The sequence below is a fragment of the Pseudomonas sp. HMSC08G10 genome (assembly GCF_001808425.1).
Taxonomy (GTDB): domain Bacteria; phylum Pseudomonadota; class Gammaproteobacteria; order Pseudomonadales; family Pseudomonadaceae; genus Aquipseudomonas; species Aquipseudomonas guariconensis.
This window is the reverse complement of the sequence record NZ_KV793298.1, coordinates 134740-185325: the sequence shown is the minus strand read 5'-3', so window position 1 is coordinate 185325 and position 50586 is coordinate 134740. Positions and strand designations below refer to the sequence as shown.

Genomic DNA, 50586 nt, shown 5'->3' with positions numbered 1-50586 from the left:
TGATGCTGCCTTCGCCGGTGTCGTGGGCGAAGCGGCCCAGGCGCGCGCCCTTGTTCAAGGCGCCGATGGCATTGGCGCTGAGCGCGCCGAAGCTCATGGCCGAGATGTTGAAGATCGACGCCGAATACGGCTGTCGGCAGTGCGGGCCACCGATGTTGATGCGAAACGACGCCGGGTCGGGCGTCTGCACCGGTACCATCGAATGGCTGATGAATTCGAAGCCAGGCTTGTAGGCATCGTTGAGTGTGCCGAAGGCCTTCTCGGCGCTCTCGTTCTTGGCGCGGGCATAGACCAGTGAGCGCTGCGAGCGGGAGAACGGCAGCTTGTCGTCGTCGCCCTCGATCAGATACTGGCGTATCTCCGGGCGAATGGTCTCGATCAGATAACGGATGTTGCCCAGGATCGGGTAGTTGCGGCGCACGGCATGATGGCTCTGGCGCAGGTCATTGAGACCGATCAGGCTGAGCAGGGCAGTGAGCAGGGTGAGCGGCCAGAGCCAGCTGTGCTGGGCAAGAAATGGAATGCTGGCGAAGGTGAACAACAGGCAGGCGGCCAGGCAGGCGTAGCGGGTAGGGAGCGCGTCTTTCATGGGTCCATCGCTGACAGGATGACCCGCACTAGGATAGGCAAAGGCCGCGCGCGGAAAACCAGGGGATTCGGTAAAAGACTATTACCTACGCGCGGCTTGTGTTCAGTCGTGGGCGCGCGTCAGCGCTTGTCCTGCCTCAGGACCTGCACATCACCGGGCTCTGCCGTCTCGCGCAGGTATTCCTCCAGCGAGTCGTCCAGCGCCTGCAGCCAGCGAGTATGGTGCGGCACCGCAGCGGTACCGGTCATTACCGAACGGTAGGAGCGGTCCCGATAGCCCATGATGTCGTGCTTCTTGTCGTGCTTCCATTTGAGGAAGATGCGGTTGACTGCATCGATGTCGAAGCTTGGGTAATCGGTTTTTCCGATCAGGTGCTGAATGTAGCGCCCCTGGAATTCGTACATCGAGGCGGTGCTCTCCAAGGCTTCTTCCTCGGCACGCCAGCGCGCACTGTCGGCCTGCATGGCGGCTTGGTTCGGCAGTTGGATGCGGCCAAGCATCAGGTCACGGGCGAACCAGGCCTGGGCATCGAACAGGTTGAAGCTGTACCAGAGATCTTGCATGCCCAAATACAGCAACTGCGGGTTGGCCTCCCAGACCACGCCTTGATAGAGGCCCAGCGGCCACAGACGATTGTCGGTGCGCAAGGTCAGCTCGTCAGGCAGGAACGGGAAGTGATGCTGGTAGCCGGTACACAGGATGATCGCATCGACCCGCTTGCTGGAGCCGTCGGCGAAGTGCGCCACGTCGCCTTCGACCCGCTGTAGCTGCGGTCGCTCTTCCCACCCTTTGGGCCACTGGTAGCCCATCGGTTGGGTGCGATAGGCGCTGGTGATCGAGCGGGCACCGTACTTAAAGCACTGCGAGCCGATGTCCTCGGCCGAGTAGCTGCTGCCGACGATCAGCACGTCCTTGCCGGTGAACTCTAATGCATCGCGAAAATCGTGGGCATGCAGGATGCGTCCTGAAAAGCGCTCGAAGCCCGGGAACGACGGCACGTTCGGCGTGGAGAAGTGCCCGCTGGCCACCACCACGTAGTCGAACACCTGCTCGATGCCCTGACCCTGAGCGTAGTCATGGGCAGTGACAGTGAATGTGCGGCTCTGGTCATCGAAGCGCACGGCCTTGACCACGGTGTTGAAGCGAATGTACTGGCGCACACCGGCCTTCTTCACTCGGCCCTGGATGTAGTCCCACAGCACCTCGCGGGGAGGATACGAAGAAATCGGCCGACCGAAATGCTCGTCGAAGCTGTAGTCGGCGAACTCCAGGCACTCCTTCGGGCCGTTCGACCAAAGGTAGCGATACATGCTGCCGTGGACCGGTTCGCCATGCTGGTCCAGGCCAGTGCGCCAGGTGTAGTTCCACATGCCGCCCCAGTCGGCCTGTTTTTCGAAACAGACCACTTCGGGCATAGGCGCGCCCTTGGCATGGGCGGATTGGAAAGCACGCAGTTGCGCCAGGCCTGACGGGCCGGCGCCGATGATGGCAACGCGAATAGTCATGAGGATGTCCTGTAAACACGAAAAAAGGCAAAACCTCCCCAACCCCGAACGGCAACAGGCCTAGGGCTGTGGATGGGTGAAGACTTCAGGTGTCAGCAGGCAGGTGGAGGCACGGGGCGCTTGCGCTTGTGCGCCAGCAGCATGTCTCGAGGTGGAATCGACAGCGTGTGGAACAGCGTCGAGAGAGGAGAGCAGCCGAGGGTAGAGCGGACAACGGCAGGGAAGGGCCCGGTGGCCTTGCCAAGCAGAGCGGCAAGCGGGCCATGGGACCGATAGATACGTGTGATCTCGTGCATGGGGGCTTGTAGTGCCTCTTTTCTTTATGGATGCCTTTTTAGCTATAACGCATCGAGGGAAAGCATTTCAAGGTTTGTCATCGGCATGCGGCAGTAGCGCCTGGTTCTGCTGGGGCTGGCGCTCCCAGTTTTCACCGAACAGCTCCGCCGGATGCTGGGTCCGTTCAGAACCATTGCCACAGGCCAGCGCTTTTACCGGGCAATACAGGTCGCAGCCCCAGCAAATGCGCTCGGGGTGGCTGGGGTTGTGTGGGAATTTCTTGGCCATGGCGCATGCTCCGTTCTGGCCTGGGGATTTCAGGCTAAGGGAGATGCGGTGGGAGAGGTTGATGGGCGTCAATGGCGGAAATAAAAAAGGCCCACCGTGAAGGTGAGCCTTTTTTGATACTGCGTATGGTGCCGGCACCAGGAATCGAACCCGGGACCTACTGATTACAAGTCAGTTGCTCTACCAGCTGAGCTATACCGGCAATGGGGCGTCATTATAGCGATCGGTTGGCGCGTGTAAACCTATTCCTTCCAATAGGTTACGCCATTGCCGGGAAAGCAGAGTTTTCCTACCAGCCGCGGTGGATGCTGTTGACGCTGGGCTCGGCCTGGGCGGGGTTGAAGAACAGCTTGTCGTTGTCGCAGCCGCGCTTGCGGCAGGGTGTTTCGGCGCGCAGGGGCAGGCCTCTGTCACCGCCCAATTGCATGCCGGGCATGTCCCAGTCGAGGGACGAGGTCTTGGGAGAGTAGGGGTTGCTGGCGCAGCCGGCCAGGGCCAGGGCGCAGCACAGCAGGGCAAAGGGCTTGGTCTGGATCACGTTGTCGATGTCCGTTCTGGGTCAGTCGTTGTTCAGAATTCGCTGGATGGTGCCGCCGCAGGCCATGTAGCAGCTGTCGTAATCAGGCTGGCATTCGGAGCCTGCGGTGTTGAAAAACGGATAGTTGGGATAGGGGCAACTGTGTCGCGTGTTCTTGTTCGGCTTGCTGTCCTTGCAGTACTGGTAGGCCCTCAGTTCGGCCTGGTACAGGGCGCGCTGGCTGTTTTCTTCCAGGCGGGCCAGTTGTTTGCAGTGATTGCGTTGCATCGCGCAGTTATTGATGCAAGCGAGCCCATGTGGGCTGGGCGGTGGCGAATACCTATACGTGTAGGAGGGGCCGCAGCCGCCGAGCAGCAGGCTCGCCAGCACCAGGATGGCGAAGCGTTGGTATTGGGTGTCCACGGGTACAACGGTCCTTGATCATTCCTCGCTGAACTCCAGCAGGTCGCCCGGTTGGCAGTTCAGCGCGCGGCACAGCTTCTCGAGGGTCTCGATCTTGAAACCCTTGATCTTGCCGTTCTTCAGCAGTGACAGGTTCGCTTCCGTTATGCCGATGATTTCCGCCAGGTCCTTGGAACGGATCTTGTTCCTGGCCATGACGACGTCGAGGCGGATGATTATCGGCATAGGGGGCGGCTAGACATAACAGTTGTGTTCATCGCTGAGGGTCTTGGCGTCACGCATGAGCAGCGAGAAGGCGCAGAGCAGGATGCCTTTCATGATCTCGTAGACAGCCTCGGATGATACACCGATCGACACGACGAAGCTTCTCTCCCCGGCGGGCAGGTCGATCGCCAGGGCCAGGCCTTGGAGGGTATCGATCACTGGCCACAGCAGCGGAGCGCCGATGCACAGCAGCCCGACTCGCCAGAGCATGCGGATGTTGGCCAGGCTCCAGGTGTGCCCCTTGGACAAGCGCAAGAAGAACAAGCCTGTGAGTAGCAGGCTCAGCACCGAGAGCCCTGTCGGAATCATCTCCAGCGCCAGTACCAGACCCATGGCGAGCCTCGAGGGTTGGTAGCCGTCTTCCAGGAGCAGAGGCATGTTGATGCCATGGCCCTGCAGGTAGGCCGCGACTGTGTCGGGATAGTCGAAGACCCAGAGCAGCGGTGTGCCGAAAAGCTCGACTGCACCGGTGGCCCAGGCCAGAAAAGCGGCAAAGACGCCGATGATGCGCAAGCGCGAACGCGCGTAGGCCACTGATCTGCTGTCGTTCATGGGGTGCCTCCGTACTGTGATGAACGGGGCGGATTATTGGTGAAAAATTATCGTTAAACAATAATTAATTTCATTTTGTTTAAGCTGGCGACGCTTTGCCGCAGGGGAATCAGTCACTTGGTAGCGGCAGCGTTTTGTAGAGAATGAATAATATAATTTACGAACCTTTCAGCAGGCTTTACGGGGCTTTCTCCTGGGAATGCTTGCTTCAGCGCGAAATTTCGTTAGTCTCAGTCTATCATTTTGACTTATTCGATCAGCTAAGCTAATGTGCTGTTCATTATGTTGAACAGTAAAGCTTTCAAGCTACTCTCCACCTCCCGCCTGGTTTCCCGTGAGCGTCACTGGACCGGCGACCTCTAGCCCCTCCCTCGACCTGCAGCCTTAAACGTTGTGTCTCGTGCCGATGCCTGTGCGCTCGGCCGCTGTCGCCCATGGGAGGGCACCATGCGTTCCTGGATCTATTTGTTCGTCGCGATCACCGCAGAGGTGATCGGTACGGCGTCGATGAAACTCGCCGCCACACATTTCCCCGTCATGGGGCATGTCGTCATGTACGTCATGATCTGTCTGTCGTATTTCTTCCTGGCCCTTGCGGTAAAGCGTGTGCCGGTTGGCGTGGCTTATGCCTTGTGGGAAGGAATCGGTATCGTCCTGATCACCTTGGTCAGTGTGGTCTGGCTTGGTGAAAGCCTGGGTTGGACCAAGGCCCTGGGCCTGGCGGTGATGATCGCCGGCATCCTGCTGGTCAAGGCCGGTACCCGCAGCACGCCTGCTGTGCGCGAAGCGGAGGGCCTGCCATGCTGATCCCCTTTGCCTGGCTGGGTTTGGCCATCGTGTTGGAAGTACTGGCCAACCTTCTGCTCAAGTATTCAGACGGTTTCCGTCGCAAAGGCCTGGGTTTTGCCTCGATCCTGAGTGTACTGGCGGCGTTCACCGCGTTGGCCCAGGCCGTTCAGGACATCGAGCTGTCGCTCGCCTACGCCATCTGGGGCGGCTTTGGCATCCTGGCGACTGTGGCGATGGGTTGGGCGTTGTTTGGTCAGCGCCTGGCTGGCCGCGGATGGCTGGGCCTGGCTTTGCTCTTGGTAGGCATGAGCCTGCTGAAAATGGCCTGAAAATCATGCGATCGGCACGAGTCCGGCGCGTTTATGCACAAGCGGCATGCCAGCATTGCGCGAAAGGCATGCCACTTGACTTATCCGCTGGTCTTTGCGCAAAGGCCTGTTTTTACTGGTTTTGGCTCGCTGCCTGGAATAAGCGAATGCGCTGAAATAGCGGTTGGATCCCCATTTTCGTGATATTCATCACAAGCTTGTTCACAGAGTTATCCACAGGCTTTCAGCTGGACGGCACGTCTTCTTTGCGCTCTGCAATCAGCAACAGATTGCGAGGCGTGAGGGGGTAGTCGCAAAACACACCCATGCGCACGTCATAGCCGCGCTCGTGGAGAAACAGGGCCCTGTCCAGCACCAGCCACATTTCCAACGGGCGGCGAAACAGGTTGCGCAGCAGCTCCAGATTGCGCACCTGTGCCAGGCGTTGCCAGCCGGCGGCCTCCAGCGCCGCCCAGTCGGGCGCTTCATGGATCTGGACGTGCCGAAGCTCGGCCAGATCGCGGCAGTACTGTTCGAAGGGCTTGTCCAGCCAATTGGTCGGCAGCGAGGGTGTTGGCAAGTACTCGTCGATGGCCCGCTGCTGGCGTTGCAGCAGGTCAAAGCCCAAGCGGCGGGCCATCGAGATGTCACGCTGACGTCGGACACGGGCGCTGGAAGTCACCGCCTCGTTGAGCGGCAGGCCCAGGTCTTCTTGGTTCAACTGCAAGGCCGAGGCCTGGGCCGCCGAAGACATCGGCTGATACACCTTCCCCGGAATGCGGTTGTAGCAGCAGGGCGCGACGGCAATCTGCCGACAACCTTGCTGGCTGGCCAATTGCAGTAGCCGCACATGCAACTCCCCACACGCATGCAGGGCGACGGCGCTCTTGCTGCTGTCCAAGTGACGGTGGCTGTCTGGTGCCAGCACATCTTGGTGTACGTGAGTGGCCGGCAGGTGATGATGTTCGCTCAGGGCGCTTCCCGCAGTGACCAGTTCGACGTCGTACTCCAGGCAGGTCAGCCGTTGGCCGGGCTGCAGTAGGCGTCGGCCCAGGTGGCCTTTGCCTGAACACCAGTCCAGCCAGTGACCGGTGGGCTGGTGGAAGGCCAGGCGACGGGTGAAGGCTTCGATCTGTTGCCACTTGCGTCCCGGGACATTCACGTCCAAACGATGGCCGGCCGGGTGCAGGCCAGCATCGGGCAGCTCGCCCAGAGCGGACAACTGCGAGGCGCGAGTGGCCAGTTGTGCGAAGGGCGCTGGCGCCGGCAGCTGTTCGGGATTCTGCTGGACGGCTTCGGCTTGTTCCAGGGTGCGCTGGCGCAGCCAGATGGCGAGTTCAGGGTGCTGGGCCTCCCAGTCCAGATGCAGCTGAGTGAAGGGGCGCGGGCGCCATAGCTGCTGATGCTGGAGAAGGAAATGGTCGAGTGCCTGGAAGCGCTCGAGCAGGTGAGGGCCGTGAAGGTAGGGGATGGTTTGCATTCAAGCACCGCAGCGCTGTTGAAAGGGGAGCGCGTTGCGCTCCATCGCAGGCATCGCCAGCGCCTACAGGTTCAGACGATGCGGAGCCTGCGGTGGGCCGCAAGGCGGCCCCCAGGTTTTACAGTTTCAACGCCCCTGGCAGGCGTCCACGCGTAACCAGCGCTCGAGCACCTTGAAGCCCTGGACCAGTACGAAGGAGATGACCAGATAGAACACGCCTGCAGCAAAGAAGATCTCCACCGGCAGGTAGGTGCGGGCGATGATGGTCCGCGCCATACCGGTCAGCTCCAGCAAGGTGACGGTACTGGCCAAGGCACTGGCCTTGAGCATCAGGATCACTTCGTTGCTGTAGGCTGGCAGGCCGATGCGCGCGGCGCGCGGCAGCATGATGTAGAACATGGCCTTGCCCCTCGACATGCCCAGCGCCCGTGCCGCCTCGATTTCACCTTTCGGGATGGCCTGCAGTGCGCCACGCAGGATCTCGGCGATGTAGGCGGCGGTGTGTAGGGTCATGGTCAGCACGGTGCACCAGAACGGGTCGCGCAGGTACGGCCACAGCGCGCTGCTGCGCACCGCATCGAACTGGGCCAGGCCGTAGTACACCAGGAACAGCTGCACCAGCAGCGGTGTGCCGCGGAAGAAGAAGATGTAGCCGTAGGGCACTGCGCGTACATACCAATGGCGCGAGGAGCGGGCGATACCCAGTGGAATGGCCAGGATCAGCCCGGCGATAACAGCGATGGCGACCAGCTCCAGAGTCAGGGTCGCGCCCTGGGCCAGGCGTGGCAGCCACTTGATGATGACTTCCCAGTTCATTACTCGGCCCTCACGAAGCCGCGAGCGGCGCGTTTTTCCATGAAGTGCATACCGGTCATGGCAATGATGGTCAGGCTCAGGTAGATGCACGCGGCGACCGCATAGAAGGTGAACGGCTCTTTGGTCACGGTCACGCCGATCTGCGCATGACGCATGATTTCCTCGAGGCCGATCACCGACACCAGCGCCGTGTCTTTCATCAGGATCATGAACAGGTTGCCAAGTCCAGGCAGGGCGATGCGCCACATCTGCGGCAGGATGATCTTCGAGAGGATGCGGCCTTTGGACAGGCCCAGCGCCAGGCCCGCTTCGCGGTGCCCTTTAGGGATGGCCAGGATCGCGCCGCGGAAGACTTCCGTGGCGTAGGCGCCGAAGCACAGGCCCAGGGCGATCACGCCGGCGGCGAATGCGCTGAGCTCGAGGCCCGGCATGTTCAAGGCTTCGCCAAGGCTGTTCATCAGCCCGACGGTGCCGAAGTAGATGAGCAGTACCCAGAGCAGTTCGGGCACACCGCGCACCAACGTCGAATAGGTGCTGCCAAGCCATTGCAGCGGCTTGACTGGGGATGTCTTGGCCAGGGCGCCGAGCAGGCCCAGGACCAGCCCCAGCAGCAGGGCGCAGAGCGCCAGTTTTACGGTCATCAGGGTGCCGGCCATCATGGCCGGACCGAATCCGTGCAGGTCGATATTCATGGGCAGGTGCATTCAAGGGACCGGCGCCGCGCAAGGCGGCGCTGGTCTGGGTGAATCATTCGATGCTGAACGGGAAGTACTTGTCGTTGATTTTCTTGTACGTGCCGTCGGCCTTGATTTCGGCCAGGGCCTTGTTCAGCTTCTCGCGCAGCGGGTCGCCTTTGCGCACGGCAATGCCGATCTTGTCGCTGTCGACCACAGGCTCGCCCTTGAACTCGAAGTTCTGGCCGTCCTTGCTCTTGAGCCACTCGTACTGCACGTACTTGTCGGCCAGGATGCCGTCGATGCGGCCGGCGATCAGGTCCAGGTAGGCGTTTTCCTGGGTGTCGTAGAGTTTGACCTCGACGTCATCGCCGTAGTTGTCTTCCAGCCAGGTGCCGGACAGGGTCGCGCGCTGGGTGCCGATCACCTTGCCCTTAAGCGAAGCCTTGTCGGCCTTGAAGTCGACGTTCTTCGGGGCGATGAACTGCAGCTTGTTGGAGTAGTAGGGGTCGGTGAAGTCGACGGCCTGCTTGCGCTCGTCGGTGATCGACAGCGACGACACCAGGAAGTCGAACTTCTTGGCGTTCAGTGCAGGGATGATGCCGTCCCAGTCGGAGGTGACGACCGAGCACTCGACTTTCATCTTGGCGCACAGGGCGTCGCCGATGTCCTTGTCGAAGCCGACCACGTTGCCGCTGGCATCCTTGTTGTTGAACGGCGGGTAGGCCGCCTCGATACCCATGCGCAGTTTTTCCGCGGCCATGGCATTGGCCGAGAAGACCAGCGTGGCGGCAGCGGCCAGGAGGAATTTCTTATAGGTCTGCATGTGTTGCTCCGTTAGCGGTGGCTGGACATGAATTGCTTGCAACGCGCCGAGGTCGGGTTTTCGAACACCTGCTGCGGCGATCCCTGCTCTTCGACCAAGCCCTGGTGCAGGAAGACGATTTCACTGGACACCTGGCGGGCAAAGTTCATCTCGTGCGTCACCAGCAGCATGGTACGGCCTTCTTCGGCCAATGCGCGGATAACGTTAAGCACTTCTTGGACCATTTCCGGATCGAGCGCCGAGGTCGGCTCGTCGAACAGGATGACCTTGGGCTTCATGGCCAGGGTCCGGGCAATGGCCGCGCGTTGCTGCTGGCCACCGGAAAGCTGGGCGGGGTAGCTGTGGCGCTTGTCATGGATGCCGACTTTGGCCAGCAGTGCCTCGGCGGCCTCGATGGCCTCGGCCTTGCTCAGGCCCAGTACGCGACGTGGCGCCTCGATGATGTTGTCGAGGATCGACATGTGCGGCCACAGGTTGAAATTCTGGAAGACGAAGCCGATTTCGCTGCGCAGACGGTTGATCTGGCGATTGTCGGCGGCGATCAGGTCGCCGGTCTTGGTCGCCTTGAGCTTGAGCTCTTCACCGGCGACGAGGATCTGCCCCTGGTGGGGATTCTCCAGCAGGTTGATGCAGCGCAGCAGGGTGGACTTGCCGGAACCGGACGACCCCAGGATCGAGATCACGTCACCGTCGCGTGCGGTCAGAGAAATGCCCTTGAGAATCTCCTGCTCGCCGTAGCGTTTGTGCAGGTTGCGGATTTCCAGCGCGGGCGTGGCCTGGGCCATGTGCGGTCCTCATGTGTTCGGGTGCGTTCCCAGCTGTTGGCGGCCTTCCTGGCGAGCGCCAAGCTAGCATAGCGGCGTAATGGCGGCCAACCAGGTCGCAAGTGGCTCGGGTCGCTGGCGGGATACTTTGTCGCATCGTTGCAGCGGACTGTCGCGAGGATGTCCGCGCGCACGTCCCCAGCACCGGAGCCTTGATGAAAAAAGGCGCGATGGTGCCAGCTTTGGACGTGCCTGGGAAGCCGTTTTTGGCCGGGTAGCACTTTGCGCGTGAGTGTGCGGGGCTTGGGTTGCTCCTTAGGTTGCACTTTCTGTTGATCATTTTTTGTGCACGGGTGTTACCGTGGGGCACCTTTGGTGCATTTGTAAGTGGGTATTTCAGTAATCAGGGTTTGGCAAGAAAATTTGACGACCTTTCGGTCAAGGCATGGCCGAAAGGCCTGCGAGGCCCGGAGCGCTTGGCCATCAGCGAATTCTGACGAGCGTGATTCGCGGCTGGCCCGCTTATTGCCATACGTAAACCACCGAATGCAGCGACGCCTACACCAACCCCGGGCGCGCTTCGTTTCAGCATTTCGGGTGGTCCACTCCTTACAAAGGTAGTTTTATGAGCGGTAAGCACAATTCCAATGACCTCGCTCAGGGGCTCAAGCAACGGCATGTCACCATGCTGTCCATCGCAGGCGTAATCGGCGCCGGTCTGTTCGTTGGCTCCGGCCACGCCATCGCTGCGGCAGGTCCTGCCGTCCTGCTCGCCTACGCTGCGGCGGGCACCCTAGTGGTGCTGGTGATGCGCATGCTCGGCGAGATGGCCATCGCCTCACCGGATACCGGTTCCTTCTCCACGTATGCCGACCGCTCCATCGGGCGCTGGGCAGGCTTTACCATCGGTTGGCTGTATTGGTGGTTCTGGGTCCTGGTGATCCCGCTGGAGGCCAATGCCGCGGCGGCCATCCTGCATGCCTGGTTCCCCGCTGTGGACCTCTGGGCCTTCTCGCTCATCATTACGCTGGCGCTGACCCTGACCAACCTGTGCAGCGTGAAGAACTACGGTGAGTTCGAGTTCTGGTTCGCCCTGCTCAAGGTACTGGCCATCATCGGCTTCATCGTCGTTGGCTGCGTGGCCATGTTCGGCCTGGTGCCCAATAGCCAGGTCAGTGGTGTCAGCCATCTATTCGATACCCAGGGCTTCATGCCCAACGGTCTGGGCGCGGTGCTGGCCGCCATGCTGACCACCATGTTCTCGTTCATGGGGACCGAGATCGTCACCATCGCCGCCGCCGAATCGAAAGACCCGGGCAAGCAGATCAGCCGCGCCACCAACTCGGTGATCTGGCGTATCTGCCTGTTCTACCTGGTGTCGATCTTCCTGGTCGTGGCCCTGGTGCCATGGAACGATCCGGCCCTGGCCGAGACCGGTTCCTACCAGACCGTCCTGAGCCGCATCGGCGTGCCGAACGCCAAGCTGATCGTCGACATCGTCGTGCTGATCGCCGTGACCAGCTGCCTGAACTCGGCGCTGTACACCTCTTCGCGCATGCTGTTCTCCCTGAGCAAGCGCGGCGATGCGCCGGCCATGGCGCAGCGCACCACCAAGGCGGGCACTCCGCACTGGGCGGTCTTGCTGTCCACTGCGGCGGCGTTTCTGTGCGTGTTCGCCAACTTCGTGGCTCCGGCTGCGGTGTTCGAATTCCTGCTGGCCAGCTCCGGCGCCATCGCGCTGCTGGTGTACCTGGTGATTGCCGTGTCGCAATTGCGCATGCGCAGCCAGCGTGAAGCTCGTGGCGAGAAGATTGCCTTCAAGATGTGGCTGTTCCCGGGGCTGACCTGGGCCACCATCGCGTTCATCATTGCGATCCTGGTGGTGATGGCGTTGCGCGAAGACCATCGCGCCGAGATCATCGCCACCGCTTTGCTCAGCATTGGCGTGGTCGCTGCCGGCCTGCTGGTGCAGCGCAAACGCAAGGCCGAAGGCCAGGCAGCGGGCCAGGTGGCGCTGGATAACTGATCCGGGCTGTTGAACAAAAAAGGCCGTGTCCTGTGAAGGGCACGGCCTTTTTGTGTGTCTGTATCGGCGTTTTCGCAGGTAGACCCACTCCCACAGAAGCTTGTGGGGCGGGTTTGGGCTGCCGACGATCTTCAGCCGAACTGCTTCTGCTGTTGCTGCTGCTTGGCGACCGCTTCGGAGGCTGCCACATAGGCCTCCTGGAACTCGTCGCTCTCCAGCCAGGCCATGGTGGCGTCCTCGTCGGTGCCGTCGAGCCATTTGCGATAGGCAGTGAAGACCATGACGATGTAGTCGGTGGCGTGTTCTTCCTTGTGGCCCTTGAGCACCAGGGCCAGCAGTGGATCGACCAGGAACACCGAGATCATCGGCACCAGGCCGTTCTGCTGGGCTTCCTTCATCTTGTCGAACAGGCTGTTGTAGCTGCCCGAGTCCATGGCTTTGTTGAAGACCTGCTCGACGCTGGCGCTGTCGCCGGCGCTGGCCTTGACCGCCTGGCCGCTGCGCACCATGCGGTTCTGCTTGGCCTTGGTGGCGGCGCGCTTGGCGCGTTTTTGCTGCTTGGTGTTGGAGGCCATTGGGGCGAATCCTTGGGGGTGTCTGGAAAAATGCGCGTATTGAAGCGTAATTGCCGAAGAAACCCAAGGGGCCGGCTTGCGGCCCAAGGCTCAACTGACGAGCGAGGGAGGCTCATCCTCCTCGAACCCCCGCGAGGCCCGTCCGACCAGCAATGGATCCGGTGCATGGGCGATGCTATGGTCCTTGTCCGGGTAGTCCAACGAATGCAGAAAATGCCGGATGCAGTTGATCCGCGCACGCTTCTTGTCGTCGGACTTGATCACTGTCCACGGCGCGTCGGCGGTGTCGGTGTGGAAGAACATGGCTTCCTTGGCGGCGGTATAGTCGTCCCACTTGTCCAGCGACTTGATGTCGATGGGCGAGAGCTTCCAGTGCTTGAGTGGATCGTCCCGGCGCGAGATGAAGCGGCGCAGCTGCTCTTCGCGATTGACCGAGAACCAATACTTGAACAGCAGGATGCCGCTGTTGCACAGCATACGTTCAAGCTCCGGTGTCTGGCGCATGAACTCCAGGTACTGCAACGGGGTACAGAACTCCATCACCCGCTCGACGCCGGCGCGGTTGTACCAGGAGCGGTCGAAGAAGACCATTTCGCCCGCGGTCGGCAGGTGCTGGATATAGCGCTGGAAATACCATTGGCCCTTCTCCTGCTCGGAGGGCTTTTCCAGGGCGACGATCCTCGCCCCGCGTGGGTTCAGGTGTTCCATGAAGCGCTTGATGGTACCGCCTTTGCCCGCCGCGTCGCGGCCTTCGAACAGAATGACCACACGTTGGCCGGTTTCCTTGACCCAGCTCTGGACCTTGAGTAGCTCGATCTGCAGAGCGTGCTTGGCCTTCTCATAGTCCTGGCGGCGCAGGCGCGTGCGGTAGGGGTAACTGGCCGGCAGGCGCGCCGAGGTGCTGTCTTCATTGCTGCCGCGCCGCGCCGAGGCCACCTCCAGCGCAACCGGCTGTTGGCTGATGGCGCTGATGCTCGGCTCTGGGGTGGTCTTGGCGGCAGTCTGGCGTCTGCGAGGTGGTCGGTTGCGGGCGATTGGCGTGATGCTGGGCGTCGCATCGGCAGTGTCAGGGGGGAGGGGCGTGGCGTCGTCGCTCATGGCAGTCCTTTGGGGTGGGTTCGAATGTCCACCCGATAGGCTAGGGCGCGGCGAGCGATGGCTGTTTGATGTCGATCAACGTCGCGCACTTTGCGCTGTGCTGCCGTAACCCCATGGCTAGCTAGCCATGGGGTGCAGGGGTCTCAGGCTGCGGTCAGCGCGGGGATTTGCAGGCCGAGCTTGGCGGCGGCGTAGTCCATGTCGCCCTTGGAGATCGACTGCGCCTGGAAGCCGGCACCGATCAGGTCCTTGATGTACAGCTTGTTGTAGATGAAGCAGAACACCAGCGAGCTCAGGCCCATGGTGAGCATCTGCAGTACGAACTGGATCGCACCGAACTTCCAGTCGCCACGGAACAGCGCCGGGAAGAAACCGAAGAAAAAGGTGGTCCAGGAGAAACCGACCGGGGCTTCTTTCAGCGCGCCGGTTTTCGGGTTTTTGAACATGATCGATGTGTAGGCCATTTATCTCTCCTTGTATACCCGCTTTTCAATGCATGGGCGGGCTGACATGCAAATCCTTGTGCCGGTTGGCGTTCGTGGATCAGGGTTGTGCCGGTTGCGCATGGATCGGTTGCTGGCGCTGCGCGTTCTCGCCCAGTTCGTTGATGCAGTAATTGATGTAGTACGCGTTGAACAGGAACGTGTAGAAGGCGTTCATCGAGAAGTAAGGCTGCTGCTGGGCGTTGGCGTAGGTCATCAGCAGGCTGCGGGCATTGAACGCCCAGACGATGAACAATACGCCGCTGGCGATGCTCAGCAGGGCGCCGATGCCGACCAGGAAGGGTTCGGGGTTGTCGATGAACACTCCGCTCAGGCCCATGCAGACGCAGATCCAGATAATGTAGGTCTCGCTGCAGACCGTCTGCCCAGTGGCTTCGCGCAGGTGTTGGTTGGTCTTGTACAGCCAGATCAGCAAGTACAGGCCGCCGGTAGCCGCGCACAGCAGTACCAGATGCAGCGTCTTGCGATTGACCTTGTTCATGAGTTCGGCAGGGGATGTCATGGCGCTTCCGATTTTCGAGAGGAAAAAACGGGCTGAGGCATCGGCTGTCTGATGAGGCATTCCTTGCTCAACCATCGTCCTTGGGGTATGCGCTGCAAGGCGGGGGCAGCGCGGCGCGAATGATAGCACATGGCTATTTTGACGCCAGGCTTTCGTTGCAAAAGTCGCGGGCATTAAAAAACCCCAGGTAACTTGCGTTACCTGGGGTTTGGCACTTGGTGCCCAGAGACGGAGTCGAACCGCCGACACGAGGATTTTCAATCCTCTGCTCTACCGACTGAGCTATCTGGGCGACGGGGCGAATTAAAAAGGTTTTCAGACCTTCCGTCAACGACTTTTTTGAAAATTTTTTAAATTAATTCCGTCGCTTACGTTTTTTGGGGTCATTCGCTGGGCGGAACGTAGCCTTCGGCCTGAGCGTACTCCTCGCCAGCGAAGAACTTGTCCATCTCCGCCTGGAGGAATTTGCGATCCTCGGCGTTCATCATGTTCAAGCGCTTTTCGTTGATCAGCATGGTCTGGTGCTTCTGCCACTCATCCCAAGCCTTTTGCGAGATGTGATCGAAGATGTCCTGGCCTTTGGCGCCCGGGTAGGGAGGGCGTGGCAGGCCGGGGAGTTCTTCGTTGTACTTGCGGCACTTCACGGTGCGGGTCATCGGGACTCTCCTGCAATCAATTCATCGGCCGCGCGTTTGAGTAGCTTCTTGACCGGGGCGGCGAGGCCCAGGCGCGGCGGGGTGGCGAGGTTATACCAGAGCCAGTCGGGCTCAGTCACGGTCGTGCCCAGCGAGTCGACACGCACCAGCCACGGCTCGATGGCCAGCTGGAAATGGCTGAAGGTATGGGTCAGGCCATCCAGGGCTTGGCTGTCGGTCGCGCGCAGGCCGTGCTGGTAGGCCAGGTCGTCGAGCTGCTGCAGGTTGTCCAGCTCCGGCAAGCTCCACAGCCCGCCCCACAGGCCGCTCGAAGGGCGGCGATAGAGCAGAATGGCGCCCTCATGATTGGCCAGCAGCGGCATCAATGTGCGGCGCTGGGGCAGGGTCTTGCGTGGCTTGGGCTCGGGGTATCGGGTTTCTTCACCGAGCAAGTGGGCCTGGCAGCCGGCCTTGAGCGGGCAGATCAGGCAGCTGGGTTTGCTGCGGGTGCAGAGGGTCGCGCCCAGGTCCATCATCGCCTGGGTGTAGTGGTTGGCCCTGGCGTACGGCGTAAAGCGCTCGGCGTTGGCCCACAGCGCGTTGGCCACCTTGGGCTCGCCAGGATAGCCGGCCTGGGCGGTGTAGCGGGCCAGCACGCGCTTGACGTTGCCGTCGAGGATCGGCGCGCGAATGCCCATGCTGATGCTGGCGATGGCACCGGCAGTGGAGCGGCCGATGCCCGGCAACGCCGTTAGTTGCTCGACGCTGCGTGGAAACTCGCCGCCATGCTGCTCGACCACGATTTTCGCGGCCTTTTGCAGATTGCGCGCCCGGGTGTAGTAACCCAGGCCCGTCCACAGGTGCAGTACCTCGTCCTCCGGCGCCTCGGCCAGGGCCTGCACGGTCGGCAGGGCCTGCATGAAGCGATCGAAGTAGTTGAGCACCGTGCTCACCTGGGTCTGCTGCAACATGATTTCCGAGACCCACACCCGATAGGGCGTGATGCCTTGTTGCCAGGGCAGGTCATGACGGCCGTGCTGGTCGTACCACTGCAAAACGGCATTGGAGAACTGCTCGGGACTCATCGTTTGAACAGCCCCTTGAGTGCATCCTTGAGCTCTGGGCTGACCTTGTCGCCAAGCTTCTCGTCGAGTTTTTCTTGCAGGCGGTTGCCGGCCAGCTTGGCTGCGACCTTACCCAGGCCTTCCTGGTCCAGGCGGCAAGCCTTGGCGCCAAGTTCCAGCGGGCCACGGCAGCGCACCGGCACCTCGATACCGACATAGCGTTCGTTGACCTGGCAGGCCGGGTCCGGCATGGCGCGCTGGTCACCTTCGACGATCACGCCCAAGTTGTAGTCCATACCCAGTACGCGCAGGTCCACATCGCCGTGGCCGTTGACGGTCAGGCCTGGAATGCTTGCCTTCAGGTTCGGGTTGCTGGCGACGCCATTGCGCACCACCAGGCTGCCGCGCAGTTCCTGGAAGGGGGTGTCCTTGCCGCGCGGCTCGCCGCTCAAGGTCTTGCGGTTGAGGGTCGCGATGGCATGACACAGCTGCTGTTCGAGGTTGGCGTTGACCAGCACGCCATCGTTGAGGGTGAAGCTGGCATTGCCATTAAGGGTGTCGACCAGTGCTTTCTGACTGTTGCCGGTGGCGGTCAGGTCGCTGGACAGCGTCAGCAGGCCCTTGACCGGAGGCGCCTTGTCCGGGGTATCGGACTTGATGAAGTGTTCCACCGGCACGCGGTTGATCCGGGTCTTCATGCCGATCTGTGGCACGGCCGGGCGCACGTCGAGTGTTCCGTTGGTCTCGAAGCTGCCGTCGTACAGGCCCCCTCGGAGGGTCTCGAGGGTCAACAGGCCACCCTGGCCATTGGCCTTGAGCTGGGCATCGGTGATCGGCAGCTTGTCCAGAGTCAGGGTGCCGAACGACACGTCTGCCTGCAGATCGAGCTGGCGCAGGCGATCCACCGGCAGCAGCTTGTCACTGCTCCAGGCCACCTGAGTCGGCGCGTTGGGTAGCGGAGTCGTGCTTGGGCCGCTGACGGCGCTGGCTTCCTGCTGCTGGACCTCGGCCTGGCGCGCGGCGCTGGCGCCCTTGGCTTGTTCGCTCTTGGCCTGTAGGTAACGGTCGGCGTTGAACGTGTCGCCTTTAAGGCGCAGACGAAGGGCCTGCTTGGCGAAGTCGTCGATGGCGATGCGGCCGCTGAAGGTGCTCTCGTCGAGCTTCACGGCCAGGTCTTCCAGGGCCAGGCTGGTTGGATTGGCCTGCAGGCGGGTGACCAGTTCCAGCTTGCCGAACGCGGCCGGGTCGGCAGAGGCAGGCAGCGGATGGCCGATGCTGTCGAGGAAGGTGCGCAGGTCGAACTGAGCGATGGACAGGCCGCCGCTCAGTTGCGGGGTCTTGTCCAGGTCGCGCAGGTTCAGCTCGCCCAGGGCGCGCAGTTGGTTGGCGGAGAGCTTCAAGCCATTCCAGGAGGCCACGTTGGCGGCGAGGTCGACCAGTAGCTGGCCTTGGGCGGCGAAGGTCATGGTCTTGCCGGCCAGCGGTTCGCCAGAGGTCTCGCCTGACAGGCGCATGTCCTCGATGTTGTAGCGCTTGAGCTTGCGGTCGAAACGCAGTTCGCCCGTCAATTCGGTGCGTGCCTTGAGGCTCGGCTGGCCGACGGTGAGGAAGGCACTGGCCTTGAGCGGGATGTTCACGCCCTCATGGACTGGGCCGGTGCTCAGCTGGATACTTTGGGCGCTGAAGGTCTGGCCGGTCTTGGCATCGGTGTACTGCACCTGGGCGTTGTTGACCGTCAGGCTGTCGATGTCCAGCTTGACCATGCGCTCGCGGGAGTCTTCCTTGTTGGCCGGCGTATCGGCCGTGGCGGGGGCCTCGGTCGTGCTGGTCGACGGCGTGCCGGCAGGCTGCGGCAGTGATTTGCCGATGTCTTCCCAGTTGCCGTGGCCGTGTTCGTCACGGTTCAAGATCAGGTTCAGGCCCTCGACGCGCACATCGCTCATCTGCACCTCGCGGCGCAGCAGCGGCAGTACACGGACCGACAAACCCAGCATCTGCAGGTCGGCGAACGGCTCCTTGGGCTTGTTCAGCGTGGCGATGCTGGCCTCGTGCAGCTCCAGGCCCAGCCAGGGGAACAGGCTCCAGCCGATATCGCCATTGAGCGTCAGCTCGATGTGGGCCTTGTCGCGGGCCAACTGGCGAATCTCGTCTTTATAGTCGTTGGGATCGAAGAGGTGGGTCAGGGCGAAGCCCAGCGCCACGATGATCAGCAGCAACCCGAGAAGCCCCAGCCCCAGGATTTTGCCGAACGCTTTCATGGGCGAGTCCTTGTAGTCCGTTTTTGAAATTCAAGCCTGGGAGTATAGCGCCGTGGGTAGGACCTAGGCGTAATCAATAGTGGCGGACGGCACGGCCAGGGCAGTCCCTGTCGGCAGGGCTTGTCCCGCGAGCGAGCGCCCTGTCGCTTCAAACAGCAGAAATTACACATATGCGACATTGCCATATGTCATCCGCGTTCCAAGCGGGCGCGATCTGGGCCTATAATGGCAGCCTTTTCGCCCAATGATTTTGCGGAGCTGGTGATGGTCGAACGTAAGGCTTCCGTCGAGCGCAATACCCTGGAAACCCAGGTAAAAGCCTCGATCAACCTCGATGGCAGTGGCAAGGCCCGATTCGATATCGGTGTGCCTTTCCTCGAACACATGCTCGACCAGATCGCCCGGCATGGGCTGATCGATCTGGACATCGAGTGCAAGGGTGACCTGCATATCGACGACCACCATACCGTCGAAGACGTCGGCATCACCCTCGGCCAGGCGTTCGCCCAGGCCATCGGTGACAAGAAGGGCATCCGTCGCTACGGTCATTCGTACGTACCGCTGGACGAAGCGCTTTCGCGTGTGGTCATCGACTTCTCCGGCCGTCCAGGCCTGCAGATGCACGTGCCATACACCCGCGCCAGCGTGGGCGGCTTCGATGTCGACCTGTTCCAGGAGTTCTTCCAGGGCTTCGTCAACCACGCCCTGGTGACCCTGCACATCGACAACCTGCGTGGTCACAACACCCACCACCAGATCGAAACCGTGTTCAAAGCCTTTGGCCGCGCGCTGCGCATGGCCGTCGAGCAGGACGAGCGCATGGCCGGGCAGATGCCTTCCACCAAGGGATGCCTGTGATGCAGACCGTCGCCGTAATCGACTATGGCATGGGCAACTTGCACTCGGTGGCCAAGGCCCTGGAGCACGTGGGGGCTGGCAAGGTGCTGGTCACCAGCGACGCGGCCGTGATCCGCGAGGCCGATCGTGTGGTGTTCCCAGGCGTTGGCGCGATCCGCGACTGCATGGCCGAGATCCGTCGCCTGGGCTTCGACAGCCTGGTGCGTGAAGTCAGCCAGGACCGTCCGTTCCTCGGTATCTGCGTGGGCATGCAGGCCCTGCTGGACCACAGCGAGGAAAACGACGGCGTCGACTGCATCGGCCTGTTCCCCGGTCAGGTGCGTTTCTTCGGCAAAGACCTGCAGGAAGACGGCGAGCACCTGAAGGTGCCCCACATGGGCTGGAACGAAGTCAGCCAGACCATCGACCATCCCCTGTGGCATGACATTCCCGACCGCGCGCGCTTCTATTTCGTGCACAGCTACTACATCAATGCCGGCAAGCCTGGGCAGGTTGCAGGCCGAGGCCACTACGGCGTCGATTTCGCCGCGGCCCTGGCCGAGGGCTCGCGCTTCGCCGTGCAGTTCCACCCCGAGAAGAGCCATACCCATGGCCTGCAACTGCTGCAGAACTTCGTCAGCTGGGATGGACGCTGGTAAATGAGCAAATCGCGGACCAAGGCCCCGATCATCACCCTGGCGCCCGAGCAGGAGCGCCAGGCGCTCGACACCTTGAAGCGCTTTCTCGAAGATCGCTTCGAGCTGACGCTTGGGTCGTTCGAGGTGGCCGAGGTCCTCGATTTGTTCAGCAAGGAAATTGCACCCCACTACTACAACAGGGCGATTGCCGATGTTCAGCTGCACCTCAAGGAGCGGTTCGAGAGCATCGAGAGCGACCTGTGGGCACTCGAGAAGCCCTGAATTTCATTGATTAGACAGGTTCCCAAGATGCTGATTATTCCCGCTATCGATCTGAAGGACGGTGCCTGCGTGCGTCTGCGCCAGGGCCGCATGGAAGACTCCACCGTATTTTCCGACGACCCGGTGAGCATGGCCGCCAAATGGGTCGAGGGTGGCTGCCGTCGCCTGCATCTGGTCGACCTCAATGGCGCCTTCGAAGGCCAGCCGGTCAACGGCGAAGTGGTCACTGCCATCGCCAAGCGCTACCCGAACCTGCCGATCCAGATCGGCGGCGGCATCCGCTCGTTGGAAACCATCGAGCACTACGTCAAGGCCGGCGTGAGCTACGTCATCATCGGCACCAAGGCGGTCAAGCAGCCTGAATTCGTCGCCGAGGCGTGCAAGGCGTTCCCAGGCAAGGTCATCGTTGGCCTGGATGCCAAGGACGGCTTCGTCGCCACCGACGGCTGGGCCGAGGTCAGCTCGGTGCAGGTCATCGACCTGGCCAAGCGCTTCGAGGCCGATGGTGTCTCGGCGATCGTCTACACCGACATCGCCAAGGACGGCATGATGCAGGGCTGCAACGTGCCCTTCACCAAAGCCCTGGCCGAAGCCACCTCGATTCCGGTGATCGCGTCCGGCGGCATCCACAACCTGGGCGACATCAAGGCCCTGCTGGACGCCAAGACCCCGGGCATCATCGGTGCCATCACCGGCCGCGCCATCTATGAAGGCACCCTCGATGTCGCTGAGGCCCAGGCCTTCTGCGACAACTACCAAGGCTGAGGACAGAACATGGCACTGGCCAAGCGCATCATCCCTTGCCTGGACGTGGACAACGGCCGGGTGGTCAAGGGCGTCAAGTTCGAGAACATCCGCGATGCCGGCGACCCGGTGGAAATCGCGCGTCGCTACGACGAGCAGGGTGCTGACGAGATCACCTTCCTGGACATCACCGCCAGTGTCGATGGCCGTGACACCACCTTGCACACCGTCGAGCGCATGGCCAGCCAGGTGTTCATCCCGCTGACCGTGGGCGGTGGCGTGCGTACCGTGCAGGACATCCGCAACCTGCTCAACGCCGGCGCCGACAAGGTGTCGATCAACACCGCAGCAGTGTTCAACCCCGAGTTCGTGGGTGAGGCTGCCGAGCGTTTCGGTTCCCAGTGCATTGTCGTCGCCATCGACGCCAAGAAGGTCTCCGGCCCCGGCGAAGCGCCGCGTTGGGAGATCTTCACCCATGGCGGGCGCAAACCGACCGGTCTGGATGCAGTGGCCTGGGCCAAGAAGATGGAAGGGCTGGGTGCCGGTGAGATCCTGCTCACCAGCATGGACCAGGACGGCATGAAGAGCGGTTTCGACCTGGGCGTGACCCGTGCCATCAGCGATGCGGTGGGTATTCCGGTGATCGCCTCGGGCGGTGTCGGCAACCTGCAACACCTGGCTGACGGCATTCTGGAAGGCCATGCCAGTGCGGTGCTGGCGGCGAGCATCTTCCACTTCGGCGAGTACACCGTGCCGGAAGCCAAGGCCTACATGGCTGCGCGCGGGATCGTCGTTCGCTGAGTCACTGCCGGGAGGGCTTTGCCCTCCTGAAAAGACACAAGGCCGCTGTCACAGAGAGGGTGCAATACCTCCCCTGTGGCAGCGGCCTTGTGCCGTGACAGGGCCGCACAGCGGCCCCTGTCATTACCCGTGGTTCTTGCCCAGCAGCGCGTGATACAGCTCGCTGTCGCCGAGAATCCCCACCACCTTGTCGTTCTCCTGCAGCACCAGCTTGTTGCCGGTGTGATAGCGGATCTGCAAGGCCTCGCGCATGCCGATATTGGCATTGACCAAGGTCGGTTTGCGGCCCAGGGTTTCCACATCCTGTCCCGGTACCCAGTTCTGCAGGTCCAGGCCGTTCTGGCCTTGGCGGGCGCGTTTGATCGAGTTGCCTTCGCCCAGGTCCAGCCAGGAATCACCGCCTGGGTCCAGGCATACCGAGCCGTTGACCCGCTTGCAGTTGTCCAGGCTGCGCATCAGGCTGCGACCGCACAGCACGTTGAGCGGATTGGTGTGGGCCACGAAGGTGCGTACATAGTCGTCGGCTGGGTTCAGGACGATTTCTTCAGGCTTGCTGTACTGGATGATCCGGCCATCTTTCATGATGGCGATACGGCTGCCCAGTTTGAGCGCCTCGTCCAGGTCGTGGCTGACGAACACGATGGTCTTGCTCAGCTTGTTCTGCAGCTCCAGCAACTCGTCCTGCAGGCCCTGGCGGATCAGCGGGTCGAGGGCCGAGAAGGGTTCGTCCATCAGCAGGATGTCTGCGTCCATGGCCAGCGCCCGGGCCAGGCCCACGCGCTGCTGCATGCCGCCGGAGAGCTCGTCGGGCTTTTTGTTGCGCCATTGGGTCAGGCCCACCAGTTCAAGCTTCTCATCGACCAGCTTGCGCCGCTCTTTCTCGGGGCGGCCCTGCATTTCCAGGCCGAAGCTGATGTTCTCGCGCACGGTCAGCCAGGGCATCAGGGCGAACTTCTGGAACACCATGGCGATGCGCTTGGTGCGCATCATCTTCAGTTCCGCCGGGGTGCAGTGGGCGATGTCGATGTGCTTGCCTTCATGCTCGACGAACAGCTTGCCGCGGCTGACGGTGTTCAGGCCGTTGATGCAGCGCAGCAGGCTCGACTTGCCCGAGCCGGACAGGCCCATGAGCACGCAGATCTCGCCTTTGTTGATGTCCAGGTTGGCTTTCTCGACGCCGACCACAAGGCCGGTCTTCTTGAGGATCTGCTCGCGGGTCTGGCCTTGGTCCAGCAGCGCCAGCGCTTCGCGTGGCTTGTTGGAGAAGATGACGTCGACGTCTTCGAAACGAATGATGCTCATGACTCACCTCGTGCCGGCAGCTCCGGTTGCTTGCAGATACGGTCCAGCATGATCGCCAGCAGCACGATCGCCAGGCCCGCCTCGAAGCCCAGGGCGATATCGGCGGTGTTCAGTGCGTTGACCACAGGTTTGCCCAGGCCGTCAGCGCCCACCAGGGCGGCGATCACGACCATCGACAACGACAGCATGATGCATTGGGTAACACCCGCGGCAATGCTGGGCATTGCATGGGGCAGTTCGATGCGGGTCAGCAGCTGGCGGCGCGAGCAGCCAAAGGCCTTGCCGGCGTCGAGCAGTTCCTGGGGCACGTCGCAGATCCCCAGGTAGGTGAGGCGGATCGGCGCAGCGATGGCGAACACCACCGTGGAGATCAACCCTGGCACCACACCCAGGCCGAACAGGGTCAGTGTCGGGATCAGGTAAACGAAGGTAGGCACCGTCTGCATCAGGTCCAGGACGGGACGCATGGCGGTGTAGAACATCGGCTTGTGCGCAGCGACGATGCCCAGCGGTACGCCGATGGCCACGCACACCACGGTGGCGAAGGTGACCTGCGCCAGGGTCTCCATGGTTTCCTGCCAGTAGCCGAGGTTGAAGATCAGCAGGAAGGACAGCGCGACAAATGCCGTCAGCGCCCATTTGCGCTGGATCAGGTGTGCCAGGGCGGCGAACAAGGCGATGAGGATGTAGGGGTTGAACCAGGTCAGGGCGCTGGTGACCCCATGGATCATGAATTCCAGGCCCTGGGCGATGGCGTCGAAATAGTTGGCGCCGTTCTGGGTCAACCATTCGACGAATGAGGCGATGTACTGCCCCAGAGGTATTTTCTGATCGATAAGCATGATAGCGAGCTTCCACCTGCAAAGATTGAAATCAGTCCGGGGCGGGCGTTGGCCTGCCCCGAGGTAGTGCCAATTGCTACTGCATCCTTGTTGTTATTGCGTCAGTTTGGCCTTGGCCGCCTCCAGCCCGGGTTTGCCATCCACGGTCGTCACTCCGGCCAACCAGGTGTCGAGCACTTGCGGGTTGTTCTTCAGCCACGCCTTGGCGGCTGCATCGGGTTTCATCTTGTCGTCCAGGACGTTGCCCATCAGGGTGCTTTCCATGTCCAGGGTGAACGACAGGTTCTTCAGCAGTTGGCCGACGTTGCTGCATTCCTGCGTATAGCCCTTGCGGGTATTGGTCAGCACGGTTGCCTTGCCGAACTCGGGGCCGAAGAATTCGTCACCGCCGGACAGGTACTGCATCTTGAAGCGCTTGTTCATCGGGTGCGGTTCCCAGCCCAGGAACACCACCGCCTCGCCACGTTTCTGCGAGCGGTCCACCTGCGACAGCATGCCCGCTTCGCTGGACTGCACCAGCTTGAAGCCGGCGTCCTTCAGGCCAAAGGCGTTCTTGTCGATCATGCTCTGGATGGTGCGGTTGCCGTCGTTGCCCGGCTCGATGCCGTAGATCTTGCCGCCCAGTTCGTTCTTGAACTTGGGAATGTCGGCGAAGTCCTTAAGGCCCTTGTCATACAGTGCCTGGGGTACGGCCAGGGTGTACTTGGCGTTCTCCAGGTTGGCGCGCACGGTTTCGACCGTGCCGGCGTCACGGTACTGCTTGATGTCGTTCTCCATGGTCGGCATCCAGTTGCCGAGGAACACATCCAGGTCCTTGCCGGCAGCCAGCGACTTGTAAGTCACTGGTACCGAGATCATGGTGGTGTGAGTCTTGTAGCCCAGGGCTTCGAGTACAACGCTGGTGACGGCGGTGGTCACGGTGATGTCGGTCCAGCCGACGTCGGAGAACCGTACCGTCTGACACTGCTCGGGCTCCACGGCCTGAGCCAGCAGAGGTGTTGCGAGCATCGCGACCAGCAAGAGCGAGGGTGAACCTTTCATGGATGGACTCCTGTGATTTTTCTTCGGGTTTCCCGCGGGGGCGCCGAGCTTTCTCTAGGCTCCGGTCGACCAGGCCTGCAGAGGGCAGGATGCGAGGCCGTGCAATACGAGTCGCTTTCGATAATCCCCCAGCGTTCGGCAATCGCCTACTGGTGGGGTCGTAACCAGTACAGGACGGGTCGCATCCAGTAAGGGCAATGTCGCATATGGATTTTTCCACCCTCTACCCTGCGTTTTTACGTCACCGGACCCCTCGAAAGCGGCGCGTAAGGCGCCTGGAGCGGGCGGCGTTGCTGGACAAAAGTACGTCGGTTGCAGACGGCGGGTAGTGGGGCAAAAGCCCGATGATGCGTGCATTCGTGGCAACTCGCGGTATCAGCCTAGCAGTTGCGCAACCCGCCATACGCCGCGGGGAGACAAGCCCATCAAGAGGTGATTCGACAATGGCCATCAGCGTGTTCGACCTGTTCAAGATCGGTGTCGGGCCTTCCAGCTCCCACACCGTCGGCCCCATGCGTGCCGCCGCCCTGTTCGTCCAAGGGCTGCGCCAGCGCGGCGAGCTGGAGCAGGTCAGGCGAGTGGAAGTCCGGTTGTATGGCTCGCTGTCGGCGACCGGCGTCGGCCACGGCACCGACAATGCCACCATCATGGGCCTGATGGGTGAGTGGCCCGACTCCATCGACCCTACGGTGATTGCCCCGCGCATCGCCGAATTGCGCGAAACCAGCACCTTGCAGCTCGATGGCCGCCTGCCGGTCGAGTTCGTCTGGAGCCGCGACATGCTGCTGCTGGACGAGAACCTGCCATACCACCCCAACGCCATGACCCTGATCGCCGAAGGCGCGCAGGGTGAGCTGCACCGTGACACCTACTACTCGGTCGGCGGGGGCTTCGTGGTCGACGCCGCCCAGGCTGCCAGCGGTGTGCTGGACGCTGACGAGACGGTGCTGCCTTACGATTTCAACAGCGCGGCCGAACTGCTGAGTCTGTGCAAGCAAAACGACCTGCGCGTGTCGCAATTGATGATGGAGAACGAAAAGGCCTGGCGCAGCGAAGAAGAAATCCGCGCTGGCCTGCTCAAGCTCTGGCACGCCATGCAGGAATGCGTGAACAACGGCCTCAAATACGAGGGCACCCTGCCTGGGGGGCTCAACGTGCGACGCCGTGCCGCCAAGCTGCACCGCAGCCTGCAGGAGCTCGGCAAGCCCAATGTGATTGGCTCGACCATGAGTGCCATGGAGTGGGTCAACCTGTTCGCCCTGGCCGTCAATGAAGAGAACGCCGCGGGTGGGCGCATGGTGACTGCGCCTACCAATGGCGCGGCGGGCATCATTCCGGCGGTGTTGCACTACTACATGCGTTTCTCGGATGCAGTCGATGAATCCAACGTGGTGGATTTCTTCCTCGGCGCTGCCGCGGTGGGCATCCTGTGCAAGAAGAACGCTTCGATCTCCGGTGCCGAGGTCGGTTGCCAGGGCGAAGTCGGTTCGGCCTGCGCCATGGCCGCAGCCGGCTTGGCGGAGGTGTTGGGCGCCACCCCGCCGCAGTTGGAAAATGCTGCCGAAATCGCTCTGGAACACAACCTGGGCCTGACCTGCGACCCCGTCGGTGGTCTGGTCCAAGTGCCGTGCATCGAACGCAATGCTATCGCTGCGGTCAAGGCGATCAACGCCGTGCAGATGGCCCTGCGCGGTGACGGCGAGCACTTCATCTCTCTCGACCAGGTGATCCGCACCATGCGTGATACCGGGGCCGACATGCACGACAAATACAAGGAAACCTCGCGCGGCGGTCTGGCTGTCAGCGCCATCGAGTGCTGATGCCGTTCTTGCCCCTTCTGCGGTCGGTGCGCCCCAAATTGGCGCACCGATCGTTCCCTACCGGCTGTCAGTTGTCGCTACCAGAGGTGTCGTTGTCGGTGACACTTATGGATGTCGCTTCTGGGCATCCTTCCCAAAAGTGCTACTTAACTGCTCAGGGGTTACACGCAAAGGCGCTAGCGCGCCTGTTCGCGTTTTCCTACAAATCTGATGGAAAAGCTCTGACAGCCCTGACACGACGTCGTTTTTGGTTTTTTTTGAATGGTCGTTCAATTTCAGGCACGACCTTTGCGTTGTAGTTGGCAAAGCCCCTGCATACGAACTGGGGCCATGACAAGAAAACAGTGCCAGCCTGAGGCACACCCTGCATTGTGTGAGGAGAAATCGCGATGACGTCGTACACCTCCGGGACCCCAACCCAGAACCGCACAGCTCCCCAGTCCATCGGGTTTCTCCTGCTGGATAACTTCACCCTGATTTCCCTCGCATCCGCCGTCGAGCCGCTGCGCATGGCCAACCAGCTCTCTGGCCGTGAGCTGTACCGTTGGCACACCCTGACCGTCGATGGCGGCCAGGTGTGGGCCAGCGACGGTCTGCAGATCACGCCGGACGCGGCCATGCACAGCGCGCCGCCGATGGACACCGTGATCGTCTGCGGTGGTGTCGGCATCCAGCGCACCGTCACCCGCGAGCACGTCACCTGGCTGCAAGCCCAGGCGCGTCAGTCGCGTCGCCTTGGCGCGGTATGTACCGGCAGCTGGGCGCTGGCCTGTGCCGGGCTGCTCGATGGCTTCGACTGCAGCGTGCATTGGGAGTGTCTTGCTGCGATGCAGGAAGCCTTCCCGCGGGTGAACATGAGCACCCGCCTGTTCACCCTGGACCGTAACCGTTTCACCAGCTCCGGCGGCACCGCGCCGCTGGACATGATGTTGCACCTGATCAGCCGTGACCATGGCCGTGAGCTGTCGGCGGCGATCTCCGAGATGTTCGTCTACGAGCGCATCCGCAACGAACAGGACCACCAGCGCGTGCCGCTCAAGCACATGCTCGGCACCAACCAGCCGAAGCTGCAGGAGATCGTCGCGCTGATGGAGGCGAACCTGGAAGAGCCAATCGACCTGGACGAGCTGGCGGTCTATGTCTCGGTGTCGCGGCGCCAGCTCGAGCGCCTGTTCCAGAAGTACCTGCACTGCTCGCCGTCGCGCTACTACCTCAAGCTGCGCCTGATCCGCGCGCGGCAGCTGCTCAAGCAGACGCCGATGTCGATCATCGAAGTGGCTTCGGTGTGCGGGTTCGTTTCCACGCCGCACTTCTCCAAGTGCTACCGCGAGTACTTCGGTATTCCGCCGCGTGACGAGCGTGTGGGCTCCAATACCGCCCAGCAGGTGGCGATGATGCCGATTCCGCAGGCCATGGCACTGACCCCGCACAGCGGTCCGATGGCTTCGCTGAGCCAGGCGCGCAACGAGTCGACGTTTGCCAGCGTAAGGCTCTGACGCCGGGTCGGCTGTCATGCGCGTCGATCGGCGCGTAAACCATGGCCCCACAGGGTTTTCATCGAACCCTGTGGGGCCATTGCATTCGTGTTGTTGGCACTGGCCCATTCGCGGGTAAACCCGCGAATGGATCTGGGCGTCAGGCGCGGTTCTTGAACTCTGCCAAGGCCGGCAGGAGCTGCTTCTCGATGGCCTGGCGCACGGCCGGGAGGATGGTAGCGCTGCCGGTGTACATCTGCTCGACCATGCCTTTGAGCGCGCGCGCGTTAGGCTCGGTCAGCCCCCGCACCACGGCCTCGCAGGCCTGCTCGGCACTGGCGCCCGCCGGAATTTCGAAGCCCCTGGAGCGCAGTTGGCCCAGCAGGTCTTCCTGATCAATCAAATCCGCATGCATCATGGCTGTTGTCCCTTTTATCGCTAAGAGAGTGCTGCTGTGATCTGCAACCGATTCTCTGACCAAGCCGACAGGGCGGCAAGGACAGAATGTCGCAATGGCTTCTTTGGCTAAGAACAGGTCGTTCCCGGCTAAATCCAGCAACCCGGGCTGCCCCACACTGGACGCATTCACGGCAAACGAGGGTTTGGTCACCCTCACTCGTGCAAAGTGGATGTTGCTCGCTCTCTTGGCCCCGGATGCTCACGGCTTTCCGGGGTTATTTTTTTGCCTGCGGAAAGCCATCGCGGGACAAGCCGCTCCTCCAGGATCGGAAGGAGCGGCTTGTCCCGCGATAGGGTGTGCAGTAGCCCCAAGGGCCGTGTTTCAGCCAGGCAGTCGCATCACCCGCCCGACAAACGCTGCCGCCGGCAGGTCCCGTTGCTCATCCACCAACCCCTGAAGCAGGCCTGCGCTGCGTTCACTGAACGGTGCCGATTTCGGCCCCGCCAGGTCCACATGCAGGAGCATCTGTTCGCTGGCCGCCAGGGCCTCGTCGAACCCTGCCCGGTGCAGGCTGTGATACACGTGCAGGCGCTTGCGATCGAAGCCGATGATCTGCGTCTGCACCCACACCTCGGTGGCCAGCTTCACTTCGTGCAGGTAGTTGATGTGCGCCTCCAGGGTGAACAGCGAATTGCCGCTTTGCCCGCGGCTGTCGGCATCCAGGCCGATGCGCTCCATCAGCGCATCGGTGGCGTAGCTGAAGATCAGCAGGTAATAGGCATCGCGCAGGTGTCCGTTGTAGTCGACCCAATCCTCCTGGACGGGGGTGCGGTAGGTGATCAGTGTAGGCATCGCCGTATCCTCAATCGCCGAAGGCCATGCCGTGGCGGGCCTTGCTGTTCTTCACTGCGTCGAGCACAGCGAGCAGGGTGTCATCCCGGTAGCGTTCCAGCGCGGCGATGCTGCGATCACCCAGTTGCTCCGAGGTGCCCTCGACCACATCGTCGATCAGCTTGTCGGTCAGCTCCGGCGCCGGCAGGTAGGTCCAGGGCAGCTTGAGCGCCGGGCCGAACTGCGCCATGAAGTGACGCATGCCTGCATCGCCCCCGGCCAGGGTGTAGGTGAGGAAGGTGCCCATGAACGACCAGCGAAGGCCTGCGCCAAAGCGGATCGCATCGTCGATCTCGCCGGTGCTGGCCACCCCGTCGTTGACCAGGTGCAGGGCCTCTCGCCACAGCGCTTCAAGCAGTCGGTCGGCAATGAAGCCCGGTACTTCCTTGCGCACATGCAGCGGGCGCATGCCCAAGGCGGTGTAGATGGTCTTGGCCGCCTCGATGGCTTCGGGGGCGGTGTGCTGGCCACCGACGATTTCCACCAAGGGCAGCAGGTACACCGGATTGAACGGGTGGCCCACCACGCAGCGCTCGGGGTGTGTGGCGGACTCATAGAACTCGCTGGGCAGCAGGCCCGAGGTGCTGGAGCCGATGATCGCATTGGGCTTGGCCGCGGCGCTGATCTTGGCGTGCAGGTCGAGCTTCAGGTCCAGGCGCTCCGGGGCGCTTTCCTGGATGAAATCGGCGTCACGTACGCATTCCTCGATGGTGGCCACGAACCGCAGGCGATCTTGTGAGGCGCCTGGCGCCAGGCCTTGTTTTTCCAAGGCTGGCCAGGCATTGGCGATACGTTTGCGCAAGGCTTGCTCGGCGCCTGGGGCTGGGTCCCAGGCGATCACGTCCAGGCCGTGGGCCAGGGCGCGGGCAACCCAGCCGCTGCCGATCACGCCGCTACCGAGGGCGGCGAAAGTCTTGATCTCGGTGATGAAGGTCATGGCGATTCTCCGGGGGCTCAGCGGCGCTTGAGGTTCATTTTTTCGCGGCCTTCGGCCGGGGTCAGGACGCGAGCGCCCATGCGGGTGATGATCTCCACCGCGCGTTCGACCAACTGGCCGTTGCTGGCCAGCACGCCACGGTCCAGATAGAGGTTGTCTTCCAGGCCGACCCGCACGTTGCCGCCGAGCAGCACAGCCTGGGCCGCCATCGGCATCTGCATGCGGCCGATACCGAAACCGGCCCAGGTCACGCCGGCGGGCAGGTTGTCGACCATGGCCTTCATGGTGGTGGTGTCGGCTGGCGCGCCCCATGGGATGCCCAGGCACAGCTGGAACAGCGGATCGTCCAGCAGGCCTTCTTTCATCATCTGCTTGGCGAACCACAGGTGGCCGGTGTCGAAGATTTCAAGCTCGGCTTTCACGCCCAGTTCGGTGATGCGCTTGGCGCCGGCACGCAGTTGGCTCGGGGTCGAGACGTAGATGGCGTTGCCATCGCCGAAGTTGAGCGTCCCGCAGTCCAGAGTGCAGATCTCCGGCAGCAGCGCCTCGACGTGCGCCAGGCGCTCCAGCGGGCCGATCAGGTCGGTGCCTGGGCCGAACTCCATGGGCTTTTCGCCAGGGCCGATCTCGAGGTCGCCACCCATGCCGGCGGTGAGGTTGACGATCACGTCCACGTCGGCTTCACGAATGCGCTCCATCACTTCACGGTACAACGCCACGTCGCGGCTGAAGCGGCCAGTCTGCGGATCGCGGACGTGGCAGTGGACCACGGTGGCGCCGGCCTTGGCGGCTTCGATGGCGGACTCGGCGATCTGTTTGGGTGTGACCGGGACGAGGTGGCTCTTGGCGACGGTGTCGCCGGCGCCGGTCAGTGCACAGGTGATGATGACGTCATGGTTCATGGCGCGGATCCTTCAGGGTATGTCTGTGAGGTCGGTGGTGTGGTTTTCGCGGGTGGACCCGCTCCCATTGGGCCTACGTGAGCCCTGGGGGCGCGGGGCAACCTCGCTTCCACAGGCGCAGCATCGTGTGTTGTGGGGGAGCGGGTTACCCGCGAACCGGTAGAGTCAGTTGGCGCTGAGGTTGAGGTTCTCAGCCGCCGGCTTGCCGTCGAAGGTGGTCACGCCTTCGAGCCAGCGTGCCTTGTCCTCGGGGTGGTCCTTGAGCCACTGGCGGGCGGATTCCAGCGGATCCTTGTGATCGAGCAGCGGCTGCATCATGCGGCTCTCGTCCTCGGCACTGAAACTCAGGTTGGCAAGCAGCCGATGGGCGTTGGGGCAGCGCTCGGCGTAGTCGGGCGCGGTGACGGTCCAGACCGTGGCGCGGCCTTCGTCAGGGCCCAAGGCGTCCTGGCTGTCGCCCAGGTAGACCATGTCGAGGTTCACGTTCATTGGGTGCGGCGCCCAGCCGAAGAACACCACCGCCTGCTTGCGCCGCACGGCGCGGTCGACGGCGGCGAGCATGCCGGCCTCGCTGGACTCGACCAGCTGGAACTTGCCCAGGCCGAACTGGTTCTTGGCGATCATCGCCTTGATCTGGGTGTTGGCGCCGGAACCGGGTTCGATGCCGTAGATCTTGCCGCCCAGCTCCTTCTCGAACTTGTGGATGTCGGCGAACGTCTTCAGGCCCTTGTCGGCCAGGTATTTAGGTACCGCCAGGGTGGCTCGCGCATCTTCCAGGCTGGGCTTGTCGAGGACCTTGACCTGCCCGGCCTGGACGAACGGTGTGATGGTCTGGGTCATGATCGGGTTCCAGTAGCCCAGGAACATGTCCAGGCGCTTGTCGCGGATACCGGCGAAGATGATCTGCTGGGACGCGCTGGTCTGTTTGGTCTGGTAACCCAACCCATCGAGCAGGACCTGGGCCATGGCGCTGGTGGCGATGACATCGGTCCAGTTGACCACGCCAAGGCGCACGTCTTTGCAGGCGGCGGGCTCGGCGGCCAGGAGGGGAGTGGCGAGGGTGCTGCTCAACGCGAGGGACAACAAGCTGCGGCGGACGAAGCTGTGCATGGTGGCTCTCCAACGGCAGTGCATATTGTTATTGGGGCCGGCCTCTGCGGGCCGTGTGAACACGCTACGCTGGTGGCGGGGTGGAAATTCGCACTCTGACGACCAAGAGTTGCACGGAAGCGACCACTTTTCCCGTGGAGCACGCAATGTCTGAAATCATTCACTTTCTGCTGTTGCCCGGTTTTTCGGCGATGGGCTTCATCAGTGCCCTGGAGCCACTGCGCGTGGCCAACCGCTTCCGCGGCCCGCTGTACCGCTGGCGCGTGTTGAGCCTCGATGGCGGTGCAGTGCAGGCCAGCAACGGCATGTCGGTGAACGCCGATGGCGTGCTGGGGGAGGGGGAGGCGGCGCGCATGCTGCTGATCGTGGCCGGCTTCGAACCACTGGCCTGCTATGGCGCGCAATTGCACCAAGTGCTGCGCCGTCTGGACCATGAAGGCGTGTTGCTGGGTGGCATCGATACCGGGGCGATGGTGCTGGCCGAAGCCGGGCTGCTCGACGGGCACCGGGCGACCGTGCATTGGGAGGCGTTGGAAGCCTTCAAGGAGCGCTACCCCAGGTTGCAGGCCACCCAGGAGCTATTCGAGATCGATCGGCGACGCATCACCTGCGCCGGCGGCACCGCGTCCATCGACCTGATGCTCGACCTGATCGCCCAGACCCATGGCAGTGAATTGGCGGTGCAGGTGTCGGAGCAGTTCGTGCTCGGACGTATCCGTCCGCGACAGGATCATCAGCGCATGCAGATCGCGTCGCGCTACGGCATCAACAACAAGAAGCTGGTGCGGGTGATCGGCGAGATGGAGCGCAACACCGAGCAGCCGCTCAATACCGAAGTGCTGGCCGATGCCGTGCAGATCACCCGGCGTCAGCTGGAGCGACTGTTCCGCCTGCACCTGGACGACACGCCCAGTGGTTTCTATTTGCGACTGCGCCTGGACAAGGCCAGGCAGCTGTTGCGCCAGACCGACATGAGCGTGCTGGAGGTGAGCATCGCCTGTGGATTCGAGTCGGCGTCGTATTTCACCCGCTGCTATCGGGCGCGGTTCGAGCGATGTCCGCGGGAGGATCGGTTGGTCAAGGTGACTTGATCTCGGGGGTGTGACCGCTCAACCCAGGGCCGCCCAGCGGCCCCTGGATCACTGCTGTCCGATGGACTGCAAGTACTCGGAACGGTCATCGCTGCGCTGGGCCACGCAGGTGTTCCAGGCTGCCTCGAAGGCCTTGCTGCCGGGCTTCTCGGCAAAGGTCTCGACTTTGCAGTCGGCGTCGCGCAATTGGGTCCACAGGGTCTCGGCTGCCTGCAGGCGGGCGGTCAATTGCTGGACCTTGTCGTTTTCGTCCGGGTACTGGTCGGTAATGCGCTGGATGAGATCGTCAAAGGCCGATTTGAGCTCCCGCTCGGCGGTCTGCTTGTTGTAGGCAGCACAGGCGTAGTTCTGCGCGTCGGTCTCGACGTTGTCGCAGGGCGTGCTGTCTTCCTCGCTCGCCTGGGCGCCCAGGGCGACGGCCACCAGGGCCAGCCATGCCATTGATTTCATCCGTTTTCTCCTCAACAGGCTGACGAATCGCAGGGATTCTCGCTCAGCGCGAAGCGCTTCGGTAGATCCCTGAAGAAAAGTTCATGGAAGGCGCTTATCGAGACTCGCTCTCATTGCCAAATCCCGCGGCAGCGGAGGCCTTTGAACGTCTTGACGCTTTCGGCAAACCCCCTGTCGTTTTTGCATCGGGGCGCCTCGGGCCGCAGGCATATGCTGGCCCCAAAGCGCCGGCACAAGGTTTGGCGCAAGCGAACTCTATAAAAGGGGACAGCCTGATGAGCCCAGCCGAACTGCACGCCGACAGCATCGTCATCGACGGTCTGATCATTGCCAAGTGGAACCGCGAACTGTTCGAGGACATGCGCAAAGGTGGCCTCACCGCGGCCAACTGCACGGTATCGGTCTGGGAAGGCTTCAAGGCGACCGTCGACAACATCGCCGCCAGCCAGAAGCTGATCCGCGAAAACAGCGACCTGGTGATGCCGGTACGCACCACTGCCGACATCCGCAAGGCCAAGGAGCTGGGCAAGACCGGCATCCTGTTCGGCTTCCAGAACGCCCATGCGTTCGAAGACCAGATCGCCTACGTCGATGTGTTCAAGCAACTGGGCGTGGGCATCGTGCAGATGTGCTACAACACCCAGAACCTGGTGGGCACCGGCTGCTACGAGCGTGATGGCGGCCTGTCGGGCTTCGGTCGCGAGATCGTCGCCGAGATGAACCGCGTCGGCATCATGTGCGACCTCTCCCACGTCGGTTCCAAGACCAGCGAGGAAGTCATCCTCGAGTCGAAGAAACCGGTCTGCTACTCCCACTGCCTGCCTTCGGGCCTCAAAGAGCACCCGCGCAACAAGTCCGACGAAGAGCTGAAGTTCATCGCCGACCACGGTGGTTTCGTGGGTGTGACCATGTTCGCGCCGTTCCTGGCCAAAGGCATCGACTCGACCATCGACGACTACGCCGAGGCGATCGAGTACACCATGAACATCGTCGGTGAAGACGCCATCGGTATCGGTACCGACTTCACCCAGGGCCACGGCCAGGAGTTCTTCGAGTACCTGACCCATGACAAGGGTTACGCCCGTCGCTTGACCAACTTCGGCAAGATCATCAACCCGCTGGGGATCCGCACTGTCGGCGAATTCCCGAACCTCACCGAGACCTTGCTCAAGCGCGGCCACTCCGAGCGTGTGGTACGCAAGATCATGGGTGAGAACTGGGTCAACGTATTGAAAGACGTCTGGGGCGAGTAAGCCGCTCTCCAAGCCTGAAAGCCCCGGCCAGCAACGTCGGGGCAACCCAATAAAAATTTTGATGGAGTTGAGTTTCCATGGCCAAGATCGCCCCGCAATTGCCAATCGAAGTCGATACCGAGACCGGTGTCTGGACCACCGACGCCCTGCCGATGCTGTATGTGCCGCGTCATTTCTTCGTCAACAACCACATCGGCATCGAGGAAGTGCTGGGTGCTGACGCCTACGCCGAGATCCTCTACAAGGCCGGCTACAAGTCCGCCTGGCACTGGTGCGAAAAAGAGGCCGAGTGCCATGGCCTGGAAGGCGTCGCGGTGTTCGAGCACTACATGAAGCGCCTGTCCCAGCGTGGCTGGGGTCTGTTCGAGATCCAGGACATCGACCTGGATAAAGGCACCTGCAGCGTCAAGCTCAAGCACTCGGCTTTCGTCTACGTCTATGGCAAGTGCGGCCGCAAGGTCGACTATATGTTCACCGGCTGGTTCGCTGGCGCCATGGACCAGATTCTCGCCGCGCGCGGCAGCTCCATTCGGACCGTGGCCGAGCAGGTCTACGGTGGTTCGGAAGAAGGCCACGACGACGGCCTGTTCATCGTCAAGCCGTTGTAAGTCGGAGAGAGCGTCATGGCATTCGAAGCAATGTTCCAGCCGATCCAGATCGGCAAACTGACCATCCGCAACCGCGTGCTCAGCACCGCGCACGCCGAGGTCTACGCCACCGACGGCGGCATGACCACCGAGCGTTACGTCAAGTACTACGAAGAGAAGGCCAAGGGCGGTATCGGCCTGGCCATCTGCGGCGGCTCGTCCGTGGTAGCGATCGACAGCCCGCAGGAATGGTGGTCTTCGGTGAACCTGTCCACCGATCGGATCATCCCGCACTTCCAGAACCTGGCCGACGCTATGCACAAGCATGGCGCCAAGATCATGATCCAGATTACCCACATGGGTCGTCGTTCGCGTTGGGACGGTTTCAACTGGCCGACCCTGATGTCGCCGTCTGGCATTCGTGAACCCGTGCACCGCGCTACCTGCAAGACCATCGAGGTCGAGGAGATCTGGCGGGTGATCGGCAACTACGCCCAAGCCGCACGCCGGGCGAAGGAAGGTGGCCTGGACGGCGTCGAGCTGTCGGCTGTGCACCAGCACATGATCGACCAGTTCTGGAGCCCGCGGGTTAACAAGCGTACCGACGAATGGGGTGGTACTTTCGAAGGCCGCATGAAGTTCGGCCTGGAAGTGCTCAAGGCCGTGCGTGCCGAGGTAGGCCCTGACTTCTGCGTGGGCATGCGTATCTGTGGTGACGAATTCCACCCCGATGGCCTGAGCCACGAGGACATGAAGCAGATCGCCGCCTACTACGACGCCACTGGCATGATCGACTTCATCGGCGTGGTCGGCTCGGGTTGCGACACCCACAACACCCTGGCCAACGTCATCCCGAACATGAGCTACCCGCCGGAGCCGTTCCTGCACCTGGCGGCGGGCATCAAGGAAGTGGTCAAGGTCCCGGTGCTGCACGCGCAGAACATCAAGGACCCGAACCAGGCGACCCGCATCCTGGAAGGCGGCTACGTGGACATGGTCGGTATGACCCGCGCCCACATGGCCGACCCGCACCTGATCGCCAAGATCAAGATGGGCCAGATCGACCAGATCAAGCAGTGCGTCGGTGCCAACTACTGCATCGACCGCCAGTACCAAGGCCTGGACGTACTGTGCATCCAGAACGCCGCGACCTCCCGTGAATACATGGGCGTGCCGCACATCATCGAAAAGACCACCGGGCCCAAGCGCAAGGTGGTGGTGGTCGGCGCCGGTCCTGCCGGTATGGAGGCCGCACGCGTGGCCGCCGAGCGTGGCCACGATGTGACCCTGTTCGAGAAGAAGGACCAGATCGGCGGGCAGATCACCATCGCCGCCAAGGCACCGCAGCGCGACCAGATCGCCGGTATCACCCGCTGGTACCAGCTGGAGCTGGCGCGCCTGAAGGTCGACCTGCGCCTGGGCACTGCCGCTGATGCCGAAACCATCATGGACCTGCGTCCGGACGTGGTCGTGCTGGCTGTGGGCGGGCACTCGTTCCTGGAGCAGAACGAACACTGGGGCGCCGCCGAAGGGCTGGTGGTCAGCAGCTGGGATGTGCTCGACGGCAAGGTTGCGCCGGGCAAGAACGTGTTGGTGTACGACACCATCTGCGAATTCACCGGTATGTCCGTCGCCGACTTCATCGCCGACAAGGGCAGCCAGGTGGAGATCGTCACCGATGACATCAAGCCGGGCGTCGCGATGGGCGGTACCACCTTCCCGACCTACTACCGCAGCATCTACCCCAAAGAAGTGATCATGACCGGCGACATGATGCTGGAAAAGGTCTACCGCGAAGGCGACAAGCTGGTGGCGGTGCTGGAGAACGAATACACCGGCGCCAAGGAAGAGCGCGTGGTCGACCAAGTGGTGGTGGAAAACGGCGTGCGTCCCGACGAGCAGCTGTACTACGCACTGAAGGAAGGTTCGCGCAACAAGGGCCAGATCGATATCGAAGCGCTGTTCGCCATCAAGCCGCAGCCGATCCTCAGCCAGCCGGGCGAGGGCTACCTGCTGTATCGCATCGGCGACTGCGTGGCCCAGCGTAACGTCCACGCGGCGATCTACGACGCCTTGCGCCTGTGCAAGGACTTCTGATCGTTAACAGTCGTCGCCAATGAGCGCGGCCCCTGTGGGAGCGGGTTTACCCGCGAAAGCGTCAGCACGAGCAACATGGTTGTCTGATCTGACGCATTCGCGGGTAAACCCGCTCCCACAAGGGGCTGATCCAGCCTCCAGGGCGGTGCAAGAATCCAGCTGTTGTGGGAGCCTCCCATGTTGAACACCCTTCTACCCATCCTGCTGTTCGCCGCCCTTGGCCTGGCGGTGCTCGGTGCCCTGCGCCGGGTGCGCATGTGGCGGCGTGGTCGACCTTCGAAGGTCGACCTGATCGGCGGCCTACTGGCCATGCCGCGGCGCTACCTGGTGGATCTGCACCATGTGGTCGAGCGCGACAAGTACATGTCCAAGACCCACGTGGCCACCGCCGGCGGCTTCGTGCTGTCGGCCGTGCTGGCGATCCTGGTCCATGGCTTTGGCCTGCAGAGCAAGATCCTCGGCTATGCCTTGCTGGCCGCCACGGTGCTGATGTTCTGTGGCGCCCTGTTCGTCTTCAAGCGTCGCCTGAACCCACCTTCGCGCCTGTCCAAGGGGCCGTGGATGCGCCTGCCCAAGAGCTTGCTGGTGTTCGCCGCGAGCTTCTTCATCGCCACGCTGCCCGTTGCCGGCATCCTGCCTGAAGGCACCGGTGGTTGGCTGTTGGTCGCCGTGCTGGGCGTGGGTGTGCTGTGGGGCGTGTCGGAGCTGTTCTTCGGCATGACCTGGGGCGGCCCGATGAAGCACGCCTTCGCCGGTGCCCTGCACCTGGCCTGGCACCGCCGCGCCGAACGCTTCGGCGGTGGTCGCTCCACCGGCCTCAAGCCGCTGGACCTGGAAGACCCGAACGCGCCGTTGGGCGTGGAAAAACCCGTGGACTTCACCTGGAACCAACTGCTCGGCTTCGATGCCTGCGTGCAGTGCGGCAAGTGCGAAGCCATGTGCCCAGCGTTCGCCGCCGGCCAGCCGCTGAACCCGAAAAAACTCATCCAGGACATGGTCATCGGTCTTGCCGGTGGCACCGACGCCCAATTCGCCGGCAGCCCTTATCCGGGCAAGCCGATCGGCGAGCATGGCGGTCACCCGCACCAGCCGATCGTCAATGGCCTGGTCGACGCCGAGACCCTGTGGTCGTGCACCACCTGCCGCGCCTGCGTCGAGGAGTGCCCGATGATGATCGAGCACGTCGATGCCATCGTCGACATGCGCCGTCACCTGACCCTGGAAAAAGGCGCGACCCCGAACAAGGGCGCCGAGGTGCTGGACAACCTGATCGCCACCGACAACCCTGGCGGCTTCAACCCAGGCGGTCGGATGAACTGGGCGGCCGACCTCAATCTCAAGCTGATGTCCGAGGTCAAGAGCACCGAGGTGCTGTTCTGGGTCGGTGATGGTGCCTTCGACATGCGCAACCAGCGCACCCTGCGGGCCTTCGTCAAAGTCCTCAAGGCCTCCGGTGTGGACTTCGCCGTGCTCGGCCTGGAAGAGCGTGACAGCGGAGACGTGGCGCGCCGACTGGGCGATGAGGCGACTTTCCAGCAACTGGCCAAGCGCAACATCCAGACACTGAACAAGTACCGCTTCCAGCGCATCGTCACTTGCGACCCGCACAGCTTCCATGTGCTGAAGAACGAGTACGGCGCCTTGGGCGGCGAGTACCAGGTACAGCACCACAGCACCTACATCGCCGAACTCATCGCGGCCAACAAGCTCAACCTGGGCCAGCACAAGGGTGGCAGCGTCACCTATCACGATCCGTGCTACCTGGGCCGTTACAACGGCGAGTACGAGGCGCCTCGCGATGTGCTCAAGGCCCTCGGCATCGAGGTTCGGGAGATGGAACGCTCCGGCTTCCGCTCCCGTTGCTGTGGCGGTGGCGGCGGTGCGCCGATCACCGACATCCCGGGCAAGCAGCGTATCCCCGACATGCGCATGGACGACATCCGCACGACCGAGGCAGAGCTGGTGGCCGTGGGTTGCCCACAGTGCACCGCGATGCTCGAAGGCGTGGTCGAACCCCGTCCGCAGATCAAGGACATCGCCGAGCTCGTCGCCGACGTGCTGATCGAGGACGACGCCCCTGCCAGCGCCAAATCCCAAGCGGCCAAACGTGAACCTGCGGAGGTGCACTGATGAGCGACATCATCCGCCGCGACCCTCGTGCCGAGTGGATCGCCCGTAACCGTCTGCATCCGCTGCACGCGGCGATGCAGACGCAACAGACCCGCTGGATGGGGCCCAACGGCCTCATCCGCAAGAACCCCCATGCGATCGCCGCCGGCTTCATCGGCCCCAACGGCCTCAAGCGCATCGACCGCAGCGGCGCCCAACAGGGCACCGCTGGCGGCGGTCGCCGCACTGCAGCGGCCGAGGTGCAGCTGCCGCTGCATCAGGTCGCGCAGCCGGCGTTCTATATCGCCGTGGTTCCGGACATGGTCGGTGGTCGCCTGGGCAGCCACGACCGCGACCTGCTGGGCTTGGCCCACAGCCTGGCCGGCAGCGACGGCGCCGTACTGGCGATCGTGTTCGGCGAACACAAGGAAAGCAACTTTTCCACAGCCGGCGTCGACCGGTTGCTGGTCATCGAAGGCGAAGCGTTCGAAGGTTATGCACCGGAGCAGTTGGTGCAGGGCCTGCGCGCTGTGGATAATCAGTTCACCCCGCGCCACTGGCTGCTACCAGACAGCCGCACCGGTGGTGGCGAGCTCGGCCGGCGCCTGGCCGCCGCGTTGGGCGAACGCCCGGCGACGCGGGTATGGCAAGTCAAGGACGGCCAGTGCATCGGCCGAGCCGGGGCGGGCCAGCAGGACCTGCAGCGCGGTTTGCCGCGCCTGATCCTGGCGGCGGCCGAATGCTCCGACCCGGTCAGCGAAACCCGTCACGAAGCACTGCCGGTGGAGTTGTCCACAAGCGTGGCGCGCAGCCTGTCGCGTATCGAAGACCTGGGCCCGGTGGCGGTGGATCCTGCGGCCATCGCCATGGCCGAATCGGAGTTCATCGTCTCCGGCGGCAACGGCGTCAAGGATTGGGATCTGTTCCACAAGGCGACCGCCGCCCTCGGTGCTACCGAAGGCGCTTCGCGGGTGGCGGTGGACGATGGTTTCATGCCCCGCAACCGCCAGGTGGGCGCCACCGGTACTTGGGTCACGGCGCGGGTCTACGTGGCTGTGGGTATCTCCGGGGCGATCCAGCACCTGCAGGGCATTGGCGCCTGCGACAAGGTGGTGGCGGTGAACATGGACCCTGGCTGCGACATGATCAAACGGGCGGACCTGTCGGTGATTGGCGACAGTTCGGCGATTCTCCAAGCGTTGATCGAGGCTGTGGACAACTACCGCAGCGCCGGTCAGCGCGACGCGGCATAAGGGCACGAGCATGAGTACGAAAGTCATCAGCCTGGTCTCCATCGGCGCTCACCCCAGCTCCGGCCGCACCCGTCGTGCCGAGCAGGACTCCCGTGCCGTCGAGCTGGGTTTGCAGCTGGCTGGGGATAACTTGCAGGTGGTGCATGCCGGCGATCCTCGCGAGGAAGCGCTGCGCGCATACCTGGGCATGGGCCTGGATCATCTGGATGTGCTGGAGCAGCCGGCGGGTGCCGATGTGCTCGGCGTGCTGGGCGATTACCTGCGCGACGCCGGGGCACAACTGGTGCTGACCGGCAGCCAGGCGGAAACCGGCGAAGGGTCGGGCATGTTGCCATTCTTGCTGGCCGAGCGCCTGGGCTGGCCACTGGTGGTGGGCCTGGCTGAGGTCGAGTCCATCGACAACGGCACCGCGCAAGTCCTGCAGGCCTTGCCACGGGGGCAGCGGCGCCGGCTGAAGGTGCGCCTGCCGCTCTTGGCGACTGTGGATAACGCGGCGCCCAAGCCACGGCAGAGCGCCTTTGGCCCCGCGCGCCGGGGCGTGTTGGCGGCGCGCAACGTGGCGGTGGTCGAGGATGAACTGCTGGCCGATGCCGAGCTGCAGCCGGCCCGTCCACGGCCCAAGCGGCTGAAGGTAATCAAGGCCAAGAGCGGCGCTGACCGCATGAAAGCCGCCACGGCCAAGGCCAGCGGTGGGGGCGGCAAGGTGCTCAAGGACGTTTCTCCACAAGAGGGCGCCGAGGCGATCCTGAAGTTGCTGGTGGAAGAAGGGGTGCTGCGCTAGCGGTTGCCTGTTCAAAAAAACCAAAGCCCACGTTGCATGGCCTGCACGTGGGCTTTTTTCATGTGGTGCGGGCTGTTTCGCAGTCCTTCGCAGACTTGGTCAGCGACCCTGTGGTTTTTACACACCGAATCTGTTTGCCAACCTGTTGATAAAGTGTTCGCGCCTCTCTACAGCCCCCGTCATCTCTGGGCTACAGCGCACTGGTTACTATTTGACCACCCTCGCCGATCAACTCCACATGCCCCTTTCATTCCAAAAGGCCGAGGTTGCCCACAATCGCTGTTGGCGTCTCTGTGGATAATCTGTTTGGTAGCGGCGCAATCCCTTGATCTGCCTGGGCTGCAGAGATTAGGTCAATAATTGATCAATTGCTGCGAAACGGCTGTGCAGCGCGCTTGTGTCGGGCGCTCTGGAGGTCTATCCACAGGCATTGGCCGCACGCCTGCGCATTGCCCACAAAGTCTGTTGGTCGCTCTGTGGACAACGTGTTCGGCAAACGCTAGAGCCCTTGTAATCAAAGGCTTGTAGAGGAATGATCAAAGAATGATCAAAGCGTCCGGCTACTGCTCGGCCCACGTTTCCACAAATACTGTGCGCCAGGCTGTGGATAAAATGTTGGTCGGTGGCTGCAGGCCCTGGGAGGCCTTGGCTGGGGGAAGGTTGATCAAGAATTGATCATCGCTCTTCATGGCCGGGCTGTCGCTGTAGGCCCGATTCGAGCAAAAAAAAGAGCAGCCATCTGGCTGCTCTTTTCGTTTCGCGTCGATGCCTTACTGCGCTTTGACTTCCTTCAGGTACGGCGCTGGCTCCGCCCCCAGGTTGTTCAGCACGCGCTGGGAGTACCAGTCGATGAAGTTGACCACGCCGAACTCGTAGGTCTTGGAGTACGGGCCGGGTTGGTAGGCAGTGGAGTTGATGCCGCGCTGGTTCTCTTCAGCCAGACGACGGTCCTGGTCGTTGGTGGCGTCCCAGACCTTGCGCATGTTTTCCGGGTCGTAGTCGACACCTTCGACGGCGTCCTTGTGCACCAGCCACTTGGTGGTGACCATGGTTTCCTGGGCGCTGATTGGCCACACGGTGAACACGATCATGTGGTCGCCCATGCAGTGGTTCCAGGAGTGCGGCAGGTGCAGGATACGCATCGAGCCCAGGTCCGGGTTCTTGATGCGGCCCATCAGTTTCTTGCACGCCTGCTTGCCGTCCATGGTCATGGACACGGTGCCCTTGAGCAGCGGCATGCGCACGATGCGGTTACGCAGGCCATGGCTTTTGTGCAGGTACGGGATCTTCTCGGCTTCCCAGGCTGCAGCGGAGGCGGCGACGTGGTCCTTGAACGCCTGGTCGGCGCGTGGGTCGTTGGTATCGTCCCACTCCAGCAGGGTCTTGAGCAGCTCAGGGTGCGAACCGTTGCAGTGGTAGCACTCACGGTTGTTTTCCAACACCAGCTTCCAGTTGGCTTTTTCCATCAAGGTGGTCTGCACCGCCACCTTGGTGTTCTCCATGTCGTACGGTTCCATGTAGTGATCGAGCGTTGCCAGGAACTCGTCGATCGCTGGCGGGTTTTCGGCCAGGCTGATGAAGATATAGCCACCGGCGGTCTTCACGTGCACTGGCTTGAGGCCGTACTGCTTCATGTCGAAGTCGGCGCCCATCTCGGTGCCGGCGAACAGCAGGCGACCGTCGATTTCATAGGTCCACTGGTGGTATGGGCAGACCAGCTTGGCCACCTTGCCCTTGTCGCTGGTGCACAGGCGCGAACCACGGTGACGGCAGACGTTGTGGAACGCATGCACCTGGCCTTCGGCGCCACGGATAACGATGATCGGGTTCTTGCCGATCTGCAGGGTCAGGAAGTTGCCCTTGGTCGGAATCTCGCACGTCATGCCGGCGATCAACCACTCCTTGTGGAAGATCTCCTGCATGTCGATCTGGAACAGACGCTCGTCGGTGTAGAAAGGCTGGGGCAGCGAGTAGGTGCGCTCGCGGGTCTGCAACATCTCGGCGGTGGCCTTGCGTGCAGCTTCCAGTGGATCGCCCAGGCTCAGGGTTGCGGTGACGTCCATCGTTTGGTCCTCAGGGCCGTATGCGGCCGGCGAAAGTGGCTAATCGTTGTTGTGGTTTGCCGCAAGGCTGCTTGCTAAAAACAGCTGTTTCATTTGCCGTGGAGTGTGCGTTCGCCGCCGACAGGAACCATATCCACGGGCGACATGGCCGAATCCGATTCCGACGCGCCAGCCCTTGTAGCGCGGGGCTGGTCGCGATAAGCACGCCGATGTCGCTGATAGGAATGTACTTCGTCGCCGGCTTGCGCATTATCGGAGCCATGAAGGCCGGTAGTCGGCCGCTGGAGAAGAACATGTCCGATACCTTCCTCAATCCGGTCACGACCCAGACCTGGGCCAACGGCCGCCATGTGGTGCGCTGCGTCAAGGTCATCCAGGAGACCTGGGACGTGCGCACCTTCTGTTTCATGGCAGACCAGCCGATCATGTTCTTCTTCAAGCCTGGGCAGTTCGTCACCCTGGAACTTGAGATCGATGGCAAACAGGTGATGCGCTCGTACACCATTTCCAGCTCGCCATCGGTGCCCTACAGCTTCTCGATCACCGTCAAGCGGGTACCCGGCGGGCAGGTGTCCAACTGGCTGCACGACAACATGCACGAGGGCTTCGAGCTGGCGGTGCACGGACCGGTGGGGCTGTTCAACGCCATCGACTTCCCGGCGCCGAAGGTGCTGTACCTCTCCGGTGGTGTCGGTATCACCCCGGTGATGTCCATGGCCCGTTGGTTCTACGACACCAATGGCAATGTCGACATGGTCTTCGTCCATAGCGCCCGTTCGCCGAAGGACATCATCTATCACCGCGAACTGGACCAGATGGCCTCGCGGATCCCCAATTTCAGTCTGCACATCATTTGCGAGAAGCACGGCCTGGGCGAGCCCTGGTCGGGCTACCGTGGCTACCTGAATCAGCGCCTGATGGAGCTGATCGCGCCTGACTACATGGAGCGGGTGGTCTTCTGTTGCGGCCCGACGCCTTACATGAACGCGGTCAAACGCATGCTGGAGGCGGTGGGCTTCGACATGCGCAACTACCACGAAGAGTCGTTTGGCGCGACCCCGGCAGAGGCCAAGGCCGATGCTGTGGAACATGCCGAGCAGGCGGCCGAGGCGGCCGAGGAACTCGACGCGGCCGACCTCAACCTGGTGGAGTTCGTCGGCAGCGACAAGAGCATCCGTATCGCCCCGGGGGAGACGGTGCATGCAGCTGCGGCGAAGGTCGGGCTGATGATCCCCAAGGCCTGCGGCATGGGCATCTGCGGTACCTGCAAAGTACTCAAGCTCGGCGGCGAAGTGGTCATGGACCACAACGGTGGCATCACCGAGGAAGACGAAGCCGAAGGCTACATCTTGTCGTGCTGCAGTGTCCCGCAAGGGGATGTGCGGATCGACTACTGATCCAGCCCACTACTACATTTTGCGGGTGAACCCGCTCCAGCAGGTCGATGCAGAACCTGTGGGAGCGGGTTTATCGAGGCGTCGAACCGCCGCGCATGTATTCATCAAGTGCGAAAACGCGCCACCAGGTCGTTGAGGTCCACCGCCAGACGGGAAAGGTCGGCGCTGGCCACGCTGGTCTGATGTGCCCCGGTCGCGCTCTGCACCGACAGATCATTGATGTTCACCAGGTGCGGTCCACCTCGCAGGCCATCTGGGCCCGGGACTGGGATGCAAGACGGGTGCGCTTGAATAAAGTTGCGAGCCTGCTATCGAATTTCCGGACAGGTGGTTGACCCAGGTCGGAACAAGCCCGGCCCAGGCCTGTCAATCTGCCCAGGCTAAAGCCTTTGTGTCCCGATATTTAATGGCGAGGACGCGCGCTTTTCTTTATCGTGTGCGCCCTTTGCAACAACCCGAGATAGACCCCCATGTTGGAAGCTTCCCTGAATCAACTCGAGCAACTGGTCAACGACCTGATGCAGAAAAACGCTCAACTCACCGAGCAGAACACCGCCCTCGGCCAGGAACTGGCCCAGGCCAAGGAAGAGAATGAAACCCTGCAGTTGTCGCTGATGGAGCAGGAAGAGAAGCACGGCGCCACCGCGGCCCGTATCCAGGCGCTGGTAGAGCGCGCCAGCGCAGGTGTCGTCAACGCATGAGACTGCAAGCGCAGCCGATCAATGTCGTGTCCATCCTGGGCAACGACTATTCGATCAAGGCGCCCCAAGGCCAGGAAGAGACCCTGGCGCAAGCCGTGCGGATGCTCAACACCGCCTTGGCCGAAACCAAGCGTCAATACCCCACCCTGATCGGTGACAAGCTGCTGGTGCTGGCAGCCCTGAATCTGTGTTCCAAGCAGGTCGAATTGCAAAAGGAACACCAGCAGACCCTCGAGCGGACCCAGGCGCAGATCGACGCCACGGTGGACGCTATCGTTCGGACCATCGCCGAACAGTAATTGCCTGACCTCGGGTTTGCCGCGAATGCATCGGTGAGTTTCCCATCGCATTCGCGGGTAAACCCGCTCCCAGCGTCTGGCGTCATCCCCACGGAATCGAAGTGAGGCGGGCGCTTGTAAGCGCGGGTTCGCCCGCCCATGCGCCAGTCGCTTTAGCATCGGATCTTGCGGCAGAAACGACGCGCGACGGTTCATCGACATTGTTTTAGATCACTGGAATAACCGGATACGTAAGTGTATACAATCACCCCAAATAATAATGATTGGGGAGTTGGGGCATGCGGATCTGGCGGCGGAGTATCCAGTGGCAGTTGATTGCGAGCATGGGCGCGGCCCTGCTGGCGAGCATTCTGGTGGTCGTGGGGGTGTATACCGAGGCGGTCAACCGCCTGACCGAACGTTATCTGGTGGACACGGCACTGCCGGCCAGCGTCGAAGCGATCCGCAACGATATCGAACGCATGCTCGGCAAGCCGCTGGTGGCGGCGGCCGACATTGCCGGCAACACGCTGCTGCGTGATTGGCTCGCAGCCGGCGAAGACCCCGCCCAAGCCCCCCGTTTTCTCGAGTACCTGGAGGCTGCCAAACAGCGCAACCAGGCCTTCACTACATTGTTCGCCTCCACGGCGACCGGCCACTACTACAACGAGAAAGGCCTGGATCGCACCCTCAGCCGCGATAACCCGAAGGACAAATGGTTCTACGGCTACATCGACAGCGGCGCTGAACGCCTGATCAACATCGACATCGATGGCTCCACCGGGGAGCTGGCGCTGTTCATCGATTACCGGGTCGAAAAAGACGGGCAGCTGGTGGGCGTGGCCGGTATGGGCCTGCGCATGACGGCATTGTCGAAGCTGATCCATGACTTCAGTTTCGGTGAGCGCGGGCGGGTATTCCTGGTGCGCAACGACGGTCTGATCCAGGTCCACCCGGATCACGAATTCAGCGGCAAGCGCCAGTTGGCCGAGCAGGTCGGCGAGCAGGCGACCCAAGACCTGCTGGGCAAGGGGGAAGGCCTGCGCAAGGTGCATTTCAGCCGCGACGGCGAGGCGTTTCTTGCGCTGGGCCTACCGCTTCGCGACCTGAACTGGACCTTGGTGGCCGAGGTGCCGGAAGACGAAATCTACGCACAGATGCACGAAGCGGTGTGGCTGACCAGCCTGATCGGCGGCGCTGTGGCGTTGGTGTCGTTGCTGTTGGTGGTGTTGCTGGCGCGTGGGCTGGTGCGTCCGATCCGCCAGGTGACCACGGCGCTGACCCAGATCGGCAGCGGGGCTGGCGACCTCAGCCAGCGGCTGGACGATACGCGTGAGGACGAGCTGGGCGACCTGGCCCGTGGGTTCAACCGGTTCCTCGACAGCCAGCGGGTGCTGATCGGTGAGGTGCTGCGCACCACCGAGCGCCTGCACCGGTCGGTGGAGCAGGTGACCCGCGTGGTGGACAACACCGCCGACCGTTCCGGCCGCCAGCAGGAGATGACCGAAATGGTCGCCACCGCCGTGCACGAAATGGGGTTGACCGTGCAGGACATCGCGCAGAACGCCGGCAATGCCGCCCATGCCTCGCAGTCGGCGCGCGACGAGGCCCTGCAGGCGCGCGAGGTGGTGCGCCGGTCGATCCACAGCATCGAAGGCATGTCCGGGGAAATCAGCCGGGCGGCGGAGGCGGTGAGCCAGCTGGCCGACGAAGTCGCCTCGATCGACGAGGTCTTGGCCGTGATCCGCAGTATTTCCGAACAGACCAACCTGTTGGCCCTCAATGCGGCCATCGAGGCGGCGCGAGCAGGTGAAATGGGGCGCGGCTTTGCCGTGGTCGCCGATGAAGTGCGCACGCTGGCGCGGCGTACTCAAGTGTCCACCGACGAGGTGCAGCAGATGATCCAGCGCCTCAAGCAAGGCGCCGGCACCGCTGTGGCGTCGATGAATGCCGGGCAGCAGGCGACCGGGGGCGGGGTAGAGTCCAGCCAGCGTACCGGTGCCTCGCTGGGAGCGATCACCGATCAGGTGGAGCACATCAGCGACATGAACCACCAAGTGGCCACGGCGACCGAAGAGCAGTCGGCGGTGACCGAGGAGATCAACCGGACTGTGCAGGGGATTTCCGATCTGGCGCGGGAGACGGCAGCCGAAGTACAGGCCTGTCGGGACGAGTGCCAGGCGTTGCGTGGCCTGGCCGATGACCTGGCGCGGCAGATGGGCGGGTTCAAGCTCTAGCTCGGTGTTGGACGCTTCGCGGGTAAGTCGGGGCGCCTGACCGCCGCTCCGATTTACCCGCGGACATCAGGCGCCGACGATGGCGCGGATGTCCTGCGCCAGTTCACGCACTCGCGCTTCTTGCGTATCCCACGAGCACATGAACCGCGCCCCACCGCTGCCGATGAAGGTGTAGAAGCGCCAACCCTTGGCGCGCAGCGCTTCCAATGCGGCTTCCGGCATTTGCAGGAACACGCCGTTGGCCTGCACCGGGAACATCAGCTCCACGCCCGGCAGGTCGCTCACCAGCGAGGCCAGCAGTTGTGCGCAATGGTTGGCGTGGCGGCCATAGCGCAGCCAGGCGCCGTCTTCGAGCAGGCCGACCCAGGGCGCGGAGAGAAAACGCATCTTCGACGCCAGCTGGCCCGCCTGTTTGCAGCGGTAATCGAAGTCATCGGCCAGGGCGCGGTTGAAGAACAGGATCGCCTCGCCCACGGCCATGCCGTTCTTGGTACCGCCGAAGCACAGCACATCCACCCCGGCCTTCCAGGTCAGCTCCGCCGGTGTGCAGCCCAGGGAAGCGCAGGCGTTGGAAAAGCGGGCGCCGTCCATGTGCAGGTTCAGCCCCAGCTCCTTGCAGGTGGCGCTGATCGCCCGCAGCTCGTCGGGGTTGTACACCGTGCCCACTTCGGTGGCCTGGGTGATGGTCACAACGCGTGGCTTGGGGTAGTGGATGTCCTGGCGCTTGAGCGCGACTTCGCGGATCGATTCGGGCGTCAGCTTGCCGTCTACACTGCGTGCGGTGAGCAGCTTGGAGCCGTTGGAGAAGAACTCCGGCGCACCGCACTCGTCGGTCTCGACGTGGGCGGTCTCGGAGCAGATGACGCTGTGGTAGCTCTGGCACAGGGAGGCCAGGGCCAGGGAGTTGGCGGCGGTGCCGTTGAAGGCGAAGAACACCTCGCAGTCGGTTTCGAACAGCTCGCGGAAATACTCGGCGGCGCGTTCGGTCCATTGATCGTCGCCATAGGCGCGCTCGTGGCCCAGGTTGGCTTTTTCCATCGCGGCCCAGGCTTCGGGGCAGATGCCGGAATAGTTGTCGCTGGCGAATTGTTGGCTGTTATCAGTCATGACATCTGTCCTTTTTACGACGCAGATCCGCACTCTAAACCATCGATTCAGCGGTTGCCTATACAAGGCCTGTGCGAGTAACTCCATGTCTTGATCTTGCGGGCTTCTTCGCGGGTAAACCCGCTACCACAGGGATTGCACAGCCCCTGTAGGAGCGGCTTTACCCGCGAAGGGGCCCGCACAGGCACCAGGCAGATGCGAATGTCGTAAACGCGCCATTGCAAGGCGTGCGCAGGCATCTGAGTCGCCCTCGCCGGTCATACCATCGCCACAAAGGGCCACAGTGCCTCAAGACAAGAAACGATCGCTGCCGGGAGAAACAAGATGTTCAGCAAGCAAGACCAGATCCAGGGTTACGACGACGCACTGCTGGCGGCGATGAATGCCGAAGAACAGCGCCAGGAAGATCACATCGAGCTGATCGCCTC

Annotated in this window: 52 protein-coding genes, 2 tRNA genes and 2 pseudogenes; 23 read left to right on the top strand and 33 right to left on the bottom strand. The window is 62.4% G+C overall.

Translation table 11 applies throughout. The features are described from left to right. From HMPREF3173_RS24850 to HMPREF3173_RS06860, 8 genes are all read right to left on the bottom strand, one after another. A partial coding sequence (locus HMPREF3173_RS24850; RefSeq protein WP_256544067.1) for a glutamate synthase-related protein occupies positions 1–589 on the bottom strand: 589 nt, incomplete at its 3' end. 119 nt (positions 590–708) lie between these two features. Next, positions 709–2094: a flavin-containing monooxygenase gene (locus HMPREF3173_RS06890; RefSeq protein WP_070572003.1), complete on the bottom strand. Its 1386-nt coding sequence runs from the start codon at positions 2092–2094 to the stop codon at positions 709–711. Between the two features lie 363 nt (positions 2095–2457). Next, a complete protein-coding gene (locus HMPREF3173_RS06885) occupies positions 2458–2658 on the bottom strand; it encodes a DUF3079 domain-containing protein (protein WP_070572002.1) in 201 nt (66 codons plus the stop codon). 126 nt (positions 2659–2784) lie between these two features. After that, positions 2785–2860: transfer RNA gene (locus HMPREF3173_RS06880), tRNA-Thr, on the bottom strand. 87 nt (positions 2861–2947) lie between these two features. Continuing rightward, positions 2948–3196, bottom strand: a complete 249-nt coding sequence (locus HMPREF3173_RS06875; protein WP_070572001.1) for a hypothetical protein — start codon at positions 3194–3196, stop codon at positions 2948–2950. Between the two features lie 21 nt (positions 3197–3217). Beyond that, on the bottom strand, positions 3218–3598 hold the full coding sequence (locus HMPREF3173_RS06870; protein ID WP_070572000.1) for a hypothetical protein: 381 nt from the start codon (positions 3596–3598) through the stop codon (positions 3218–3220). Positions 3599–3616: 18 nt separating this feature from the next. Then, positions 3617–3823 carry a helix-turn-helix domain-containing protein gene (locus HMPREF3173_RS06865; RefSeq protein WP_043211003.1) on the bottom strand — a complete coding sequence of 69 codons (207 nt, stop codon included), beginning with the start codon at positions 3821–3823 and terminating at the stop codon, positions 3617–3619. Positions 3824–3832: 9 nt separating this feature from the next. Next, positions 3833–4414: a hypothetical protein gene (locus HMPREF3173_RS06860; RefSeq protein ID WP_043211005.1), complete on the bottom strand. Its 582-nt coding sequence runs from the start codon at positions 4412–4414 to the stop codon at positions 3833–3835. Between the two features lie 447 nt (positions 4415–4861). Here HMPREF3173_RS06860 and HMPREF3173_RS06855 point away from each other — a divergent pair, with 447 nt between their 5' ends. Beyond that, positions 4862–5221 (top strand): multidrug/spermidine efflux SMR transporter subunit MdtJ, encoded by a 360-nt coding sequence (locus HMPREF3173_RS06855; RefSeq protein ID WP_070571999.1) that lies wholly within the window; start codon positions 4862–4864, stop codon positions 5219–5221. Continuing rightward, a complete protein-coding gene (gene mdtI / locus HMPREF3173_RS06850) occupies positions 5215–5532 on the top strand; it encodes a multidrug/spermidine efflux SMR transporter subunit MdtI (protein WP_070090772.1) in 318 nt (105 codons plus the stop codon). The genes HMPREF3173_RS06855 and mdtI overlap by 7 nt, the downstream gene beginning before the upstream one ends. Before the next feature lie 223 nt (positions 5533–5755). Here the strand turns inward: mdtI and HMPREF3173_RS06845 are convergent, their stop codons facing one another. The 5 genes from HMPREF3173_RS06845 to HMPREF3173_RS06825 form a co-directional block, all read right to left on the bottom strand. Next, a complete protein-coding gene (locus HMPREF3173_RS06845; RefSeq protein WP_371906663.1) occupies positions 5756–6991 on the bottom strand; it encodes a methyltransferase in 1236 nt (411 codons plus the stop codon). A gap of 126 nt (positions 6992–7117) precedes the next feature. Continuing rightward, complete coding sequence (locus tag HMPREF3173_RS06840) at positions 7118–7807, bottom strand: ABC transporter permease (protein ID WP_043211013.1); 690 nt, start codon at positions 7805–7807, stop codon at positions 7118–7120. After that, positions 7807–8499: an ABC transporter permease gene (locus HMPREF3173_RS06835; protein ID WP_043211015.1), complete on the bottom strand. Its 693-nt coding sequence runs from the start codon at positions 8497–8499 to the stop codon at positions 7807–7809. Before HMPREF3173_RS06835 ends, HMPREF3173_RS06840 begins: the two co-directional genes overlap by 1 nt. 55 nt (positions 8500–8554) lie before the next feature. Then, positions 8555–9307: an ABC transporter substrate-binding protein gene (locus HMPREF3173_RS06830; RefSeq protein ID WP_070571998.1), complete on the bottom strand. Its 753-nt coding sequence runs from the start codon at positions 9305–9307 to the stop codon at positions 8555–8557. Between the two features lie 11 nt (positions 9308–9318). Further along, complete coding sequence (locus tag HMPREF3173_RS06825; RefSeq protein WP_043211018.1) at positions 9319–10092, bottom strand: ABC transporter ATP-binding protein; 774 nt, start codon at positions 10090–10092, stop codon at positions 9319–9321. A gap of 604 nt (positions 10093–10696) precedes the next feature. Here HMPREF3173_RS06825 and gabP point away from each other — a divergent pair. Next, entirely contained in the window at positions 10697–12097 is a 1401-nt protein-coding gene (gene gabP, locus HMPREF3173_RS06820) for a GABA permease (protein ID WP_070571997.1), read from the top strand. A gap of 131 nt (positions 12098–12228) precedes the next feature. Here gabP and HMPREF3173_RS06815 read toward each other — a convergent pair whose 3' ends face one another. The 8 genes from HMPREF3173_RS06815 to HMPREF3173_RS06780 form a co-directional block, all read right to left on the bottom strand. Then, a complete protein-coding gene (locus tag HMPREF3173_RS06815) occupies positions 12229–12672 on the bottom strand; it encodes a hypothetical protein (RefSeq protein WP_070571996.1) in 444 nt (147 codons plus the stop codon). 90 nt (positions 12673–12762) lie between these two features. Beyond that, positions 12763–13770, bottom strand: coding sequence for a polyphosphate kinase 2 (gene ppk2, locus HMPREF3173_RS06810; protein ID WP_070571995.1), 1008 nt, complete (start codon positions 13768–13770; stop codon positions 12763–12765). Between the two features lie 143 nt (positions 13771–13913). Beyond that, complete coding sequence (locus HMPREF3173_RS06805) at positions 13914–14234, bottom strand: hypothetical protein (protein WP_043211028.1); 321 nt, start codon at positions 14232–14234, stop codon at positions 13914–13916. 79 nt (positions 14235–14313) lie between these two features. Next, positions 14314–14775, bottom strand: a complete 462-nt coding sequence (locus HMPREF3173_RS24535) for a DUF4234 domain-containing protein (protein WP_043211030.1) — start codon at positions 14773–14775, stop codon at positions 14314–14316. Between the two features lie 216 nt (positions 14776–14991). Beyond that, positions 14992–15067 (bottom strand) — tRNA-Phe (locus tag HMPREF3173_RS06795). 91 nt (positions 15068–15158) lie between these two features. Beyond that, positions 15159–15431, bottom strand: coding sequence for an oxidative damage protection protein (locus tag HMPREF3173_RS06790; RefSeq protein WP_043211032.1), 273 nt, complete (start codon positions 15429–15431; stop codon positions 15159–15161). Beyond that, entirely contained in the window at positions 15428–16495 is a 1068-nt protein-coding gene (gene mutY, locus HMPREF3173_RS06785) for an A/G-specific adenine glycosylase (protein ID WP_070571994.1), read from the bottom strand. The genes HMPREF3173_RS06790 and mutY overlap by 4 nt, the downstream gene beginning before the upstream one ends. Next, positions 16492–18732, bottom strand: a complete 2241-nt coding sequence (locus HMPREF3173_RS06780) for an AsmA family protein (protein ID WP_070571993.1) — start codon at positions 18730–18732, stop codon at positions 16492–16494. The genes mutY and HMPREF3173_RS06780 overlap by 4 nt, the downstream gene beginning before the upstream one ends. Positions 18733–18996: 264 nt before the next feature. Here HMPREF3173_RS06780 and hisB point away from each other — a divergent pair, with 264 nt between their 5' ends. The 5 genes from hisB to hisF are packed head-to-tail and all read left to right on the top strand — an operon-like array spanning position 18997 to position 22034. Beyond that, the gene (gene hisB, locus HMPREF3173_RS06775) at positions 18997–19590 is read left to right on the top strand and encodes an imidazoleglycerol-phosphate dehydratase HisB (protein ID WP_043211130.1); all 594 of its coding nucleotides are present in this window, start codon (positions 18997–18999) and stop codon (positions 19588–19590) included. Beyond that, the gene (hisH, locus tag HMPREF3173_RS06770) at positions 19590–20228 is read left to right on the top strand and encodes an imidazole glycerol phosphate synthase subunit HisH (RefSeq protein ID WP_043211039.1); all 639 of its coding nucleotides are present in this window, start codon (positions 19590–19592) and stop codon (positions 20226–20228) included. Before hisB ends, hisH begins: the two co-directional genes overlap by 1 nt. Continuing rightward, positions 20229–20489, top strand: a complete 261-nt coding sequence (locus HMPREF3173_RS06765; RefSeq protein WP_043211041.1) for a DUF2164 domain-containing protein — start codon at positions 20229–20231, stop codon at positions 20487–20489. Between the two features lie 27 nt (positions 20490–20516). Further along, entirely contained in the window at positions 20517–21254 is a 738-nt protein-coding gene (gene hisA, locus HMPREF3173_RS06760; RefSeq protein WP_043211043.1) for a 1-(5-phosphoribosyl)-5-[(5-phosphoribosylamino)methylideneamino]imidazole-4-carboxamide isomerase, read from the top strand. A gap of 9 nt (positions 21255–21263) precedes the next feature. Continuing rightward, positions 21264–22034 carry an imidazole glycerol phosphate synthase subunit HisF gene (hisF, locus tag HMPREF3173_RS06755; protein WP_043211046.1) on the top strand — a complete coding sequence of 257 codons (771 nt, stop codon included), beginning with the start codon at positions 21264–21266 and terminating at the stop codon, positions 22032–22034. A 123-nt stretch (positions 22035–22157) separates the two neighbouring features. Here the strand turns inward: hisF and choV are convergent, their stop codons facing one another. The 3 genes from choV to HMPREF3173_RS06740 all read right to left on the bottom strand — a co-directional run bounded on the left by choV (position 22158) and on the right by HMPREF3173_RS06740 (position 25219). Further along, positions 22158–23336, bottom strand: a complete 1179-nt coding sequence (gene choV / locus HMPREF3173_RS06750; protein WP_043211048.1) for a choline ABC transporter ATP-binding protein — start codon at positions 23334–23336, stop codon at positions 22158–22160. Continuing rightward, positions 23333–24181: a choline ABC transporter permease subunit gene (gene choW, locus HMPREF3173_RS06745; protein ID WP_177343688.1), complete on the bottom strand. Its 849-nt coding sequence runs from the start codon at positions 24179–24181 to the stop codon at positions 23333–23335. The genes choV and choW overlap by 4 nt, the downstream gene beginning before the upstream one ends. Before the next feature lie 90 nt (positions 24182–24271). Further along, entirely contained in the window at positions 24272–25219 is a 948-nt protein-coding gene (locus HMPREF3173_RS06740) for a choline ABC transporter substrate-binding protein (protein ID WP_043211054.1), read from the bottom strand. 443 nt (positions 25220–25662) lie between these two features. On the opposite strand from HMPREF3173_RS06740, the gene HMPREF3173_RS06735 reads away from it, so the two are divergent. Continuing rightward, complete coding sequence (locus HMPREF3173_RS06735) at positions 25663–27039, top strand: L-serine ammonia-lyase (protein WP_043211056.1); 1377 nt, start codon at positions 25663–25665, stop codon at positions 27037–27039. A gap of 389 nt (positions 27040–27428) precedes the next feature. Beyond that, the gene (locus HMPREF3173_RS06730; RefSeq protein ID WP_043211058.1) at positions 27429–28535 is read left to right on the top strand and encodes a choline metabolism transcriptional regulator GbdR; all 1107 of its coding nucleotides are present in this window, start codon (positions 27429–27431) and stop codon (positions 28533–28535) included. A gap of 139 nt (positions 28536–28674) precedes the next feature. Here HMPREF3173_RS06730 and HMPREF3173_RS06725 read toward each other — a convergent pair whose 3' ends face one another. From HMPREF3173_RS06725 to choX, 5 genes are all read right to left on the bottom strand, one after another. Further along, positions 28675–28932: a hypothetical protein gene (locus tag HMPREF3173_RS06725; RefSeq protein WP_043211060.1), complete on the bottom strand. Its 258-nt coding sequence runs from the start codon at positions 28930–28932 to the stop codon at positions 28675–28677. Between the two features lie 363 nt (positions 28933–29295). Then, positions 29296–29766 (bottom strand): thioesterase family protein, encoded by a 471-nt coding sequence (locus HMPREF3173_RS06720; RefSeq protein WP_070571992.1) that lies wholly within the window; start codon positions 29764–29766, stop codon positions 29296–29298. A 10-nt stretch (positions 29767–29776) separates the two neighbouring features. Beyond that, positions 29777–30742 carry an L-carnitine dehydrogenase gene (locus HMPREF3173_RS06715; protein ID WP_070571991.1) on the bottom strand — a complete coding sequence of 322 codons (966 nt, stop codon included), beginning with the start codon at positions 30740–30742 and terminating at the stop codon, positions 29777–29779. 17 nt (positions 30743–30759) lie between these two features. After that, a complete protein-coding gene (locus HMPREF3173_RS06710; RefSeq protein ID WP_043211067.1) occupies positions 30760–31644 on the bottom strand; it encodes a 3-dehydrocarnitine:acetyl-CoA trimethylamine transferase CdhC in 885 nt (294 codons plus the stop codon). A gap of 165 nt (positions 31645–31809) precedes the next feature. Next, a complete protein-coding gene (gene choX / locus HMPREF3173_RS06705) occupies positions 31810–32754 on the bottom strand; it encodes a choline ABC transporter substrate-binding protein (protein ID WP_070571990.1) in 945 nt (314 codons plus the stop codon). Between the two features lie 146 nt (positions 32755–32900). Between choX and HMPREF3173_RS06700 the strand changes: the two genes are divergently transcribed. After that, complete coding sequence (locus HMPREF3173_RS06700; protein WP_043211072.1) at positions 32901–33845, top strand: GlxA family transcriptional regulator; 945 nt, start codon at positions 32901–32903, stop codon at positions 33843–33845. Between the two features lie 48 nt (positions 33846–33893). Here HMPREF3173_RS06700 and HMPREF3173_RS06695 read toward each other — a convergent pair whose 3' ends face one another. Then, positions 33894–34295: a lysozyme inhibitor LprI family protein gene (locus HMPREF3173_RS06695; protein ID WP_043211074.1), complete on the bottom strand. Its 402-nt coding sequence runs from the start codon at positions 34293–34295 to the stop codon at positions 33894–33896. A gap of 275 nt (positions 34296–34570) precedes the next feature. On the opposite strand from HMPREF3173_RS06695, the gene HMPREF3173_RS06690 reads away from it, so the two are divergent. From HMPREF3173_RS06690 to HMPREF3173_RS06665, 6 genes are all read left to right on the top strand, one after another. Next, complete coding sequence (locus HMPREF3173_RS06690) at positions 34571–35548, top strand: dipeptidase (protein ID WP_043211075.1); 978 nt, start codon at positions 34571–34573, stop codon at positions 35546–35548. Between the two features lie 77 nt (positions 35549–35625). After that, positions 35626–36156, top strand: coding sequence for a DUF5943 domain-containing protein (locus HMPREF3173_RS06685; RefSeq protein ID WP_043211077.1), 531 nt, complete (start codon positions 35626–35628; stop codon positions 36154–36156). 15 nt (positions 36157–36171) lie between these two features. Continuing rightward, positions 36172–38232 (top strand): dimethylglycine demethylation protein DgcA, encoded by a 2061-nt coding sequence (gene dgcA, locus HMPREF3173_RS06680; protein ID WP_043211079.1) that lies wholly within the window; start codon positions 36172–36174, stop codon positions 38230–38232. Between the two features lie 177 nt (positions 38233–38409). Continuing rightward, positions 38410–40362: a dimethylglycine demethylation protein DgcB gene (gene dgcB, locus HMPREF3173_RS06675; RefSeq protein ID WP_070571989.1), complete on the top strand. Its 1953-nt coding sequence runs from the start codon at positions 38410–38412 to the stop codon at positions 40360–40362. Further along, positions 40362–41594: an electron transfer flavoprotein subunit alpha gene (locus HMPREF3173_RS06670; protein ID WP_043211083.1), complete on the top strand. Its 1233-nt coding sequence runs from the start codon at positions 40362–40364 to the stop codon at positions 41592–41594. The genes dgcB and HMPREF3173_RS06670 overlap by 1 nt, the downstream gene beginning before the upstream one ends. A 10-nt stretch (positions 41595–41604) precedes the next feature. Beyond that, positions 41605–42375 (top strand): electron transfer flavoprotein subunit beta, encoded by a 771-nt coding sequence (locus HMPREF3173_RS06665; RefSeq protein WP_043211085.1) that lies wholly within the window; start codon positions 41605–41607, stop codon positions 42373–42375. Positions 42376–43145: 770 nt separating this feature from the next. Here HMPREF3173_RS06665 and gbcA read toward each other — a convergent pair. Then, the gene (gene gbcA, locus HMPREF3173_RS06660; protein ID WP_043211087.1) at positions 43146–44438 is read right to left on the bottom strand and encodes a glycine-betaine demethylase subunit GbcA; all 1293 of its coding nucleotides are present in this window, start codon (positions 44436–44438) and stop codon (positions 43146–43148) included. Positions 44439–44731: 293 nt separating this feature from the next. Between gbcA and gbcB the strand changes: the two genes are divergently transcribed. After that, complete coding sequence (gene gbcB / locus HMPREF3173_RS06655; RefSeq protein WP_043211132.1) at positions 44732–45835, top strand: glycine-betaine demethylase subunit GbcB; 1104 nt, start codon at positions 44732–44734, stop codon at positions 45833–45835. 104 nt (positions 45836–45939) lie between these two features. Here gbcB and HMPREF3173_RS24280 read toward each other — a convergent pair whose 3' ends face one another. Then, a complete protein-coding gene (locus tag HMPREF3173_RS24280; protein WP_371906665.1) occupies positions 45940–46062 on the bottom strand; it encodes a hypothetical protein in 123 nt (40 codons plus the stop codon). Positions 46063–46305: 243 nt separating this feature from the next. Between HMPREF3173_RS24280 and HMPREF3173_RS06650 the strand changes: the two genes are divergently transcribed. The 4 genes and pseudogenes from HMPREF3173_RS06650 (at position 46306) to HMPREF3173_RS25245 (ending at position 49051) form a co-directional block, all read left to right on the top strand. After that, the gene (locus HMPREF3173_RS06650; RefSeq protein WP_070090739.1) at positions 46306–46536 is read left to right on the top strand and encodes a hypothetical protein; all 231 of its coding nucleotides are present in this window, start codon (positions 46306–46308) and stop codon (positions 46534–46536) included. Further along, a complete protein-coding gene (locus HMPREF3173_RS06645; protein ID WP_043211094.1) occupies positions 46533–46835 on the top strand; it encodes a cell division protein ZapA in 303 nt (100 codons plus the stop codon). Before HMPREF3173_RS06650 ends, HMPREF3173_RS06645 begins: the two co-directional genes overlap by 4 nt. Before the next feature lie 278 nt (positions 46836–47113). Next, positions 47114–48187, top strand: a pseudogene (locus HMPREF3173_RS25250) (cache domain-containing protein); the annotation flags it as partial. Positions 48188–48313: 126 nt separating this feature from the next. Further along, on the top strand, positions 48314–49051 hold the full coding sequence (locus HMPREF3173_RS25245) for a methyl-accepting chemotaxis protein (protein WP_371906664.1): 738 nt from the start codon (positions 48314–48316) through the stop codon (positions 49049–49051). Positions 49052–49117: 66 nt separating this feature from the next. Here HMPREF3173_RS25245 and HMPREF3173_RS06635 read toward each other — a convergent pair whose 3' ends face one another. Further along, positions 49118–50158, bottom strand: a complete 1041-nt coding sequence (locus HMPREF3173_RS06635) for a threonine aldolase family protein (protein WP_070571987.1) — start codon at positions 50156–50158, stop codon at positions 49118–49120. 324 nt (positions 50159–50482) lie between these two features. On the opposite strand from HMPREF3173_RS06635, the pseudogene HMPREF3173_RS24845 reads away from it, so the two are divergent. Then, positions 50483–50572 (top strand): annotated as a pseudogene (locus HMPREF3173_RS24845) (hypothetical protein); the annotation flags it as partial. Between the last annotated feature and the right edge of the window lie 14 nt (positions 50573–50586).

Coding starts and splice junctions, on each gene's coding strand:
- HMPREF3173_RS24535 (WP_043211030.1), bottom strand. CDS start 14,775: ATGACATCCCCTGCCGAACTCATGAACAAGGTCAATCGCAAGACGCTG.
- gbcA (WP_043211087.1), bottom strand. CDS start 44,438: ATGGACGTCACCGCAACCCTGAGCCTGGGCGATCCACTGGAAGCTGCA.
- HMPREF3173_RS06720 (WP_070571992.1), bottom strand. CDS start 29,766: ATGCCTACACTGATCACCTACCGCACCCCCGTCCAGGAGGATTGGGTC.
- HMPREF3173_RS06670 (WP_043211083.1), top strand. CDS start 40,362: ATGAGCGACATCATCCGCCGCGACCCTCGTGCCGAGTGGATCGCCCGT.
- mdtI (WP_070090772.1), top strand. CDS start 5,215: ATGCTGATCCCCTTTGCCTGGCTGGGTTTGGCCATCGTGTTGGAAGTA.
- HMPREF3173_RS06855 (WP_070571999.1), top strand. CDS start 4,862: ATGCGTTCCTGGATCTATTTGTTCGTCGCGATCACCGCAGAGGTGATC.
- HMPREF3173_RS06685 (WP_043211077.1), top strand. CDS start 35,626: ATGGCCAAGATCGCCCCGCAATTGCCAATCGAAGTCGATACCGAGACC.
- HMPREF3173_RS06885 (WP_070572002.1), bottom strand. CDS start 2,658: ATGGCCAAGAAATTCCCACACAACCCCAGCCACCCCGAGCGCATTTGC.
- hisF (WP_043211046.1), top strand. CDS start 21,264: ATGGCACTGGCCAAGCGCATCATCCCTTGCCTGGACGTGGACAACGGC.
- gbcB (WP_043211132.1), top strand. CDS start 44,732: ATGTCCGATACCTTCCTCAATCCGGTCACGACCCAGACCTGGGCCAAC.
- HMPREF3173_RS06730 (WP_043211058.1), top strand. CDS start 27,429: ATGACGTCGTACACCTCCGGGACCCCAACCCAGAACCGCACAGCTCCC.
- HMPREF3173_RS06650 (WP_070090739.1), top strand. CDS start 46,306: ATGTTGGAAGCTTCCCTGAATCAACTCGAGCAACTGGTCAACGACCTG.
- HMPREF3173_RS06645 (WP_043211094.1), top strand. CDS start 46,533: ATGAGACTGCAAGCGCAGCCGATCAATGTCGTGTCCATCCTGGGCAAC.
- HMPREF3173_RS06825 (WP_043211018.1), bottom strand. CDS start 10,092: ATGGCCCAGGCCACGCCCGCGCTGGAAATCCGCAACCTGCACAAACGC.
- mutY (WP_070571994.1), bottom strand. CDS start 16,495: ATGAGTCCCGAGCAGTTCTCCAATGCCGTTTTGCAGTGGTACGACCAG.
- gabP (WP_070571997.1), top strand. CDS start 10,697: ATGAGCGGTAAGCACAATTCCAATGACCTCGCTCAGGGGCTCAAGCAA.
- hisH (WP_043211039.1), top strand. CDS start 19,590: ATGCAGACCGTCGCCGTAATCGACTATGGCATGGGCAACTTGCACTCG.
- HMPREF3173_RS06890 (WP_070572003.1), bottom strand. CDS start 2,094: ATGACTATTCGCGTTGCCATCATCGGCGCCGGCCCGTCAGGCCTGGCG.
- HMPREF3173_RS06840 (WP_043211013.1), bottom strand. CDS start 7,807: ATGAACTGGGAAGTCATCATCAAGTGGCTGCCACGCCTGGCCCAGGGC.
- HMPREF3173_RS06665 (WP_043211085.1), top strand. CDS start 41,605: ATGAGTACGAAAGTCATCAGCCTGGTCTCCATCGGCGCTCACCCCAGC.
- HMPREF3173_RS06835 (WP_043211015.1), bottom strand. CDS start 8,499: ATGAATATCGACCTGCACGGATTCGGTCCGGCCATGATGGCCGGCACC.
- HMPREF3173_RS06715 (WP_070571991.1), bottom strand. CDS start 30,742: ATGACCTTCATCACCGAGATCAAGACTTTCGCCGCCCTCGGTAGCGGC.
- HMPREF3173_RS06865 (WP_043211003.1), bottom strand. CDS start 3,823: ATGCCGATAATCATCCGCCTCGACGTCGTCATGGCCAGGAACAAGATC.
- HMPREF3173_RS06780 (WP_070571993.1), bottom strand. CDS start 18,732: ATGAAAGCGTTCGGCAAAATCCTGGGGCTGGGGCTTCTCGGGTTGCTG.
- choX (WP_070571990.1), bottom strand. CDS start 32,754: ATGCACAGCTTCGTCCGCCGCAGCTTGTTGTCCCTCGCGTTGAGCAGC.
- hisB (WP_043211130.1), top strand. CDS start 18,997: ATGGTCGAACGTAAGGCTTCCGTCGAGCGCAATACCCTGGAAACCCAG.
- HMPREF3173_RS06635 (WP_070571987.1), bottom strand. CDS start 50,158: ATGACTGATAACAGCCAACAATTCGCCAGCGACAACTATTCCGGCATC.
- HMPREF3173_RS06790 (WP_043211032.1), bottom strand. CDS start 15,431: ATGACCCGCACCGTGAAGTGCCGCAAGTACAACGAAGAACTCCCCGGC.
- HMPREF3173_RS06860 (WP_043211005.1), bottom strand. CDS start 4,414: ATGAACGACAGCAGATCAGTGGCCTACGCGCGTTCGCGCTTGCGCATC.
- hisA (WP_043211043.1), top strand. CDS start 20,517: ATGCTGATTATTCCCGCTATCGATCTGAAGGACGGTGCCTGCGTGCGT.
- HMPREF3173_RS06735 (WP_043211056.1), top strand. CDS start 25,663: ATGGCCATCAGCGTGTTCGACCTGTTCAAGATCGGTGTCGGGCCTTCC.
- HMPREF3173_RS06845 (WP_371906663.1), bottom strand. CDS start 6,991: ATGCAAACCATCCCCTACCTTCACGGCCCTCACCTGCTCGAGCGCTTC.
- HMPREF3173_RS06725 (WP_043211060.1), bottom strand. CDS start 28,932: ATGATGCATGCGGATTTGATTGATCAGGAAGACCTGCTGGGCCAACTG.
- dgcB (WP_070571989.1), top strand. CDS start 38,410: ATGTTGAACACCCTTCTACCCATCCTGCTGTTCGCCGCCCTTGGCCTG.
- HMPREF3173_RS06710 (WP_043211067.1), bottom strand. CDS start 31,644: ATGAACCATGACGTCATCATCACCTGTGCACTGACCGGCGCCGGCGAC.
- HMPREF3173_RS06830 (WP_070571998.1), bottom strand. CDS start 9,307: ATGCAGACCTATAAGAAATTCCTCCTGGCCGCTGCCGCCACGCTGGTC.
- HMPREF3173_RS25245 (WP_371906664.1), top strand. CDS start 48,314: ATGACCGAAATGGTCGCCACCGCCGTGCACGAAATGGGGTTGACCGTG.
- HMPREF3173_RS06695 (WP_043211074.1), bottom strand. CDS start 34,295: ATGAAATCAATGGCATGGCTGGCCCTGGTGGCCGTCGCCCTGGGCGCC.
- HMPREF3173_RS06700 (WP_043211072.1), top strand. CDS start 32,901: ATGTCTGAAATCATTCACTTTCTGCTGTTGCCCGGTTTTTCGGCGATG.
- HMPREF3173_RS06815 (WP_070571996.1), bottom strand. CDS start 12,672: ATGGCCTCCAACACCAAGCAGCAAAAACGCGCCAAGCGCGCCGCCACC.
- HMPREF3173_RS06805 (WP_043211028.1), bottom strand. CDS start 14,234: ATGGCCTACACATCGATCATGTTCAAAAACCCGAAAACCGGCGCGCTG.
- choV (WP_043211048.1), bottom strand. CDS start 23,336: ATGAGCATCATTCGTTTCGAAGACGTCGACGTCATCTTCTCCAACAAG.
- ppk2 (WP_070571995.1), bottom strand. CDS start 13,770: ATGAGCGACGACGCCACGCCCCTCCCCCCTGACACTGCCGATGCGACG.
- HMPREF3173_RS06765 (WP_043211041.1), top strand. CDS start 20,229: ATGAGCAAATCGCGGACCAAGGCCCCGATCATCACCCTGGCGCCCGAG.
- HMPREF3173_RS06690 (WP_043211075.1), top strand. CDS start 34,571: ATGAGCCCAGCCGAACTGCACGCCGACAGCATCGTCATCGACGGTCTG.
- HMPREF3173_RS06740 (WP_043211054.1), bottom strand. CDS start 25,219: ATGAAAGGTTCACCCTCGCTCTTGCTGGTCGCGATGCTCGCAACACCT.
- dgcA (WP_043211079.1), top strand. CDS start 36,172: ATGGCATTCGAAGCAATGTTCCAGCCGATCCAGATCGGCAAACTGACC.